Annotated in this window: 56 protein-coding genes (1 of these 56 only partly in view); 38 read left to right on the forward strand and 18 right to left on the reverse strand. The window is 69.9% G+C overall.

Going from position 1 to position 55,905, the window contains the following annotated elements; all coding sequences use genetic code 11:
• Positions 1-322: 322 nt before the first annotated feature.
• Together IEY63_RS16700 and IEY63_RS16705 are read left to right on the forward strand one after the other, a co-directional pair.
• Positions 323-622 (forward strand): hypothetical protein, encoded by a 300-nt coding sequence (locus IEY63_RS16700; protein WP_189070132.1) that lies wholly within the window; start codon positions 323-325, stop codon positions 620-622.
• Between the two features lie 51 nt (positions 623-673).
• Positions 674-1,702 carry a PIN/TRAM domain-containing protein gene (locus tag IEY63_RS16705; RefSeq protein WP_189070133.1) on the forward strand — a complete coding sequence of 343 codons (1,029 nt, stop codon included), beginning with the start codon at positions 674-676 and terminating at the stop codon, positions 1,700-1,702.
• 59 nt (positions 1,703-1,761) lie between these two features.
• On the opposite strand, the gene IEY63_RS16710 is transcribed toward IEY63_RS16705, so the two are convergent.
• Both IEY63_RS16710 and IEY63_RS16715 read right to left on the reverse strand, forming a co-directional pair.
• Positions 1,762-4,497: an AAA family ATPase gene (locus tag IEY63_RS16710; protein ID WP_189070134.1), complete on the reverse strand. Its 2,736-nt coding sequence runs from the start codon at positions 4,495-4,497 to the stop codon at positions 1,762-1,764.
• Between the two features lie 88 nt (positions 4,498-4,585).
• Positions 4,586-5,764: a metallophosphoesterase family protein gene (locus IEY63_RS16715; RefSeq protein ID WP_189070135.1), complete on the reverse strand. Its 1,179-nt coding sequence runs from the start codon at positions 5,762-5,764 to the stop codon at positions 4,586-4,588.
• A gap of 274 nt (positions 5,765-6,038) precedes the next feature.
• Here IEY63_RS16715 and IEY63_RS22505 point away from each other — a divergent pair, with 274 nt between their 5' ends.
• On the forward strand, positions 6,039-6,161 hold the full coding sequence (locus tag IEY63_RS22505) for a hypothetical protein (protein WP_268239672.1): 123 nt from the start codon (positions 6,039-6,041) through the stop codon (positions 6,159-6,161).
• Between the two features lie 69 nt (positions 6,162-6,230).
• Positions 6,231-7,457 carry an MFS transporter gene (locus tag IEY63_RS16720; RefSeq protein WP_189070136.1) on the forward strand — a complete coding sequence of 409 codons (1,227 nt, stop codon included), beginning with the start codon at positions 6,231-6,233 and terminating at the stop codon, positions 7,455-7,457.
• 3 nt (positions 7,458-7,460) lie between these two features.
• Here the strand turns inward: IEY63_RS16720 and IEY63_RS16725 are convergent, their stop codons facing one another.
• Positions 7,461-8,087 (reverse strand): ArsR/SmtB family transcription factor, encoded by a 627-nt coding sequence (locus IEY63_RS16725; RefSeq protein ID WP_189070137.1) that lies wholly within the window; start codon positions 8,085-8,087, stop codon positions 7,461-7,463.
• 98 nt (positions 8,088-8,185) lie between these two features.
• Here IEY63_RS16725 and IEY63_RS16730 point away from each other — a divergent pair, with 98 nt between their 5' ends.
• The 4 genes from IEY63_RS16730 to IEY63_RS16745 all read left to right on the forward strand — a co-directional run bounded on the left by IEY63_RS16730 (position 8,186) and on the right by IEY63_RS16745 (position 13,708).
• Entirely contained in the window at positions 8,186-9,142 is a 957-nt protein-coding gene (locus IEY63_RS16730) for a hypothetical protein (RefSeq protein WP_189070138.1), read from the forward strand.
• A gap of 58 nt (positions 9,143-9,200) precedes the next feature.
• Positions 9,201-11,333, forward strand: a complete 2,133-nt coding sequence (gene recD2, locus IEY63_RS16735) for an SF1B family DNA helicase RecD2 (RefSeq protein WP_189070139.1) — start codon at positions 9,201-9,203, stop codon at positions 11,331-11,333.
• 145 nt (positions 11,334-11,478) lie between these two features.
• Positions 11,479-13,125 carry a CTP synthase gene (gene pyrG / locus IEY63_RS16740; protein ID WP_189070140.1) on the forward strand — a complete coding sequence of 549 codons (1,647 nt, stop codon included), beginning with the start codon at positions 11,479-11,481 and terminating at the stop codon, positions 13,123-13,125.
• 121 nt (positions 13,126-13,246) lie between these two features.
• On the forward strand, positions 13,247-13,708 hold the full coding sequence (locus tag IEY63_RS16745; RefSeq protein ID WP_189070141.1) for a CDP-alcohol phosphatidyltransferase family protein: 462 nt from the start codon (positions 13,247-13,249) through the stop codon (positions 13,706-13,708).
• 21 nt (positions 13,709-13,729) lie between these two features.
• Here IEY63_RS16745 and coaE read toward each other — a convergent pair whose 3' ends face one another.
• Complete coding sequence (gene coaE, locus IEY63_RS16750; protein ID WP_189070142.1) at positions 13,730-14,368, reverse strand: dephospho-CoA kinase; 639 nt, start codon at positions 14,366-14,368, stop codon at positions 13,730-13,732.
• Positions 14,369-14,721: 353 nt separating this feature from the next.
• Between coaE and IEY63_RS16755 the strand changes: the two genes are divergently transcribed.
• A complete protein-coding gene (locus IEY63_RS16755) occupies positions 14,722-15,888 on the forward strand; it encodes a tetratricopeptide repeat protein (RefSeq protein ID WP_229784773.1) in 1,167 nt (388 codons plus the stop codon).
• A gap of 639 nt (positions 15,889-16,527) precedes the next feature.
• On the opposite strand, the gene IEY63_RS16760 is transcribed toward IEY63_RS16755, so the two are convergent.
• The 5 genes from IEY63_RS16760 to IEY63_RS16780 all read right to left on the reverse strand — a co-directional run bounded on the left by IEY63_RS16760 (position 16,528) and on the right by IEY63_RS16780 (position 21,392).
• Positions 16,528-17,232 carry an ABC transporter ATP-binding protein gene (locus tag IEY63_RS16760; RefSeq protein ID WP_189070143.1) on the reverse strand — a complete coding sequence of 235 codons (705 nt, stop codon included), beginning with the start codon at positions 17,230-17,232 and terminating at the stop codon, positions 16,528-16,530.
• 139 nt (positions 17,233-17,371) lie between these two features.
• The gene (locus IEY63_RS16765; protein WP_229784774.1) at positions 17,372-18,178 is read right to left on the reverse strand and encodes an ABC transporter ATP-binding protein; all 807 of its coding nucleotides are present in this window, start codon (positions 18,176-18,178) and stop codon (positions 17,372-17,374) included.
• Positions 18,175-19,110, reverse strand: a complete 936-nt coding sequence (locus IEY63_RS16770) for a branched-chain amino acid ABC transporter permease (protein ID WP_189070144.1) — start codon at positions 19,108-19,110, stop codon at positions 18,175-18,177. The genes IEY63_RS16765 and IEY63_RS16770 overlap by 4 nt, the downstream gene beginning before the upstream one ends.
• A gap of 14 nt (positions 19,111-19,124) precedes the next feature.
• The gene (locus IEY63_RS16775; protein ID WP_189070145.1) at positions 19,125-20,099 is read right to left on the reverse strand and encodes a branched-chain amino acid ABC transporter permease; all 975 of its coding nucleotides are present in this window, start codon (positions 20,097-20,099) and stop codon (positions 19,125-19,127) included.
• Between the two features lie 120 nt (positions 20,100-20,219).
• The gene (locus IEY63_RS16780) at positions 20,220-21,392 is read right to left on the reverse strand and encodes an ABC transporter substrate-binding protein (protein WP_189070146.1); all 1,173 of its coding nucleotides are present in this window, start codon (positions 21,390-21,392) and stop codon (positions 20,220-20,222) included.
• 204 nt (positions 21,393-21,596) lie between these two features.
• Between IEY63_RS16780 and IEY63_RS16785 the strand changes: the two genes are divergently transcribed.
• The 3 genes from IEY63_RS16785 to IEY63_RS16795 all read left to right on the forward strand — a co-directional run bounded on the left by IEY63_RS16785 (position 21,597) and on the right by IEY63_RS16795 (position 24,180).
• Complete coding sequence (locus IEY63_RS16785) at positions 21,597-22,550, forward strand: hypothetical protein (protein ID WP_189070147.1); 954 nt, start codon at positions 21,597-21,599, stop codon at positions 22,548-22,550.
• Entirely contained in the window at positions 22,547-23,536 is a 990-nt protein-coding gene (locus IEY63_RS16790; protein ID WP_189070148.1) for a FadR/GntR family transcriptional regulator, read from the forward strand. Before IEY63_RS16785 ends, IEY63_RS16790 begins: the two co-directional genes overlap by 4 nt.
• Before the next feature lie 107 nt (positions 23,537-23,643).
• Positions 23,644-24,180 carry a hypothetical protein gene (locus IEY63_RS16795; RefSeq protein WP_189070149.1) on the forward strand — a complete coding sequence of 179 codons (537 nt, stop codon included), beginning with the start codon at positions 23,644-23,646 and terminating at the stop codon, positions 24,178-24,180.
• A gap of 10 nt (positions 24,181-24,190) precedes the next feature.
• Here the strand turns inward: IEY63_RS16795 and IEY63_RS16800 are convergent, their stop codons facing one another.
• Genes IEY63_RS16800 through IEY63_RS16815 form a run of 4 tightly spaced genes read right to left on the reverse strand, consistent with a single transcriptional unit; the run spans position 24,191 to position 28,393 of the window.
• Positions 24,191-25,897: a helix-hairpin-helix domain-containing protein gene (locus IEY63_RS16800; RefSeq protein ID WP_189070150.1), complete on the reverse strand. Its 1,707-nt coding sequence runs from the start codon at positions 25,895-25,897 to the stop codon at positions 24,191-24,193.
• A gap of 51 nt (positions 25,898-25,948) precedes the next feature.
• Positions 25,949-26,734 (reverse strand): histidinol-phosphatase, encoded by a 786-nt coding sequence (locus tag IEY63_RS16805; protein WP_189070151.1) that lies wholly within the window; start codon positions 26,732-26,734, stop codon positions 25,949-25,951.
• A gap of 25 nt (positions 26,735-26,759) precedes the next feature.
• A complete protein-coding gene (locus IEY63_RS16810; protein ID WP_189070152.1) occupies positions 26,760-27,350 on the reverse strand; it encodes a hypothetical protein in 591 nt (196 codons plus the stop codon).
• A 50-nt stretch (positions 27,351-27,400) separates the two neighbouring features.
• A complete protein-coding gene (locus IEY63_RS16815; protein WP_189070153.1) occupies positions 27,401-28,393 on the reverse strand; it encodes an MBL fold metallo-hydrolase in 993 nt (330 codons plus the stop codon).
• Positions 28,394-28,468: 75 nt separating this feature from the next.
• Between IEY63_RS16815 and IEY63_RS16820 the strand changes: the two genes are divergently transcribed.
• Genes IEY63_RS16820 through IEY63_RS16830 form a run of 3 tightly spaced genes read left to right on the forward strand, consistent with a single transcriptional unit; the run spans position 28,469 to position 30,473 of the window.
• The gene (locus IEY63_RS16820; RefSeq protein ID WP_189070154.1) at positions 28,469-28,822 is read left to right on the forward strand and encodes a VOC family protein; all 354 of its coding nucleotides are present in this window, start codon (positions 28,469-28,471) and stop codon (positions 28,820-28,822) included.
• A gap of 2 nt (positions 28,823-28,824) precedes the next feature.
• Entirely contained in the window at positions 28,825-29,616 is a 792-nt protein-coding gene (locus tag IEY63_RS16825; RefSeq protein ID WP_189070155.1) for a hypothetical protein, read from the forward strand.
• Complete coding sequence (locus IEY63_RS16830) at positions 29,613-30,473, forward strand: hypothetical protein (protein WP_189070156.1); 861 nt, start codon at positions 29,613-29,615, stop codon at positions 30,471-30,473. The genes IEY63_RS16825 and IEY63_RS16830 overlap by 4 nt, the downstream gene beginning before the upstream one ends.
• Here IEY63_RS16830 and IEY63_RS16835 read toward each other — a convergent pair.
• A complete protein-coding gene (locus IEY63_RS16835; RefSeq protein ID WP_444542382.1) occupies positions 30,373-31,269 on the reverse strand; it encodes an EamA family transporter in 897 nt (298 codons plus the stop codon). The two genes, IEY63_RS16830 and IEY63_RS16835, sit on opposite strands and share 101 nt — an antisense overlap.
• A 191-nt stretch (positions 31,270-31,460) precedes the next feature.
• Between IEY63_RS16835 and IEY63_RS16840 the strand changes: the two genes are divergently transcribed.
• The 8 genes from IEY63_RS16840 (at position 31,461) to IEY63_RS16875 (ending at position 38,584) form a co-directional block, all read left to right on the forward strand.
• Entirely contained in the window at positions 31,461-33,458 is a 1,998-nt protein-coding gene (locus IEY63_RS16840) for a M14 family zinc carboxypeptidase (protein WP_189070158.1), read from the forward strand.
• 303 nt (positions 33,459-33,761) lie between these two features.
• Complete coding sequence (gene argF / locus IEY63_RS16845) at positions 33,762-34,685, forward strand: ornithine carbamoyltransferase (protein ID WP_189070200.1); 924 nt, start codon at positions 33,762-33,764, stop codon at positions 34,683-34,685.
• 133 nt (positions 34,686-34,818) lie between these two features.
• Positions 34,819-35,469 (forward strand): SIMPL domain-containing protein, encoded by a 651-nt coding sequence (locus tag IEY63_RS16850; protein WP_189070159.1) that lies wholly within the window; start codon positions 34,819-34,821, stop codon positions 35,467-35,469.
• 7 nt (positions 35,470-35,476) lie between these two features.
• On the forward strand, positions 35,477-35,995 hold the full coding sequence (locus IEY63_RS16855; RefSeq protein ID WP_189070160.1) for a GNAT family N-acetyltransferase: 519 nt from the start codon (positions 35,477-35,479) through the stop codon (positions 35,993-35,995).
• Entirely contained in the window at positions 35,992-36,504 is a 513-nt protein-coding gene (locus IEY63_RS16860) for an NUDIX hydrolase (RefSeq protein ID WP_189070161.1), read from the forward strand. Before IEY63_RS16855 ends, IEY63_RS16860 begins: the two co-directional genes overlap by 4 nt.
• Positions 36,497-36,826, forward strand: coding sequence for a hypothetical protein (locus IEY63_RS16865; RefSeq protein WP_189070162.1), 330 nt, complete (start codon positions 36,497-36,499; stop codon positions 36,824-36,826). Before IEY63_RS16860 ends, IEY63_RS16865 begins: the two co-directional genes overlap by 8 nt.
• A complete protein-coding gene (gene argC / locus IEY63_RS16870) occupies positions 36,823-37,746 on the forward strand; it encodes an N-acetyl-gamma-glutamyl-phosphate reductase (protein ID WP_189070163.1) in 924 nt (307 codons plus the stop codon). Before IEY63_RS16865 ends, argC begins: the two co-directional genes overlap by 4 nt.
• A 1-nt stretch (position 37,747) precedes the next feature.
• On the forward strand, positions 37,748-38,584 hold the full coding sequence (locus IEY63_RS16875) for a shikimate 5-dehydrogenase (protein WP_229784775.1): 837 nt from the start codon (positions 37,748-37,750) through the stop codon (positions 38,582-38,584).
• 59 nt (positions 38,585-38,643) lie between these two features.
• Here the strand turns inward: IEY63_RS16875 and IEY63_RS16880 are convergent, their stop codons facing one another.
• The 3 genes from IEY63_RS16880 to IEY63_RS16890 form a co-directional block, all read right to left on the reverse strand.
• Entirely contained in the window at positions 38,644-39,411 is a 768-nt protein-coding gene (locus IEY63_RS16880) for a segregation and condensation protein A (RefSeq protein WP_229784776.1), read from the reverse strand.
• Between the two features lie 10 nt (positions 39,412-39,421).
• The gene (trpS, locus tag IEY63_RS16885) at positions 39,422-40,420 is read right to left on the reverse strand and encodes a tryptophan--tRNA ligase (RefSeq protein WP_189070164.1); all 999 of its coding nucleotides are present in this window, start codon (positions 40,418-40,420) and stop codon (positions 39,422-39,424) included.
• Positions 40,421-40,675: 255 nt separating this feature from the next.
• Positions 40,676-41,677, reverse strand: a complete 1,002-nt coding sequence (locus tag IEY63_RS16890) for a LacI family DNA-binding transcriptional regulator (RefSeq protein WP_119674714.1) — start codon at positions 41,675-41,677, stop codon at positions 40,676-40,678.
• Positions 41,678-41,842: 165 nt separating this feature from the next.
• Between IEY63_RS16890 and IEY63_RS16895 the strand changes: the two genes are divergently transcribed.
• The 6 genes from IEY63_RS16895 to IEY63_RS16920 all read left to right on the forward strand — a co-directional run bounded on the left by IEY63_RS16895 (position 41,843) and on the right by IEY63_RS16920 (position 47,243).
• Positions 41,843-42,355 carry a copper chaperone PCu(A)C gene (locus IEY63_RS16895; protein ID WP_189070165.1) on the forward strand — a complete coding sequence of 171 codons (513 nt, stop codon included), beginning with the start codon at positions 41,843-41,845 and terminating at the stop codon, positions 42,353-42,355.
• Positions 42,352-43,038 carry an SCO family protein gene (locus IEY63_RS16900; RefSeq protein ID WP_308425235.1) on the forward strand — a complete coding sequence of 229 codons (687 nt, stop codon included), beginning with the start codon at positions 42,352-42,354 and terminating at the stop codon, positions 43,036-43,038. Before IEY63_RS16895 ends, IEY63_RS16900 begins: the two co-directional genes overlap by 4 nt.
• Positions 43,035-43,880, forward strand: a complete 846-nt coding sequence (locus IEY63_RS16905; protein WP_189070166.1) for a cytochrome c oxidase assembly protein — start codon at positions 43,035-43,037, stop codon at positions 43,878-43,880. The genes IEY63_RS16900 and IEY63_RS16905 overlap by 4 nt, the downstream gene beginning before the upstream one ends.
• Before the next feature lie 378 nt (positions 43,881-44,258).
• Positions 44,259-45,524 (forward strand): NAD(P)/FAD-dependent oxidoreductase, encoded by a 1,266-nt coding sequence (locus tag IEY63_RS16910; protein WP_189070167.1) that lies wholly within the window; start codon positions 44,259-44,261, stop codon positions 45,522-45,524.
• Positions 45,524-46,147, forward strand: a complete 624-nt coding sequence (locus IEY63_RS16915; RefSeq protein ID WP_189070204.1) for a VOC family protein — start codon at positions 45,524-45,526, stop codon at positions 46,145-46,147. The genes IEY63_RS16910 and IEY63_RS16915 overlap by 1 nt, the downstream gene beginning before the upstream one ends.
• 55 nt (positions 46,148-46,202) lie before the next feature.
• Positions 46,203-47,243: a branched-chain amino acid aminotransferase gene (locus IEY63_RS16920; RefSeq protein WP_189070168.1), complete on the forward strand. Its 1,041-nt coding sequence runs from the start codon at positions 46,203-46,205 to the stop codon at positions 47,241-47,243.
• 50 nt (positions 47,244-47,293) lie between these two features.
• On the opposite strand, the gene IEY63_RS16925 is transcribed toward IEY63_RS16920, so the two are convergent.
• Complete coding sequence (locus tag IEY63_RS16925; RefSeq protein WP_189070169.1) at positions 47,294-48,100, reverse strand: hypothetical protein; 807 nt, start codon at positions 48,098-48,100, stop codon at positions 47,294-47,296.
• A gap of 128 nt (positions 48,101-48,228) precedes the next feature.
• On the opposite strand from IEY63_RS16925, the gene IEY63_RS16930 reads away from it, so the two are divergent.
• The 9 genes from IEY63_RS16930 to IEY63_RS16965 all read left to right on the forward strand — a co-directional run.
• On the forward strand, positions 48,229-50,124 hold the full coding sequence (locus IEY63_RS16930) for a 1,4-alpha-glucan branching enzyme (protein WP_189070170.1): 1,896 nt from the start codon (positions 48,229-48,231) through the stop codon (positions 50,122-50,124).
• A 22-nt stretch (positions 50,125-50,146) separates the two neighbouring features.
• Entirely contained in the window at positions 50,147-50,422 is a 276-nt protein-coding gene (locus tag IEY63_RS16935) for a hypothetical protein (RefSeq protein WP_229784777.1), read from the forward strand.
• A gap of 218 nt (positions 50,423-50,640) precedes the next feature.
• On the forward strand, positions 50,641-51,660 hold the full coding sequence (locus IEY63_RS16940) for an FAD:protein FMN transferase (protein ID WP_189070172.1): 1,020 nt from the start codon (positions 50,641-50,643) through the stop codon (positions 51,658-51,660).
• 38 nt (positions 51,661-51,698) lie between these two features.
• Complete coding sequence (locus IEY63_RS16945) at positions 51,699-52,259, forward strand: DUF2271 domain-containing protein (RefSeq protein ID WP_189070173.1); 561 nt, start codon at positions 51,699-51,701, stop codon at positions 52,257-52,259.
• On the forward strand, positions 52,237-52,878 hold the full coding sequence (locus IEY63_RS16950) for a PepSY-associated TM helix domain-containing protein (RefSeq protein ID WP_229784778.1): 642 nt from the start codon (positions 52,237-52,239) through the stop codon (positions 52,876-52,878). Before IEY63_RS16945 ends, IEY63_RS16950 begins: the two co-directional genes overlap by 23 nt.
• A 108-nt stretch (positions 52,879-52,986) precedes the next feature.
• The gene (locus IEY63_RS16955) at positions 52,987-53,772 is read left to right on the forward strand and encodes a nitroreductase family protein (protein WP_189070174.1); all 786 of its coding nucleotides are present in this window, start codon (positions 52,987-52,989) and stop codon (positions 53,770-53,772) included.
• A gap of 222 nt (positions 53,773-53,994) precedes the next feature.
• Entirely contained in the window at positions 53,995-54,126 is a 132-nt protein-coding gene (locus tag IEY63_RS22510) for a hypothetical protein (RefSeq protein WP_268239673.1), read from the forward strand.
• Positions 54,127-54,170: 44 nt separating this feature from the next.
• Complete coding sequence (locus tag IEY63_RS16960; RefSeq protein ID WP_189070175.1) at positions 54,171-55,358, forward strand: trans-sulfuration enzyme family protein; 1,188 nt, start codon at positions 54,171-54,173, stop codon at positions 55,356-55,358.
• A 98-nt stretch (positions 55,359-55,456) separates the two neighbouring features.
• Positions 55,457-55,905, forward strand: partial view of an NADP-dependent oxidoreductase gene (locus IEY63_RS16965; RefSeq protein ID WP_189070176.1) — the start only. 556 nt of this gene lie beyond the right edge of the window; the window shows 449 of its 1,005 coding nt (coding positions 1-449); the start codon lies at positions 55,457-55,459; its stop codon lies beyond the right edge, outside the window.

Below are 55,905 nucleotides of genomic sequence, written 5' to 3' on the forward strand. Positions count from 1 at the left end.
ATGCGCCTCCCAGTCTGCTGCTCGATTTGCAATCAGACTGGCACCGGAAACAGGGGCAAGGTCAGGAGCAAACTCACTTGTGCGCACTTGGTTACCCTGGGTTATATTGAGGTTTAGTCTATGTCCCCTTGGGGGGAGTCTGGCTCAGTTTGTTTCGGAATGTTCGCATCAGGACGCGTCAGATGAGGTTGACGCGATAGGAGTCAGGGAGGCAAATCCCTTTTGTTCTCCCATTGGCGTCCCAGGCGAATGTCTGGGCCGTTTTCCTGTGCGTCTACTGTCGGTTTCTCGCTTTAATCTCAAGTCTAGGGTCGAGGTGGCTATGAATGACCTTCAACTGTTTCTCTCTGTTCTGACCGCGCTTGGCCTGATCAGTTCCGTCTGGATGCTCCGGTCCGCGGCCAGACGCCTGCATTACCGGGACCGCTCGGCGTACTGGGTGCGCGTGGCGCCCCTGCTGCTGTGCGGCGTGGTGGCGTTGGTGCTCTTGGCATTGGCTCTGAGTCATGCGGGGACGACGCTGCTGTGGTCAGGTGCGGCGCTGGCTGCCGTGACGGCGGCTGGGAGTTACTGGGTGGAGCTCAATCCGCAGCGGGTTCTGGCGCGCCGCTCGCGGTCGTGATCGGGGGCGTTCGTCTCCACGCGACTCATGCGGGAACGCTAGACTGAGTTGATGCTGGCGTTGCGACTGCTGATCATGCTGCTGGGCCTGCTGCTGGGCCTCGCTGCTGGCCGGGGACTGTCGTCCGTGCAGCCTGGTGAGCTGGGCACCGTGAACACCCTGAGCCTGATGCTCGCGGGGATGCTCACGGCCCTGCTGCTCGCGCCGCGCATCGAGAGCGTCGGCCAGCGGGCCGTGAATCGGTTTGCGCGGTGGTACGGGCACCTGTCTCCCCGCGCGGTGGCGGCCGCGACTTTCGGGCTGATTGTGGCCCTGCTGGTCAGCGTGCTGCTCAGCAGCCTGCTGCGCACCATTCCCTTCTACACGTGGGTGTGGAACCTGCTGGTGACCGCCGTGCTGGGAATCTTCTTCGTATCGTTCGCGCTGCGCAACGTGGAGAATTTTGGCCTGCTGGCCTTCCCGCAGGTGCGCCGCAAGCCCGGCAGCAAACTGCTGGACAGCAACGTCATCATTGACGGGCGGATTGTGGATCTGCTGCGCAGTGGCTTTTTGGAGGGAGAACTGGTGGTCCCGGCGTTCATTCTGCGGGAGTTGCAGACCCTGTCAGATCATCACGACGCGCAGAAACGCACGCGTGGGAAGCGCGGCCTGAACGTCCTGGAAGACCTGCGGACCCTGCGTCCGTTGCGGGTAGAGGACTGGGACGACCCGGCGCTGCCCACCACCGATGACAAGCTCATCCGGCTGGCCCGGGAGAGCGGCGCGCGCATCGTCACCAATGACAGCAACCTCGGCAAGATCGCCCGGCTGCACGGCGTGGAAATCCTGAGTATTCACGAGGCGGCCGTGGCACTCAAGCCTCAGGTGCAGGCGGGGGATCAGCTCATGGTGACGATCAGCAAGGGCGGTCAGCAGAAGAACCAGGGGGTCGGGTACCTTGAGGACGGCACCATGGTCGTCGTGGAGGACGCCATCAAATTCCGTGGGAAGCCCACCCGCGTGGTCGTGGTGAATAACGTGCAGACCAACGTGGGCCGCATGATCTTCGCGAAGCTTGAGAGCGAGGAAGGCGCGGCGTAGACGGTCAGACGGCGGGCGGCGCGCTGTTGGTTCCTGGCGCGCCGCCCCTATCTGCGTGTTTACAGGTCGAAGCGTTGCACGCTGCTCCCGGCGACGCTCTTGGTGACGAGGAGGCGGCTGGGGAGGCGCTCGGAGAGGCTCTCGACGTGCGTCACGACGCCCACCATGCGGCCCTGCGTGCGCAGGTTCTCCAGGGCGTTCGCCACGGCCTCCAGCGCCTGCGGGTCGAGCGTGCCGAAGCCCTCGTCGAGGAACAGGGCGCCCAGCACGCGGTTCCCCGCGAGGTAGTCACTCAGGGCGATCGCCAGGGACAGCGAGGCGAGGAACGTCTCTCCGCCAGAGAGGGTCTTCACGCCGCGGACCTCGCCCGCGTTCCAGAGGTCCTGCACGACGTACTCGCCGTCCTGCAGGGCCAGGCGGTAGCGGCCGTCGCTGATCTCATGCAGGAGGATGCCCGCGCGGGTCAGGAGCTGCGCCTCGATCTCCGCGAGGAGGAACTGTTGGAACTCGTTCGCCTTGAGGCTGTTCGTGAGGGTCTGCCAGGTGTCCAGCGCGCGTGACGCGGCCTGCGCGCGGGCGTGGATGTCCGCCTTGCGCTCCAGGCGTCCACGTAGCTGCCGCTCCTGCTCCGCGAGGCGCCCGGCCTGCTCGCGCGCGGCGGTGAGCGCCGCGTCGGTGGCGGTCAGGTCCCGCGTGACCTGCGCGAGGTGCGCCGGGTCGAAGGGGGCAGCGCCCAGCTGCCGGTCCAAGTCCGCTAGGGCCGAGCGGAGCTGCGCCACGTCCGCCTCGTGGGTGCGGGCGGCGGTTTCCAGCGCGGCGATGTCGTGCTCGGGCAGGGCGGCGGCGCGGGCCTGTGCGGCGTCCAGGTTCAGGTCACGCAGGGCGGCGTCCAGGCCGGTCTGCGCCTCCTGCGCTTCCTGCGCGCGGCGCGCGGCATTGGCCTGCACGCCGCGCAGGGTCGCCCCGGCGGCGGCGAGGTCCCCCTGCGCGCGGGCCAGGGTCGCCTGCGCGTCCTGCACGCGGGAGCGCAGGGCCGCAATCTCGGCCAGGGCCGCCTGCCGTGCGCGTGCCGGGTCGGGCCCAGCGGCACGCACGCGGGCGGCCAGTCCGGCCAGCAGCCGGGCCATGTCGGACTGCGGGTCGCCCGTCACGAGGGCTTCGGCGGCGCGCAGGTCGGTCTCGCGGGCCGTGAGCTGCTCGTCCCAGTTGCGGTACTCGGCGCGTTTCTCGTCCAGCCACGCCTGCCGGGCCTTCAGCGTGGCGCGCAGGTCCGTGAAGCGCGTGCGGCGCTCGTCCAGCGTGCGGGTCAGGGCCTCCACCTGCGCCTGCTGCGCGCCTAGGTCGGCGCGTGGCGCGTCCGGCAGCACCTGCACGGTCTGCCCGCACAGGGGGCAGTCGTCCCCGACGTGCAGGTGCGCGCGGTACGACGCGAGACCTGCCTCCAGCCGTGCGGCGTCCAGGGCGGTCTGGGCAGTCTCCAGCGCCGCCTTGGCCTCGGTCCCCTCGCGTTTCACGCGCTCCTGCTCGGCCGTCTCCTGCGTCTGGGTCCGCTCCTCGCTGGCGAAGCGGTCCAGGGCGGCCTTCAGGCTGACCCGCTCGGTCTGCACCAGCACCCGCTCCTGTCGGGTCTTCTCGGCACGCTGCGCGCCCTCACGGGCGGCGAGGAAGGCGTCCTCGTCCCAGGGGAGGGGCTGGGCGTGCGTGGCGTCCGGTTTGCCGCCCGCGCGGCGGAGCCTCGCCACGTCACTCTCCGCGTCGCGCAGGGCCTCGGCGCGGGCCTCCAGCTCGGGAATGCGGGTCTCGGCGGCCTGGGCGGCCTCCAGGGTCGCGGTGGCCCCCTGCGCGGCCCGTGCGGCGGCGTCCGCGGCGGCCTGCGCCCCCCGTAACTCGGCCGCCTCGCGCGCCGAGGCGATCCGCGCCCGCTCGGCGGCGTCCAGCAGCGGCAGCACGCCCGCCACCCGCCGCGCCCGCGCCGCCCGCGCCGCGCCCTCCTGCACACCCTGGGCGCGGGCCTCCAGCGACGTCAGGCGGCGGGCAGTATCCTCGCGCGACCGCCAGACCCGCTCCTGCTCGCGCAGGCGCAGCTGCAGTCCCGTCAGGCGCTCGCGCTCGTCGGTCAGGCGTTCGGCGTCCGCGTCCGTCCGCTCCCGCTCGACCCGCAGCCCGGCCAGCGCCTCGGGCGTCACGCCCGCGTACTCGCCCTCCAGCACGGCGTTCAAGCTTCCGGCCTCGTGCTTGAGTTCCTTCGCGCGGTCGGACGCGACGCGCTGCATGGCCGCCACGTGATCCAGCCCGGTCAACTCGCCCAGCAGCGCCTGCCGTTCCTTCCCGGTGCCGTGCAGCACGCGGGAGAACTCGCCCTGCGGCAGCATGACGCTGCGCGCGAAGTTCCGGAAGTCCAGGCCCAGCACCCGCCGGATGCGCTCGTTGATGACCTTCATCCCGCCGTCGGACAGGTTCGTCCAGCGGCCATCGTCATCCAGGCGCTCGAAGCGCACTTCGTTCTCCGCCTGCCGCCGCCCCTTCGTGCGCGACGCGCGGTAGGTCACGCCGCCCACCTCAAAGGTCAGGGCCGCGGACAGGCCACGCTCGCCCTGAGAGATCAGCGCGTCCAGGCCTGACGCGCCCAGCCGCGCCGTCTGCCCGTACAGCGCGAACGTCATGGCGTCCAGCAGGCTGCTCTTGCCGCTGCCGGTGGGCCCCACCAGCGCGAACAGTTCCAGATCCCCGAAATCCAGACTCGTGAACTGCCGGAAGGCCGTGAAGCCCTGAAGGTCCAGCTGGATGGGCCTCATCGCTTAGCCTCCGGCGTGTTGATGGTTGAGAGGTGATGGTTGATAGAGGTCAAACCATCAACCATCAACTTTCGACTGTTCACGGCGCTCATGCGTGCTCCTCGGTGCGGGCCAGGTCGTCCGCCTCGCGGAAGGCGGCGCGCAGGTCGTCGGGCAGCTCGCCGCGTTTCTCACGGTGGTAGCGCTCGTACAGTTCCATCAGGCTCAGCCCCTCGCGTTTCAGTTCAGGCAGCGCGAGGTCCTCCTGCACGGCGTCCAGGTCCACAGCGAGGGTGTTCGGCGCGAGGTTCAGCACGCGGTCCTTCAGGCCGGGCAGGGCGGTCCCGGCGGGCGCGCGCACCACGACCTTCAGCAGCCCGTCGAAGCCCTGGAGTTGCGTCAGGCGGCCCTCGACGTGGTCCAGATCCACGCGCACGGTCCGCAGTTCCCGTCCGCTGCTCAGGGGCAGGGCGTGGACACGGGCCGGGCGTCCAGCCTCCACCTCGATGAGGTTCACCTGTTTCTTCTCGCCGGCCTCGCCGAAGTCGAGCTGGATGACGCTGCCGGGGTAGTACGCGGGGGGCGCGTCGGACACCTGCTGTGACTTGTGCACGTGCCCGAGGGCGACGTACTGCGCGCCGGGCGGCAGTTGCAGGCCCGAGAGGGTGTAGCTGTTCGTCAGGTCGAACTGCATGGTGCGCTCACTGCCGCTGGGCACCGCGCCGTCCATGGTCGCGTGGGCCATGAGCATGTTCACGCTGCTGCCGGTGAAGCCCTCGCCCAGGCGGCGCAGGAAGAAGCCCATGCCCTCGCGGTACTTCTGCCGCCACGCGCCCGTGTCCCCGCCCAGCAGGTCGGCGGCCTTCACGAGTCGCCGTTCGGACAGGTATGGCAGCGCGCCCACGACGAGGCGTTCGCCGCCGCGCGTCTCGATGGTGCGCGTCATGTCGGCCGGGTTCGCGGTGGGCTGCGCGACGACCTGCACGCCCACCCAGCCCAGCAGCCCGGTGACGGACGCGAGGCGGGCGGCGCTGTCGTGGTTCCCGGCGATCACGACGCTGGGGATACCCTGGTCGCGCAGGCGCAGGAAGAAGTCGAACACGGCGTGTTCGGCTTCCGCACTGGGGTTGGCCGTGTCGAAGAGGTCGCCGGACACCAGCACCACGTCGGCCCGTTCGGTGCGGGCCAGCGCGGCGATCTCGGTCAGGGCGTCGTGTACCTCGGGCGTGCGGTCAAAGCCGCGCAGGGAACGTCCCGCGTGAAAATCAGCGGTGTGAAGTACGCGCATAACGGAAAAAATAGCACGCAGGGCCGCATTGTCCGGACACAGTGGCCACACCGTGCAGGATAGGGGAGGGCCATGTCTACCCTGCACTGCATATACAGCTGGTGTATGCGTTTGGCTTGGCATTTGAAACGTGTGAACAGGTTTTTGGTCGCCCATGATGAGCTCGTTTGCGCCATGTGCGGCTCTCTCTGGGGATCAAAAGAATAGTCATGAATACGCATTCAAAGGGGCATTTATCATTTTTAAAAACGTCGAAGAATGTAAAGATAGAGCCATGTACAACAGTGACCTCGACCTCATCACAAAAAGCCGCCTGACGGCCACCGGGGACGTGGCCCTCGCCCAGCGCGCCGCCCGTCGCCTGCCCCGCTGGCTGCGCCGCCTCACCCGCCGCTGATCCACTCCGGCCGAGCTACTCCGCGCGCCCCCTGGCCTGCGGAGTAGCTTCCGTTTCACGCTGGATGACATGACCCACCCTGCCCCGGACCGCCTGTGGAACCGCTCCTTCCTGCTGTGGTGGCTCGGCAGCGCGCAGAGCGCCCTGGGCACCGCACTGGCCGGCATCGCCACGAGTTTCCTGGTGCTGCACCAGACCGGCAGTGCCGGAAAGATGGGCGTGAACCTCGCGCTGGCGCTGCTGCCGGGGCTGCTCTCACCTGTGTTCGGAACGCTGGTGGACCGCCTGCCGCTGAAGATCCCACTGATCCTGGGGAACGTCCTGCGCGGCGCGCTGCAACTCACGGTGGGCCTGCTGGCCCTGCGCGGCCCCGTCCCGCTGGAACTCATCTACGCGGCGTCATTCCTGACGGGGCTGATTGGCGCGTTCTACTCGCCCGCCGCGGTGGGTGTCACGCCCCGCCTCGTGCCCCGGGCGCAGCTGCAACGCGCCACCGGCCTGATGCAGGGCAGCACGCAGGTCATGCAACTGGCCGGCCTGGTGGGGGGCGGCGCGCTGATCGGCGTGCTCGGCAGCGCTCCGGCCCTGCTGATCGACGGCAGCGGCTTCCTGATCTTCGCGGCGCTGACGGCCCTCGTGCAGCTGCCCACCCGGGGCGCGGCCCCGCAGGGCGAGCGGTTCTGGACGGCCTTCCGGGCGGGCTTCGATTACGCCCGCCGCAGCCCCCTCACGCTGGGCCTGCCGGTCCTGACGTTCTTCCTGAACGCCGCGTTCGCCCCCATGGAGATGCTGATGCCGGCCCGCATGACCGCGCTGGGCGCCGGGGCGCAGGGCTTCGGGCTCTTCTTCGGACTGCTGCTGGGCGGACTGGCTGCCGGCAGTTTCGGTATGGCCGCCCTGGGCGACCGTGTGGACGCCCGCCGCCTCAGCGCGCCCGCCTTCGCGGCGCTGGGCGTGACCGTCCTGCTGCTGAGCCTCACGCAGACCCCGGCGCAGATGTACGCCCTGGCGTTCGTGATGGGTCTGGTGAACGCCGCACTGAACCTCTCGATCAGCATGATCTTCCAGAAGCGCGTGGACCCCGCCTACTACGGCCGGGTGGGCAGCCTGCTCGGCATGGTCAGCACGGCGGGCATGCCCCTGGCGATGCTGCTCCTCGCACCCGTGGCCGACCACGTGACCGTCAGCGCCGTGTTCGCCGTGGCGGGGACCCTGACGCTGCTGGCCGCTGCCGGCTGGCACGCGCTGCTGGTCCGGGACCGCGCCGCGCCCGCCCTGCTGGCCGCGCAGGGCTGAGCGTCACGCGTCGCCCGGCGTGAGGAACACGCCCAGCAGGCGCGGCACGAGGCCCTCGGCGCGGGGCTGGGCGCGGTCCTCCAGCCACCCGAACAGGGCCTGCACCCTCGTCTCGAGCTCCTGTGCGTCTGCCGGGCTGAGGTGCACGAGGCGGTGTGAGCTCACCACACTCTCGGTCACGTCCTCAAACCCGTCGAAATCCAGCGAGACCTGCCCCAGTGCGTTCAGGTGAAGACTCAGGTCCCGGCCCGGCTGCGCGGCCAGGATCCGGCCCACCCGCTCATGCTGCCGCGCCAGCAGGTCCCGGTGCAGGCCCGCCACCAGCTCGGCCAGCGACGCGTGATCCGTCAGCGCGAACGGCACGCGGAACGCCTGGGCTGCCGCCCGGTAGCGTTTCACGGGCCGCCCGGCGCGCGCCTGCTCCTGCGTGACCACCACCAGTCCCGCGCCGCGCAGCCGGGTCAGGCGGTGGTGGGCCTGCTGCACGCTCAGGCCGCACGTGCGCGCCAGTTCAGCGGCGCTCACGTCCCCGCGCAGCAGGGGCCCCAGCACGGGCAGCAGCGCCGGGTCGAGCAGCAGCCGGGCCTGCTCGGGCGTACTCACGGTCAGGACGGGCGAGAGGTCACTCACGCCTCACAGTGAAGCACGGCGCGCCTGCAACGCTCCGGAAACGCTGGCGGGCGCACGCTGGGCGCCGTGGGGTCAGACCGGCCCCCAGGAGGCACGCCATGAACGCACGCACCGCTGCCCTGCCCGCCCTCACGGCCCTGCTGACCGCCTGTGGCGGTTCGGCCCCCACCCCCACCTACACCCTGAGCGTCAACGTGCCCGCACACCTGGAAGTCGGCGAGTCCACCCAGCTCGCGTTCACTGTCCGGAACAGCCAGGGGGAACCGGTCACCGGTCAGGCGGTCACGTGGACGTCCAGCGACCCGCAGATGGTCAGCGTGACGGCCGCCGGGCAGGCCACCGCCCGCCACCTCAGCCTGTCCCGCAAGAAGGTCACCCTGACGGCCAGGCTGGCCAGCGGCGCGGCCGCCAGTGCCGACGTGAACACGTACGGAATCGACGTGGCTCTGGGCGTGCACCGCGACTTCCTGGGCGGCGCGGAGCGCCTGTCACTGGCGGTCAGCCCGGTCCGCTTCCAGCGGATGGACGGCACGGGCCTGAGCGCCGACGCGACCTGCACCTACACCGGCCCGGTCGGCGCGCCCCTGCCGCCCGTGTGCCTCGTGCGGGCCGCGCCTCCGGGCAGCGCCGGGTACGCCTACGTGCCCTCCGCGCCCGCTCAGGCCGGAACGTACGGCGTGACGTTCACCCTGGACGGGCAGACGTACACCCGGACCCAGGTCATCGACCCGGCGCAGGCGCTGCCCTTCGTGCAGAACCTGAAGGTCACGGTCAGCGGCGCCACGCTCGGCGCGACCGGCACCACGGTCAGTGCCGTGAAGCTCGCGGACGTGTTCCTGTACAGTGACGCGGGCACCAAGGTCTTCTCCTCCCGGGTGGCGGCCAGCGCCAACCTGAACGTCACCACCCCGGTGGCGGGCGGCAGTCCCGTACCCCCCGGCACGTACCACACCATCGTCACGACGTACGCCACCCTGCCGCCAGGCGGGCAGGACGTCCTGCCGGACAACCTGAACTTCACCGACACGTTCGGGCCGGACGTCACCGTGCCCTGACCTCGGGCGCGCATTCCGTCACGGACGGAGCCGGCGGGGCGCGCTATGCTGATCGGCGATGTCTGCTGCCCCAACCGAGGCGTTCCGCGTGACCGGCGGCGTGAATAAAGTGCGGTTCCGTTCCGATTCGGGCTTCACGGTCATGACCGCCCGCATCCGCAACGCCGAGGGCGAGGATCCCGACGCGACCGTCATCGGCGTGATGCCGCCCCTGGATGCCGGGGACACCTTCAGCGCGGACGTGCTGATGGAAGAGCACCGCGAGTACGGCTACCAGTACCGCGTGCTGAACCTTGTCCTGGAGGCGCAGCCTGCCGACCTGTCCGAGGCCGGGATCGCCGCTTACCTGGAAGCGCGCGTGGGCGGCGTGGGCAAGGTCCTGGCCGGACGGATCGCGAAGACCTTCGGCGCGGCCACCTTCGACATTCTGGAAGGCGACCCGGACCGCCTGCTTCAGGTGCCGGGCGTCACGGCCAGCACGCTGCACAAGATGACCCAGAGCTGGTCCCAGCAGGGCCTGGAACGCCGCCTCCTGGCGGGCCTTCAGGGCCTGGGCCTGAGCATCACGCAGGCGCAGCGGGCCGTGAAGCACTTCGGTGAGGCGGCCCTGGAGCGCCTGACCGCCGACCTGTTCACCCTCACGGAGGTCGAGGGCATCGGCTTCGTGACCGCCGACAAGCTGTGGCAGGCGCAGGGCGGCGCGCTGGACGACCCGCGCCGCCTGACCGCCGCGGCCGTGTACGCGCTGCAACAGGCGGCGCAGCAGGGCGGGCACTCGTACCTGCCGCGCGCCCGCGCCGAAAAGGGCGTGGCGCACTACACCCGCGTGACCCCCGCGCAGGCCCGGCTGGCCGTGGATACGGCGGTGGAACTGGGCCGCCTCAGCGACGACACGCCCCCGCTGCTGGACACCGAGGACGCGCTGCACGACCCCAGCCGCATCTACCTGCCGCCCACCCTGCGCGCCGAGAAGAAACTCGCCAGCCTGATCCGCACGCTGATCGCCACGCCCCCCGCCGGGGACGAGTGGACCGTCCCGAAAGGCGCGGCCAAGGGCCTGTCCGCCGAGCAGGCGGGCGTCTTGAACCTGCTTGAAGAGCACCGGCTGGTCGTCCTGACCGGCGGGCCCGGCACGGGCAAGAGCACCACCACCCGTGCCGTCGCCGACCTGGCCGAAAAACTGGGCCTGGAAGTCGGCCTGTGCGCCCCGACCGGCAAGGCCGCCCGCCGCCTGGGCGAGGTGACGGGCCGCACCGCGAGCACCATTCACCGCCTGCTGGGGTACGGTCCGGCGGGCTTCCGGCACAACCACCTCGAACCCGCCCCGTACGACCTGCTGATCGTGGACGAGGTCAGCATGTGTGGCGACGGGCTGATGCTCTCGCTGCTCGCGGCGGTCGCGCCGGGTGCGCGGGTGCTGCTGGTCGGCGACACGGACCAGCTGCCCCCGGTGGACGCCGGGCTGCCCCTGCACGCCCTGACCCAGACGGCGCCCACCGTGCGCCTGACGCAGGTGTACCGGCAGGCGGCCGAGAACCCCATCATCCGCGCCGCGCACGGCCTGCTGCACGGGCAGGCCCCGGCGTGGGGTGACCCCCGCCTGAACCTCGTGGAGACCGAACCGGACGTGGGCGCGCGGCGCGTGGCGCTGCTCGTGCGGGACATGGGCGGCCCCACGCAGGTGCAGGTCCTGACCCCCATGCGCAAGGGACCGCTGGGCGTGGAGATGCTCAACCACCACCTCCAGAGCCTCTTCAACCCCGGCGAGGGCGGCGTGCGCATCGGGGACGCGCACGCCCGGCCCGGCGATATCGTCGTGCAGACGAAAAACGACTACACCAACGAGGTGTTCAACGGCACGGTCGGCACCGTCCTGAAAGCCGACGGCGCGCGCCTGACCGTGGACTTCGACGGAAACATCGTCGAACTCGCTGGGGCGGAACTGTTCAACCTGCAACTCGGGTACGCCCTGACCGTGCACCGCGCGCAGGGCAGCGAGTGGCCCACCGTGCTGGGCGTCCTGCACGAGGCGCACATGCCGATGCTGAGCCGCAACCTCGTGTACACCGCCCTGACCCGCGCCCGCGAACGCTTCTACGCCGTGGGGTCCGCCACCGCGTGGCAGCGCGCCGCGTCCCGGCAGCGCGAGGAACGCTGCACGGCGCTGCTGGACCGCATCCGCGCCCGCTGACCCCCACCGGCCCGGTGCGTGACCCGGAACGCCGCGCGGCGTGCTAGCATGAAATCCCGGAGGCCGAGCGCCCCGGCTTTTCTTTTTGGCCCCGTTTGCACAGGGGTGGCCCCCCGGGCTGGGGGTCAGGCGCTCGCGGTCAGACATGAAATACATCTTCGTCACAGGCGGCGTGGTCAGCAGCCTCGGTAAAGGCGTGGCCAGCGCGTCCCTCGGGGCGCTGCTGCGCGCCCGCGGCTACAAGGTCACGGCCGTCAAGATCGATCCGTACATCAACATCGACGCGGGCACCATGCGCCCCTACGAGCACGGCGAGTGCTTCGTCACCGCGTCCGGCGCGGAGACCGACCTCGACATCGGCAACTACGAGCGCTTCCTGGATCTCGACATCCCGGCGGGCAGCAACATCACGACCGGGCAGGTGTATCAGGAAGTCATCCGCAAGGAACGCGCCGGGGATTACCTCTCGCAGACCGTGCAGGTCATCCCGCACGTCACCGACGAGATCAAACGCCGCGTGCGCGCCGCCGGGGAACGCGCCGGGGCCGAGATCGTCCTGATCGAGGTGGGCGGCACTGTCGGCGACATCGAGAGCCTGCCGTTCCTCGAGGCGATCCGGCAGTTCAAGTTCGACGAGGGCGACGAGAACGTCCTGTACCTGCACCTGACGCTCGTGCCCTACCTGGGCACCAGCAACGAGTTCAAGACCAAACCCACCCAGCACTCGGTCGCGGAACTGCGCAGCGTGGGCATCAGCCCCGACATCGTCATGGTGCGCAGCAAGGAGAAACTCCCGCCCGAGATCACCCGCAAGATCGCCGCGTTCACCAGCGTCCGCGAGAACCGCGTCTTTTCCAGCTTTGACGTCTCCCACGTGTACGAGGTGCCCCTCGCGCTGGAGGAACAGGGCCTGGGCAAGACCGTCGAGGACATCCTGGGCCTCGAGCGCATCCACCCGAACCTCGGCGTGTGGCAGAACGCCGTCAAGACCATCAAGCAGCCCGCGCGTGAAGTCACGATCGCCATCGCCGGGAAGTACACCGCGATGCCCGACGCGTACCTGAGCCTCATGGAGTCCCTCACGCACGCCGGGATCGCCAACGACGCCAAGGTGAACATCCAGTGGGTGAACGCCGAGGACCTCGCCGACCCCAGCGTCACCGACGCGGACGTGAAGGCCTGCCTGGAAGGCGCCGACGGCATCCTCGTGCCCGGCGGCTTCGGCATCCGCGGCATCGAGGGCAAGATCCGCGCCGCGCAGTACGCCCGCGAGAGCGGCACCCCCTACCTGGGCATCTGCCTGGGCATGCAGATCGCCGTGATCGAGTACGCCCGCCACAAGGCTGGCCTGGACGGCGCGAACAGCGCCGAGTTCGACGAGTACGCCCCGCACAAGGTCATCGACCTGATGCCCGAACAGCTGGAAGTCGCCGGGATGGGCGGCACCATGCGCCTCGGCGACTGGCCCATGGACCTCCAGGCGGGCACGAAAATCGCCGAACTGTACGGCGTTCCGCAGGGCGGCACCGTCCGCGAACGCCACCGCCACCGCTTCGAGGTGAACCCCGCGTACACCCAGCAGCTCAAGGACGCCGGACTCGTCATCAGCGGCGTTACCCCCGGCGTCGAGGGACGCGGCGCGGGCCTCGTGGAAACCATCGAGATTCCCGAGCACCCCTACTTCGTGGCCCTCCAGGCCCACCCGGAATTCAAGAGCCGCCCCATGCGCCCCAGCCCCCCCTTCGCGGGCCTCATCAAGGCCGCGCTGGACGCCCAGGCCAGACCGAACTGAAGGTTCAACCGGGAACGCCGCCGGTCCGTGCCGCAGGACCGGCGGCCCTGATTGCCCTGCGCGCCCTCCTCGGCCCGGTGGCCCTGGGGCCGCCGCGCTGGGCGCGCCCGGGTTCCTATTCGTGCTGCTGCTCTGGACGGGGCTGCTCTCGGACATTCTGGACGGCGTGCTGGCCCGGCGGCTGGGTGTCGCCAGTGGCCCGCTGCGGCTGGCGGACAGTGTCGTGGACGGCGTGTTCGCCCTGTGCATCGGCGCGGCGCTGTACGTGCAGTTCACGGCCCAGCTGACGGCCATGTGGCCGCTGGTCCTCGCGTACCTGGGCACGGACGTCCTGGGCTGGCTGCTGGACCTGCGCAAGTTCGGGCGGCTCGCCGCGTACCACGCCTACAGCACCAAGCTCACGGGTCTGCTGCTGGCCGCGGCCGCCACGCGCCTGGCGCTGAGCGGGGAAGGCGACCTGCTGCGCGTGGCCCTGATCGTCGGGATCCTCAATCACCTGGAGCGCGCGCTCATGACCGCGCTGCTGCCCCGGTGGACGCCGGACGTGCCGACGCTGTGGCACGCCTGGCACCGCCGCGGCTGACCCGACTGGACGTGCGTCCCCTTACTCGGGCGTGCCGCTCGCCGCGCCCGTAGGCGCGGGTGCGCCGGTCAGCCCCAGACGGCGCAGCGCGGCGTCCACCTGCGCTTCCAGGTGAGCGAGGTCGCCGCCATTCTCCAGGACCACCGTGGCGCGCGCGCGCTTCTGCTCGGCACTCAGCTGCCGGGCGTCGCGGGCCAGCACCTCGGCCTCCGAGAACCCGCTGCGCTGCACGACCCGCTGCACCCGCACGGCCAGCGGGGCGTCCACGACGATCACGGCGTCCATCAGGGCGTCCAGGCCACCCTCGAACAGCAGCGGCACGTCCTGCACCACCACCTCCGCCCCCCGGGCGGCCGCCTGCGCTTCCAGCTCGGCCATGCGTGAGCGCACGCGCGGATGCACGATGCTGTTCAGGGCGGCCAGTTCCTCCGCATTCCCGAACACCCGCGCCGACAGCGCCGGGCGGTCCAGCGTGCCGTTCACCACCACGCCCGGAAAGCGCGCCCCGATCAGCGCCAGCGTGTCCGGGCCCTGCGTGACCAGCCGCGCCTGCTCGTCCGCGTCCAGCACCGTCAGGCCCCGCGCGCGCAGCAGGTCCGCGACGGTGCTCTTGCCAGCGCCGATAGAACCGGTCAGGCCAATCCGTCTGGGCATGTTCATGCCGCGCACTGTAGCAATCCGCGCTCAGGTCGCAGGGCGCCCGACGGACGTGACCAGGCCGCAGCGCGCCCCACCGGGCCCACACCCACCCTTCACCCCGCCGCGGGGGTCACCCTCATGGCTCTCAGGGTTCACAGTGAACCCCTCATTCAGCCCGCGGCTGTCAGACGCCCGTCAAGCAGGTCGCGGACACTGACGGGCATGGCAGCTGCGACCGGACCGTTTTCCCGCTCTCACGGGCACTTCACCCTGACATTGAACGTTCTCACGTATGATGCGCTCATGCCCAACCCTGGCAGTGAGTGGTCAGTGCGGCGCCCCCGGGCCCAGCTGACCCCCACGGAGGTTACCGAGTGAATCGACGCACCATGACCGGCGGACTGCTGAGCCTCATGCTGCTGCTGGCCCCGGCCAGCGCGCAGACGGCCCCAGCGGCCCCCACGACCGCACCGACCGCCCCCAGCGCCGCCCCCGCGGCCCGCCCCATTCCCGCAGCGAACTACGTCGCCGTGGGCGGCTACTACTACGAGCAGGGCAAATACGATCAGGCGTACGTCGCCTACCGCGCCGCGGCTGAACTGGAACCCAACAACCCGGCCGCGCTGCTCGGCCTGGGCCGCGCCCAGGTGAAACTGCGCCTGTACAGCGCCGGGATCAGCACCCTGCGTCAACTCATCGGTCTGGACAGCCGCAACTTCGACGCGTACATCTCACTGTCTCAGGCGTTCGTGCAGCAGTACATCGGCGCCGGGGACCGCACGGTCGTCAGCGGCAACCTCAGCGAGGCCCTGCGCGTTCTACAGGACGCCGAGACGCTGGCCGCCGCGCAGACGCAGAACCGCGACCTGTGGCTCAGCCGCGTGTGGAACGAGCGCGGCTACGTGTACAAACTCCAGGGCGACGCCGCCAAGGCCATCAACGCGTTCAAGCAGGCCATCGCGCTGAACAGCGAGAACGCCATCCTGCTGTACAACCTCGGCGACATGTACTACGCCACCGGGAATATCCCGCTCGCGCTGGACAACCTGCAGCAGGCCGTGATCCTCGACCCGCGCGACCCGTTCAACCGCGCGTACTACGCGAAGCTGCTGGCCTTGAGCGGCAACGTCGCGGCCGCGAAACCCGAGGCGGCGCAGGCGGCCCGACTGGCCCCCAAGAACGCTTACGCGGTCGGGCAGTACGGCGTCGTGAGTTATCTCGCCAAGGACGCCGTCACGGCCCGCGCGCAGCTGAACCAGGCGGTGACGCTCGACCCGCTGCGCTACCCGGAGTTCTACTTCTACCTGGGCCGCCTCGCGCTGGACGCCGGTGACCTGAAGCTTGCCCGGGAGCAGTTCACGCGCGCGTCGGCGCTGGGCAGCGTGAACGCCGAGTACGCGTACTACCTGGGCCTCAGCTATGAGCGCGGCGCCGGGGCGGTCGCGCCCGACCGCATCAAGGCCCGCGAGAACTACGAGCGCGCCCTTCAGATCGACTCGAAGTACAAAGACGCGCAGGACGCCCTCAACCGCGTCCGCTGACCCGCAGAACCGGTCGCCCGTGATGCCCCAGGGAATCCCCCGGGGCATCTTCCGTTGCCGTGAGGCAAGACGGAGGCCGATCAGAACGCTGTGGGCGGCTTCTGTCGTTTGGCCCGGATGCAGGGCCGCCTGATTGACCTGTCACCGCAGGCTTACAAACGTAAAAAATTCACCTTCGGGGCTTTGGCTGCTCGGTGAAGCGCATGGTGCCGATCTGCGCGAACGTGAAAAACGCTCTGCAGAACAGGTTTTGCCGACTTGTGACGCCCCGCTCTGGACGCAGGCAGGACGCCTCTGCCCCTCCTCCTCCGGCCGCATCTTCATCTGGCAGACGGTGAGCGAGCAGAGAGACTCAGGCCGCTACCGTGAGGGCACTTCAGACGGCGCGCACACGACCCTGCCAGGGGAGAGGACGCCTGGAGTCTCCCGGCTGTCCTCCCTCGTCTGCCCGTCCGGACTCAGCCTCTAAACGGGGTGCGGGTGGCGCTGACCCTGATGGACGGCGGGCCGCACGGGCAGCCCCCTGAAGAACGAGCTGGAACGCTGGCGCCTGAAGGCCCGTTCCCACTGCATCACCACCTGGGCGGGACGACTCTGTGAGGGGAGTCGTCCCGCCCACGCCTGATGGGCGCTGGGCTCCTAGCCGCCCAGGTACGCGTGCAGCACGCGTTCGTCGTTCACGAGCTCGGCGCTGTTGCCGCTGAAGGTCAGCTGCCCGGCCTCCAGCACGTACGTGCGGTGCGAGGCGTTCATGGCCAGCCGGGCGTTCTGCTCGACCAGCAGGATCGTGACGCCCTGCGCGTTCAGCTCCCGGATGATCCCGAAGATCTCCCGCACGATAATAGGCGCGAGGCCCAGGCTGGGTTCGTCCAGCAGCAGCAGTTTCGGGCGGCTCATCATCGCGCGCGCGATGGCCAGCATCTGCTGCTCGCCGCCCGACAGCGTCCCGGCCAGCTGATCGCGCCGTTCGCCCAGGCGCGGGAAGCGCTCGTACATCTCGTACAGGTCCGCGCGGACGCTGCCCCGGCGGGTGTACGCGCCGAGTTCCAGGTTGTCCTGCACGCTCTGCCGGGCTAGGACCTGCCGACCCTCGGGGCTCTGCGCGATGCCCAGGCGGACCGCCTCGTCCGCCGGGACGCGCGTGATGTCCCGCCCCGCGAAGCGGATGGTCCCGGCCACTGGGCGCAGCAGGCGCGACACGGCGCGCAGGGTGGTGGTCTTGCCCGCGCCGTTCGCGCCGATCAGGGTGACCACCTCGCCCTCCTCCACGGTCAGGGACAGGCCCCGCACCGCCTGGATGGCGCCGTAGTTCACGCTGAGGTTCTCGATTTCCAGCAGGGCCATCACTGACCTCCTTCCGAGGGCTGCTGCGCCTGCGGGGCAGCCCGACAAGCGGATGCGAGTGGGCACAGGATGTGGATTCCGGAAGTGGAGTAGGGGTGCGGCGCTATAACGCAGGCCCACGCAATGGAGGGAATTCGCATCATTCGCCTCCCAGGTACGCTTCGATGACTTTCGGGTCGCGCTGCACCTCGGCCGGGTTGCCCACGGCGATCAGCTGCCCGAAGTTCAGGACGGCCACGCGGTCACAGAGGTTCATGACCAGCGGTACGTGATGCTCGATGACCAGCACGGTCAGGTCGAAGCGGTCCCGGACCTCGCGGATGAAGGCGGTTAGGCCGCCCTTCTCGGCGGTGTTCATCCCGGCGGCCGGTTCATCGAGGAGCAGCACGCGCGGCTCGGTCGCCAGCGCGCGCGCGATCTCCAGGCGGCGCTGGTCGCCGTAACTGAAGTTCCCGGCGAGTTCCCCGGCGCGGTCGCCCATGCCGACCAGGTCCAGCAGCTCCCAGGCGCGGCGTTCCACCTGCGCCTCCTCGGCGCGGGCGGCGCCGAGCACACCCTGCCAGAGTCCGGCGCGGGTGCGGGTGTGCTGCGCGATCTTCACGTTCTCCAGCGCGCTCAGGCCGCGGAACAGGCGGATGTTCTGGAAGGTGCGGCTCATGCCCAGGGCCGCCACGCGGTTCGGTTGCAGGCCCGTGACGGTCTGCCCGCGGTACGTCAGCGTGCCGCTTGAGGGGGGCGTGAGGCCGGTCATGAGGTTGAACAGCGTGGTCTTGCCCGCACCGTTCGGGCCGATCAGGCCGAAGATCTCGCCCTCGTGCACGTCGAAGGACACGTCGTTCACGGCGACCAGTCCGCCGAAGCGGCGGGTCATGTTCCGCGCCTCAAGGACCACGCTGCGCCCCGCGCGGACCGGAATGGGGGAGACGGGGACGTGCTCACCGGTCATGACTTCACCTCGGCCGCACTGACCGGGCCCGGCGCGGGCCGCTGCGGGGGACGGGGGCGGCCCAGGCGTTCCAGGGCGCCCACGATGCCCTGCGGGAGGTACAGGCTCGCCACGACCAGCACCAGGCCGTTGATCACGAGGCGCCAGTCGGTCAGGAAGCGCAGCACCTCGGGCACCGCGGCCAGGAGCGCCCCGCCCACCACGGGGCCCCACACGTTGCGGGACCCGCCGATCAGCACGGCTGCCAGGATCGTGATGCTGGCATCGAAGGTGCCCTGCTTGGCGTTCCAGGTGTTCAGGAAGGGCGCGCTCATCGCGCCGACCAGACCGGCCAGCACCGCGCCGATCACGAAGGCCAGCACCTTGTACTGCGTGGGCGGCACGCCCATCGCGTCGGCGGCCAGTTCGTCCTCGCGGATGGCGCGCAGCGCGCGGCCCACCCGGGAGCGTTCCAGCTGCCGCGCGAACAGCATGGTCAGCAGCAGCAGCGGCAGGAACAGGAAGATGTACTGCCAGCGGTCCTGGAAGCCGAACGCCTGCGGAATGCCGAAGATGCCCACCGCGCCGCCCGTGACGGTCAGGTTCAGGGCCACGACGCGCAGGATCTCCACGAACGCGATGGTCGCCAGCGCCAGGTAGATGCCGCGCAGCCGCAGCGCCGGGACGCCCACGATGACGCCCAGCAGGCCGCCCAGCACGGCGCCCGCCAGCCACGTCAGCGGGAACACGCCGTTGCCGAGCGTGTCGCGCAGGCCCGCGAAGGCCGGGTTGGTCAGGAGGATCGCGGCGGCGTACCCGCCCACCGAGTAGAAGCCGGGACTGGCGAGGCTCAGCTGCCCCGCCTGAAGCGGGAAGTACAGGCTCAGGCCCAGCAGGCCCGCCTGCATCATGGTGGCGATCAGGAAGCCGTACGTCTGAAGAAAGTCGTTCATGTGCGGTTCCCTCCTTAAACCTTCTGAATGGCGGCGCGGCCCAGCAGACCCTGCGGCCGCACGAGCAGAATCGCGAACAGCAGCGCGAACGCCACGGCGTCCTTGTAGGCCGAGTACTGCGCGGGCACGAACGCCTCGGCCAGCCCGATCACGAGCCCGCCGGCCACCGCGCCCGGAATGCTGCCCAGGCCGCCCAGCACGATCACCGCGAGGCCCTTGAGGCCGTACGTCACGCCGAAGTACGGGCCGGCCACGCCGAACGCCGTGCCGACCAGCGTGCCCGCCAGGCCCCCCACGAAGCCCGACAGGAAGAACGTGATCACGATGAAACGGTCCACGCTGATGCCCAGCAGGCTGGCCGTCGTGGGGTTCTCCGCCACCGCCCGCAGCGCCTTGCCGATCTTCGTGCGGCCGATCACGTAGCCCAGCGCGGCCAGCATCACGAGGCTCACGGCGAAGATGATGACCTGCACGGTCCGGATGATCACGATCTTCCCGCCCAGCGTGAACGACAGCGCGGCGGGCGTCTCACCGTACGCGTCGGACGGGAAGTTGTAGATCTCCGCGCCGACCAGCAGCTGAATGAGGTTCACGATGACCAGCGCCACGCCCAGCGAACTGACCAGCGCCAGCAGCGGGTCCGCGCCGCGCGAGCGCATCGGCCGGAACGCGAGGCGCTCGATCAGCACGGCGATCAGGCCCGCGCCTGCCGCGCCCAGCAGCGTCGCCAGCGCGAAGGTCACTGGATGCCCGGACAGCGGCGAGCCGTTCGGGAAGAGCGCCACGCCCTTCAGGAGGCCGTTGTTGCTGAATTCACCCACGACCAGCGTGTACGTGAAGTACGCGCCCAGCGTGAACACCGCCCCGTGCGCGAAATTGATGATGCCCAGGATCGAGAAGACCAGGGTGTAGCCCAGCGCGAAGATCGCGTAGACACTCCCGATGGCCAGGCCGTTGAGGAGGCTCTGGATGAACTGACTGAACTCCATGGGTCCGCTCCTTTCACGAGAACGCCGCCAGCGTCCAGAGGCTGACGGCACAGAAGGCGAGGGGGGGCGCGCCCGGGGTGGCGGGCTCAGGGCCCGTGGGCGCGCCACCCCCCTCGGCGCTTACTTCAGGTAGACGAACGAGCCGTTCTTGGCGTCTTTCATCTTGATCTGCGCCACGTAGAATTCCTTCTGGATCACTTCGCCTTCCTTGTCGAAGGCAATAGTGCCCAGCGGCGTGTTGTACTTCCCGGCGAGGATCTGCTTGTTCAGTGCGACGCGCAGGTCGTCCAGGTCGTAGGTGTTCAGTTTCTTCTTGCGGTCCAGGGCCTTAAGTGCTTCGACCATGACCTGAACGCCGGCGTAGGCCTGCGCGGCGAACTGGGGCGGGTCTTTCTTGTACTGCGCGCGGTATTCCTTCACGAACACCTGGTTGGCGGCGCTGCCCTGCGCGGGGCTGTACGCCTGCGCGATGATCACGCCGTCGCAGAGTTTCTGGCAGACGGGGAACATGTTGCTGGTGTTCAGGCCGTTTCCGCCGATGATCAGGCCCTTGTAGCCCAGCTGGCGCAGCTGCTTGACGAGGTTCCCGCCGTCCGCGGCGAGACCCGAGATGATCACGAGGTCCACCTTGGCGTTCAGGACGGCCGTGACCTGCGTGGTGAAGTCCGTGTCGGTCGTCTGGAACTTCTGCACGGTGGACAGGGTCAGGCCCTGGTCCTTCACGGTCTGCTGGAAGGTGCCGGTCTCAGACGTGGAGAAGGCGTCGTTCTGCGCGTACAGCACCGCGACTTCCTTGATCTTCGGGTCGAGTTTCAGCGCCTGCTTCACGGCGTTCGGGGCGACCACCGCGACGGGCGCGGACACGCGGGAAATGAAGTCCCCGATCTGCGGGATGCCCTTGGCGGTGTTGCTGGGCCCCAGGACCGGCACCTTGGCGCGCTCGGCAATGGGGTCGGAGGCGAAGGCCTGCTGCGACAGGGTGGGCCCCACGATGCCCACCACGCGGTCCTTGGTGATGAGGTTCTGGAAGGCGTTGATGGCGCCAGCCTCGTCGCCGCCGGTGTCCTGGAAGGCCAGTTTGAAGGGCGTGCCGTTGATGCCGCCGCGGCCGTTGAGGAACTTCTCGGCGAATTTCGCGCCGATGACCTGTTCCTGCCCGAGCAGGGCGGTGTTGCTGGTCTGCGCGACTGCCACGCCGATCACGACGGTGTCGACTTTCTGAGCGTACGTCAGCCCCAGCGAGAGGGTCAGGGCGGCGGTGGCCAGGGCTGGAATGCGGGTGCTCGGGATCATGGGCAGAACCTCCAGTTCACCTGTCCCGGCGTCTCCGGGCAGGCGCAGTGAGCCGGTGCGCGTGCCACTGGCACGGGCGCAGAGCGGACTTGAGTTGTGGAACACGGTCACTGTAGGCTGGGGAAAATCACAAGTCAACTGGTCGAATGATCAGATCATTGAACTCAGTTCAAAAATATTGGAATGCCAGTTCCCGGAGTGCCCATGACCGCTGCCCCCCAGGCCACCACCGCCACACCCGCCCCCACCCCCCGCCCCCTGAGCCTGCGCACCAAGGCCGTGCTGATCACCGCGCTGCCCATCCTCACGTTGGGCTTCCTGATCGCCGCGTACCTCACCGCGCACAACCGCGCCGAACTGAGCCGCATCTCCAGCAGCCTCAGCTCCGCCGTCGCCAGCCTCCTCGGCACCACCCTGGACGTCACCGACCTCACCCAGGTCAGCACCCAGCTGCGCGCCGCCGTCAACGCCCCCAGCGTCGCCTTCATCGACGTGCAACCCGCCGGGGACGCCCCCCGCGCCTTCATCAGCGACACCCCCAGCACCGACTGGCTCCTGCGCCCCCAACTTGACGCGGCCCTCAGGGCCCACCCCGGCAGAACCCACTTCAGCTGGCCCGACACCCGCGCCGACGCCTACCGCGCCGCGCAGGCCACCCTCACCTCCAGCACGCCCGACAGCGTCCGCGAACACCTTCAGGCCGCGCAGGCCACCCTCAGCGCCACACGCGGCCAACCCCAGACCTTCGAGGTCACGCAACTCGATGTGTACGACACGCCCCAGGGCACCCGCGCCCTGCGCCTCCCCGGACAGGCCGCCCCACCCGGCGAGCGCCTGTTCCGCCTCACCATCGGCGTCACCCTGACCGACCTGACGGCCGCGCTGCACCGGCAACTCCTGATCGTCCTCAGCGCCTGCCTGATCACCGCCGTCACCGCCGCCCTCCTCGCCTGGACCGCCGCGCGCCGCGTCGTGACCCTGCTCCTCGCCATCACGCACGCCGCGCAGCAGGCCAGCCTCGGCCAGCTGCACGAACCCGTCCACATCCCCCGCCGCGGCCGACCCGACGAACTCAGCGACCTGATCGGCGCCATCGAACGCCTGCGCGTCAGCCTGCACCTCGCCCTGAACCGCCTGCGCCCCGGAAGCCGCCCATGACCGGCCCCGACCCCACCTTCACCCCGGACCAGCTCGAAAAACGCTCCCTGGGCGAACACATCGCCGCGCACCTCCAGGAACTGCTGCTCGACGGTCGCCTCAAACCCGGCGATACCCTCCCCAGCCAGCGGGACCTCGCCCAGCGCTACGGCACCAGCGTCGCCGCCGTCCGCGAGGCCATCAGCATCCTCTCCGCCAGCGGCGTCGTCGACCCCAGACCCGGACGCGGCACCATCATCCTGCCCGTCACGCAGCAGGCCCCCAGCATCAACCTCTGGCTGGGCGCCGTGCACGACGAACACGAAGCCCGCGCGTTCCTCGACACCCGCCAGGCCCTCGAGCACTACACCATCGCCCAGGCCGCCCAGCACGCCACGCCCGAACAGCACACCGACCTCCTCGAACACCTGCACCGCATGCGCGACGCCCAGGGCGAACCCGAAGCGTTCATCCAGGCTGACCTGGCCCTGCACATGGCCATCGCGCAGGCGGCCGGGAATCCCGTTGTGCTGCGCCTGCTGCGCGCCATCCACATGCCCCTGGCCAACCTGCTGCGCGCCATCAGCACCGACCTCATGCACGCCGGACGCTTCCCGCACCTGTACACCACCCACGAGCAGATCATCCACGGCATCATCCGCCGCGACCCCCAGGCCGCCACCCGCGCCTTCGACCACATGCTCGACCAGACCACCGAAGGCGGCACCCTGGAACGCGCCCTCGGGCACCCCAGCGAACCCGAACCGCCCCTGGGCGCCACCTTCCTCGAAGACCTCCACTGGAACCTCACCCGGCTCATCGGCCCCATGGCCGACGTCCTCATCCCCGAAGCGGCCAGCGAACTCGGCCTCGACCCCGACGCCCTGACCCGCACCCACCTGGAACGCTACCTGCACAACCTCGCCCGGCAACTCCCCGACGGCAAACAGGCCGAATGGACCGCACTGAGCAGCCTGCTGGAAAAACGCTACGGGTCAGGCACGTGACCTGCTCATACGTCATCTGACGCAGGGCAGCGGGCGTCCATCTCCCTACACTGAAGTCATGATCTGGCGCAACGACACGCAGGAGGCCCGACCGGAGGGGGCCTGCCATGGCCGAAGAAATCTGGAAGCGGGAGCGACACGCTCGCCGCATCGCGGCCCGTCGTCTCAGCCTTCAGCTGTACGGTGTCCAGTTCAGACGGTGGACCTCGCCTGATGTGGATCAGGCGTGGCCGCGCGCCTGCTGGACATGGATCGGCCAGTTCGATCAACACTGGGAAGCGCAGGTGTGCACCTCGCGCCACCCAGGCTCCCGGCTTCTCACCATCCACCGGACCCGCAAGGGCCGAATCCGGATCATCTGCCACCGGGTTGGGTACGTCCAGCGGCGGGGCGCACCGTTTCGCACAGCCGTGATGACCTGGGAACTGGAGACCATCCAGCGTCAGCATCAGGACCGACTCGCGCGGCGTGTCCTTCAGGAAGGGGGACTCAGGGGCGGCATCTCCGCCGTCACACGGAAGGACCGCCGACGGTGGCGACAAGCCGGTCGGGAAGCGTGCCGACTGGCCCTGCTGGGCGAGATCGACCGAGCCGATGATCTCGACCCCCAGCCGCGACGACTGGGGGTGGACTGGATCCTGTAAGCGCCCCGAGCTATGACCGCCCCGCCCGCTGCGCCTGTACGAACGCCAGGAACGCGTCGCGGTCCAGGGTGTTGATAACGTGCGCGGGCGTGAGTCCGGCCTTCCTGGCGACCATCACGCCGTACCGCGCGTCAGCAAGCCCGGCGGGGACGTGCGCGTCGGTGTTGATGGCGAACTTCACCCGGTCCCGCCATTGCAGGGCAACGCGCCAGTCGAGGTCGAGGCGGTAGGCGTTCGCGTTAATCTCTACGACCGTGCCCTGCTCGGCGCAGGCGGCCATCACGGCGTCCAGGTCCAGCGCGTAGCCGGGGCGGCGCAGCAGCAGGCGGCCCGTGGGGTGCCCCAGGATCGTCACGAGGGGGTGCCGGGCGGCCTGCACCAGCCGTTCGGTCTGCCGCTCGGCAGGCAGCGTGAACAGGCTGTGCACGCTGGCCACCACGTAATCCAGTTCGGCCAGTACGTCATCCGGGTAGTCCAGCGAACCGTCCTCCAGGATGTCCACCTCGGCTCCCGCCACAAGCGGCACGCCCGCAGCCTGTAATTCGCGGATCTCCTTCAGCTGCGCCTGGAGGCGTTCGATGCTCAGGCCGTTCGCGTAATGCGCGGCGCGCGAGTGATCCCCGGTGCCCAGGAACCCGTGGCCCCGGCGGACCATTTCGGCCGCCATGTCCGCGATGCTCGCCGCGCCGTCCGACCACGTCGAGTGCGTGTGCAGCATGCCGCGCAGGTCCGCGACCGTCACCAGCTGATCAGGGTGGGGGAGGGCCTCCCACACGCCGTCATGCTCCGGCTCGCGGTACTCGGCGGGTCGCAGGGGCAGCTCAAGGAACCGCATCACGTCCGCCTCGGTGGGTGTGTCCAGCACCTCGCCCGCTCGGATCAGGCCGTGCCCACTGAGGGCGAAGCCTCGTTCAGCCGCCTCCGCTCGCAGCACCTCGCGGTACGCGGTGCTGCCGCCCATCATCAGGTCCAGCGCGCCCCGCACGCTCCCTGTGGGCGCGAACGCCACCTCGACCGGCACGCCATCCACCCGGCCCGCGAACAGCGGCTTCTGTCCGACGCGCTCCGGGCCCTCCACCACGCCCGACAGGCGCGCAACGACCTCCTCCGGGTCGGCCGTGACGGTCACGCGCGCCACCCGCACCGTGTCCAGCCCCCGGCGTACATCCCCCGCCACCCGCGCCTCCAGGCCGTCCAGCACGCGGCACAGCCCCTCGGCCACCACTGCCCCCGTGCTCAGGTGCTGCCGCTCCTGCGCGGCCAGTGCGAACTCCACCGCCGCCAGGAACGACGCCGCACTCTTCGCCCCGAAGCCCTTCAGGGCCGCCACCCGCCCATCCCGGCACGCCTCCCGCAGCCCCTCCAGCGAATCAATCCCCGCGTCCCACAGCGCGCGAATCTTCTTCGGGCCCAGCCCCCGCACCCGGAACAGACTCAGCACGCCCGCCGGGATCAGACTTGCGGCGTCCTCCAGCGGGCCGAACACGCCAGTCTCCACGAACCCCATCAGGTCCAGTGCAATCGCCTTCCCCACCTTTGGGATGCCCGCAAAACCGCGGGCGGCCAGCGCGTCCACCTCGTCCAGCGTGGCCTCCAGGCTGCGCGCCGCACTGCGGAACGCCTGCGCCCGGAACGGATCATCCCCCACGCCCAGCAGATCCAGCAGATCCGCCGTGGTCTTCAGCACCCCCGCCAGGGCCTTCTTCGTGACTTCCATGCGCCCAGAGTAAAGGGCCCGGCGGACAGGGGGGCGCAGGCCCGGCGCGGCTCAGCCGTGCCGCACCCGTTCCTGGTACGACACGATCCGCCCGCCCACGTCATGAATCTGCTTGATGGCGTCAGTGAAGTGATAGCCGACCTCATCGGGCTTATGAGCGTCACTGCCGAGGACGAACGGAATGCCGCGCTCCGCCGCGGCGCGGGTCAGGTCCGGTGCGGGGTACGCCTCCTGGACGGGTTTGCGCCACCCGGCGGTGTTGAAATCCAGGCTCAGGCCGCGCTCGGCGATCACGTCCAGGGCGTGCAGCGCCGCGTACCCGTCCGGGTCGCGGTGCCCGAATTTCTTCGGCAGGTCCAGGTGCCCGATACTGTCGAACAGGCCCGATTTCGCGGCGCCTTCGGCCAGCGCGTAGTAGTCACGGTACAGGCCGCCCAGGTCACGACTGTCGTACTCCGCGATGAATTCCGGGTTGTCGAAGCCCCACGCGCCGATGTAATGGATGCTGCCGATCACGTAATCCCACGGGTGCGCACCCAGCACCTCCTCCACGAACCGTTCCGTGCCGGGGTGGAAGTCGGCTTCCAGGCCCAGCCGGACCTCCAGCCGACCCGCGAACTCCGCCTGAACGTCCTGCACGTCCGCCACGTACTGCGCCAGCTGGTCGCGGCGCATCCGCCACGGCGCGTCGTACCACGCGGGCATCGGCATGTGATCCGTGAAGCAGATGCCCGCCAGCCCAGCGTCCAGCGCCGCCTGCGCGTACTCGCGCGGCGCCCCCGTGGCGTGCCCGCACAGGGGCGTGTGCATATGCGAATCAAACAGCGCAGCAGTCATGCCCACAGGGTACGGCAGGGCGCGGTCAGCGGGCGTGGCGGGTCACGAAACGCAGGGTGACCTCCAGCATGCCCGCGAGCAGGCCGCCCACCAGCACGTTCCGCACCAGTTCTGTTGGCGAGGCCGGGGTCAGCGCGGGCAACAAAACGGTGCCGAGCTGCGCGGCCCGCACCGCCCAGGTCCAGCGGGTCAGGGCTACCGGGGCGGGGGTGTGCGTCTCGGCGGCCGTCTGGACGGGAGCGAACCACCAAGCGGCGGGCAGCATGCCCAGCGAATTCAGGCCTGTGCCGATTCGTTCGCCCGGGGTCTCGCTGGACGCGAGCAGGGCGTACAGGACGCCCAGCGCGTTCACGGCGAGCAGCACCCAGCGCCAGACGCGCAGAGCCTGGGCGCGTGCGGCGGGCTGTTCGGCCGCTTCGACAGACACCATCCAGCGCGCGAGGTTGGCCGTGAGCCAGATCAGCGGCACCATGAACATCAGGGCGATCACGGGCGCGGTGGGATGCGCGCTCGTCGGTGCGACGGTCAGCGCGAACTGCACGGCCAGCAGCGTCCACAGCCACCGGCCGGCCGGCCGCGCGGCCGGAGCAGGTGGAATACGGTCCTGAAGGGTCACCCGCGCAGGATAGAGGAGGAGGGAGGCCAGAGCACGTGAACCTGCACGGTCTACCGGGGCAGCCAGCCGTCCGGGAAGCCCGTGGCGGGGTGGATGGCCTGAGCCGCCGTCAGCATGGCGGGCCACTGTTCGGGCCGGTAGCGGCGGCTCAGGTGCAGCAGCGTCAGTGCGGGGATGCCCGCCACGTAGGCGAGGGTGGCGACCTGCGTGACCGTGGTGTGCTGATGGCGCGTGGCGAGGTCCTGATCCTCGGGCGCGTACTGCGCCTCGGCGTACAGCGTCTGCACGCCACGCAGGACGGGGGCGAGGCGGGCCTGCTGCGCGTCGTCCAGAAGGAAGTCCGTGAGGTACGCGAGGCTCTCCCCGCGTTCGCGTTCCATCAGTGCGGCTCGGAGGGCGTCCGCATGGTGGACCTGACCGTTCACGTCGAGATCTCCTTTCGCCCCGCCTTTCAATGCGGCCAGCCACGGGCCGGGGCGCAGGCCCAGCCCTGCCAAGGCGGCGGTGTTCACGCGCTCCCGGTCGGGCTCGCGCAGGATGAAGCCCAGGCTGCGGCCGTGGTGTTCCAGTGGGACGGCCTGCACGCTGACTTCCGCGGTGGTGAGGATGGTGCCGCCGTGCGTGCGGGTGCCGGCCTCGTGCGCGGTGGCGAACGCCTCGCGCGCATCGAACCGGTAGGACCGCACGTGCGTGTCGTGCACGTCATGCACCACCCACTGCCCGCGCAAATCGGGCGCGTGGTTCCACCAGAACCCCTGGAAGCGGTGCCCGAGGATGCGGGCGGTGCCGGGCGGGCCCCAGGCGTGCGTGGGTGCCGCGCGGTCGAAGGTGGCGCGGAAGAAGTCGTCGAAGCCGCCCACGTGATCCATGTGCAGGTGCGACAGCAGCAGGTGATCGGTGGCCTGCACCTCCGCGAAGGGCAGCGTGTCCAGCACGTGCGCGCCGCAGTCCAGCAGCAGCCGCGTGCGGCCCTGCCCGCTGTCCGCCGTGACCCACAGCGCGTTGTCTTCCGCTGGTCTGCCCAGCACCTCGGCCCTCAACATGCTGGGCAGTATGCCTGCGCCGCGGTAGGCGGGGCCACGGTGGTTCGGCGGAGGGTTCGCCCGGTACGATGGCGTATGCCTCCTGCCTCACTGCGGAACGTGACCCTGGTCGTGCGGGACCCGCAGGCGTCGCGGGCGTTCTACCGCTCGGTGCTGGACCTGCCGGACGCGCCGGACGCCGGGCCGAACTTCGTGATGCTCCAGGCGGGGTCCGTGACCGTGATCCTGCAACCGGCCGCGGCCAGCAGCGCCGCGCCGCAGCCGGGCGGGGTGGAACTGGGCTTCGAGGTCCCGGATGTGGACGCCGCGCGCGACGCGCTGCTCGCGGCGGGCGGCACGGTGGGCGACGTGCAGCGCATGGGCTGGGGTGAGGCGCTCGATGCCCGCGACCCGGACGGGCACGCGCTGACCCTGTACCGACGCCGCTGACCATGCCGGCTCGTCTGGCGCTGCTGGTGGCGGTTCACGCGGCCCTGTGGCTGGGCCTGAACCGCGCGCTGCCGTGGCCGGAGCGGCTGACGGCGTACGGCGCGGCCCTGCGCGGCGCGCTGGAGCCCGGCGTGTGGACGGACGTGGCCCCCGCCGCGCTGCTGACGGGCACGTACCTGCTGCTGGGGACGCTGCTGGCGTGGGCGCTGGTGGGTGGGCTGCGGCGGGTGCCTCTGCCCACGCTGTGGGTGCTGGAAGCCCTGCCGCCGTTTGGGCTGCTGATCGGGGCGCTGGCGTTGGGCCTGACCGTCACGACGGCGCGCGGCTGGTCGTTGCCGCTGACGCCCTGGGCGCCGCTGATGTTGGCGCTGTTCGCACTGACCCTGGCGCTGCCGGCCGCCGCCCGCGCGGCGACGCAGGGGTGCGGCGCGTTCCGGGACGCGTGGCAGGCGCCGTACACCCGCGCAGCCCGCGCCATGGGAGTCCTGGAGGCGCGCCTGGCGGGGCGGGCGTGGGCGGTCGCGCGGCCCGTGGCCGCCCGCAGCCTGACGGGCGACACGCTGAACATCGTCCTGTCCCTGACGGTCCTGGAGGGCCTGCTCCAGTTCCCGGGGGTGGGCACTGCCGTGTACGGCGCTGTTCAGGCCACCCTGAGCGGCACCTCGTCCCTTCTGGACGGTTCGGCGCTGGCGGCGGCCCTGGCGGCCCTGCTGGCGCTGGGCGGCGTGGTGGGGGCCGCGCAGCAGACCGTGGCCTCACGCCTCGATCCGCGCCCCGCGCCGGACGCCGCGTGAGGTGGTGGTGGCTGCTGGCGCCGCTCGTGCTGCTGGCGCTGCTGGCTCCCCGCGCCGAGTGCCCGGTGCGGCCCCTGATCGCCCTGCCGGGCGTGACGGACGCCGCCGCGCTGCGCGTGCCGCCGCTGCGGCCCGGTGATCCGCTGGCGCGTCTGGGAACCGACCGGTTCGGACGGGACGCGGCGTGCGTGCTGCCCCGCGCGCTGCGGCGGTCCCTGACTCTGGCGCTCTGGGCGCTGGCGTGGGGGGCGGTGCCGGGCGTGCTGCTGGGCCTGTGGCGCGGTTGGCGCGGCGCCGTCACCTGGGTGCCGGAACTGCCGGCGCTGCTGCTTGCGGCCCTGCTGCTGGGGCGTGGGTCGTTCCGGCTGGTGCTGGCGGGCGGCGTGGCACTCCTCACGGCGCGGATGGTGGCGGCGCAGGTGACGGCCGTGCGCCGGGAGGGGTTCGTCGAGGGCGCGGCCGCGCTGGGCGGCGGGACTGCGCATGTGCTGCGCGTGCACGTGTGGCCCCACCTGCGCCCGCGCCTGGGGGCGGTGCTGGGAACCGTCCTGAGCGGCGTGTTCCTGTGGCTGATGGAACTGGGCGCGCTGGGCTTCCATGACCAGCCGACGCTGACCGTGGCGTTCACGGACGGGCTGGACGCCGTACCGGACGTGACGGCCGTGCCGCTGAACGCCGACCTGGGTCAGCTGATCAGCTTCGCGCGCTGGACGTGGCTGGACACGCCCGAGGGGCTGGCGTGGCCCGCGCTGCTGCTCACGCTTCTGGTGCTGGCCCTGAAGGACGCGGCGCGCGCCACCAGCGGCCCCCGAACACGTGCAGGGTCAGGCCCGCGAAGACCAGCAGCGCGCCGATAGCCTTGCCGGGCGGGAACGCCTCGTGGAAGGCCAGGGCGCTGGCGATCAGGCCGAACACCGGCACCAGCAGCGACAGGGGCGCCACCCGCGCCGCGCCGTGCCGCTGGATCAGCAGCGACCACAGGCCGAAGCCCAGCACGGTGTTCCCCAGCCCCATGAATACGATGGCGCCCCAGAAGCCCCACCCGCTGTGCGTGAGGGTGTGGCCCACGGCGGCCCAGCCGCCGGTCAGGCCCGCCAGCAGCGTCAGGGGAATGGGGGGAATCAGGGCACTCCAGACGACCAGGGACAGCATGTTCGCGCCCCCTGAGGCGCGCACCACGAGGTTGCTGCCCGCCCAGCCCAGCGCGGCCAGCAGCGTCAATCCCAGGCTGACGAGGGGCAGGTCGCCGCCGGAGAGCGCGCCGATCAGAGCCATGCCGCCGAACGCGGCTGTCATCCCGGCGGCCTGCCAGGGCTGGATGCGTTCGCCCAGCAGCCGCGCGGCGAGCAGCGCCGTGAAGAACGCCTGCATCTGCATGAGCAGCGAGCCCAGCCCCGCGCTCATGCCCAGCTGAATGGCGAGGTACAACAGGCCGAACTGCACGACGCCCACCAACAGTCCGTACCCCCACAGCAGGCGCGCGGGCAGCTGCGGGCGCGGCACGAGGAACACGGCTGGGAGGGCCGCCACCGCGAAGCGCAGCGCGGCGACCAGCAGCGGCGGGGCGCCCGCGACACTCCACTTGATCACGATGAAGTTCACGCCCCAGATGCCCGTGATGAGCAGCGCCAGCAGCAGCGCGCGGGCATTCAGGGGCGGCAGGGTCGCGGGGGCGCTCATTGCGCGGGAGTGTACGCCCGGCCCCCTACCGGCGTTCGGTTATGACGGACAGTGACACTTTCGATTGCATGGCGGGGCGGTGTTAGAGTAGCGCAGCACCACACAACCCAGGCGAACTCCTGCCGGCTGACACCCCGGACGGGACGCTTGCCGATGGAGGCTCCATGCATAAAGGTCTGTCCGTCTCCCTGCTCAGCGCCGCCCTGCTGCTCGCGTCCTGCTCGCAGACCCCCACCGCCCCCCAGGCCGCCGCACCCCAGGGCAGCGACTCCCTGGTCGCCACCGCCGACGAGTGCAGCACCTTCCAGCAGTACCCGGTCGTCGTGTCCCGCGTGGACTTCAAGACCAAACGCGACTGGCTGGACATCGTCAAGACCTTCGAACCGGTCGGCGGCAGCCTCGAAGACGGCTACGTGCTGCTGGACATCAGCCGCCCCGAATTCGAGCAGCTGCGCGTCACCGGCCTCGCCCGCGGCTGGACCGTGAAGATCGACCAGACCCAGACCGAACGGCACAGCGCGTCCCTGAAGACCCCGCTGGGGGCGCTGAGCATCAGCGGGTACAGCTGCTACCGCACGGTCGAGGAGACCTACGCCAGCGCGCAGGGCCTCGTCACGCAGTACCCGAACCTCGCCAGCTGGAGCAGCTTCGGGTCCTCGTGGCTCAAGAGCAAGGGGCGCGGCGGGTACGACATGAACGTCCTGAAACTCACGAACAAGAGCGTGACGGGGACCAAACCGCGGCTGCTGATCACGGCGTCGATTCACGCGCGCGAGTACACCCCGGCGGAACTCACGACGCGGTTCGCGGAGTACCTGCTGGCGAACTACGGCAAGGACGCGGACGTGACGTGGATGCTGGACAGCCAGGAGGTCTGGCTGGTCCTCCAGAGCAACCCGGACGGCCGGAAGAAAGCGGAGGCGGGCGCGTCGTGGCGCAAGAACGTGAACGACACGCAGGCGTGCAGCAACGGCCTGTACGGCGTGGACCTCAACCGCAACTTCAACTACGCCTGGGGCACCGGCGGGTCCAGCGCCGACCCCTGCAACGAGACGTACAAGGGCGTGGCCGCCGCCAGTGAAATCGAGACGCAGAACCTCCAGAACCTGATCAAAGCGGCCTTCGCGGACAACCGCGGCCCAGCCCGCACCGACGCCGCGCCCGACACCACCAGCGGCCTGTACATGGACATCCACAGCTACAGCCAGCTGGTGCTGTGGCCCTGGGGTGACACGACCACCGTCGCCCCGAACGGCACGCAGATGCAGAGCCTGGGCCGTAAGTTCGCGTACTTCAACGGCTACACGCCCGAGCAGAGCGTCGGCCTGTACCCCACCAGCGGCACCACCGACGACTTCGCGTACGGCGAGCTGGGCGTTCCCGCCTACACCATCGAACTGGGCAGCGCGTTCTTCGAGGCGTGCAGCACCTTCACCGGCACCACCCTGCCCAAGAACCAGGCGGCCCTGCTGTACGCCCTGCGTGTGGCTCGCCAGCCGTACACCATGGGCAGCGGCCCCGACAGCGTCACGCTGAACGCGCCGGTCAGCGTCGCCACCGGGGCCAGCTTCACGCTGAGTGCCAGCGCCACGAACACGCGCTTCAACACCAGCAACGGCGCGGAACCCACCCGCACGATCAGCGGCGCGGAGTACTTCATCGACACGCCCCCCTGGGCGGGGGGGACTGCGCGCGCCATGACGGCTGCGGACGGGGCGTTCAACGCCGCCACCGAGAGCGTGCAGGCCACGGTGTCGACCAGTGGACTCAGTGCCGGGAAGCACATGGTGTACGTCCGCGCGAAGAACAACAGCGGCACGTACGGGCCGGTCTCCGCGCTGTTCGTCACCGTCGGGGCGGCCACCGGCACGACCACCACGTACACCGGCACGGTCGCCGCCGCCGGGAACTCCTACCAGCCGTCCACCAGCGGCTTCACGTACGCGGGCGGCACCCTGAAAGGCAACCTGACGGGCCCCACCGGCACGGATTTCGACCTGTACCTCCAGAAGCTGTCCGGCAGCACCTGGAGTCAGGTGGCGGCCAGTGAGGGCAGCAGCAGCACCGAGGCCATCAACTACGCCGCCGCGAGCGGCACGTATCGCTGGCGCGTGTACGCCTACAGCGGCAGCGGCAGCTACACCCTCACCGAAACCAAGTAAGGGAAGTGGAGAGCAGCGCGCGGGCAGCCGTAATGGCCCCGCGCCGCACCCCGTTCTGCATGTCCAGTCATTCAGAATGCATATTCATGCGTAACCTGCACGGAGTGATCCTGCGCTGACGGGAAGCGGGTATACTCCTCGCCTATGACGAAGGTCGCCCGCTCGAAGAAAACCCAGGCCCAGGCCAGCGCCGCCCCGAAGAAGACCGGAGCGCCCCGCAAGGCTGATGCGAAAAAAGATGCAGTCCTGGCGCCGACCACCGCGCCCGTGCTGCTCACTCCGGAGACCCTCCCCACACCCGTCATGGCCGGCCGGGACTTCCTGAGCAACCTCGACATGACCGCCGCCGAACTGCGCGCCGTGATGGACACCGCGCACAGCATGAAACGCGGCGAATGGCGCGGGGTGAAACCCCTGGCGGGCCTCAGCATCGCGCTGGTGTTCGAGAAGGCGTCCCTGCGCACCCGCACCACCTTCGACGTCGGCATGTACCAGCTCGGCGGGCACGCCATCACCCTCAGCAACACCGAGATCGGCCTCGGCACCCGCGAACGCGTCAGCGACGTCGCCCGCAACCTCGAACGATGGGTGGACGCCGTCATGGGCCGCGTGTACCTCCAGCAGACCCTCCAGGAACTCGCGCAGCACGCCAGCATTCCCGTCATCAACGGCCTGTCGGACATGCTGCACCCGGCGCAGCTCCTCGCGGACTACCAGACCATCGAGGAAGAATTCGGCACCGACCTCCGGGGCCGCCGCGTCGTGTACATCGGCGACGGGAACAACCTCGCCAACAGCCACATCCACATGGGCATCCTGACCGGCACCGACGTCATCGTCGTCACCCCCGTCGGCTACGAACCCAACGCCGGAGTCCTCATGGACGCCGTCCGCGCCGGCGTGAACATCACCCTCACCAACGACCTCGCCGCCGTGCAGGGCGCCGACGTTCTGTACACCGACGTGTGGATCAGCATGGGCCAGGAAGCCGAAGCCGACATCCGCCGCCGCGCCTTCAAGGGCTACCAGGTCACGCCCGAAATGCTCGACAGCATCGCCCCGGACGGCATCTTCCTGCACTGCCTCCCCGCCCACTACGGCGAGGAAACCGTCCCCGAAGCCACCGAACACCCCAAGAGCCGCGTGTTCGATCAGGCCGAGAACCGCCTGCACGCCCAGAAAGCCCTGATGTACCACCTCATGGGTGACCTGAAACCGCGCTGGTGAACCGGATTTTGTCTTGAGCCTATCCTCGCACGGAACGTCCCCACGCGCCAGGCCCCGGAAAGGGGCGTTCCAGACGAGGAAAACGCTGATTACACTGACGCTCCTGTCCAGACGGACAGTGCAGGAGGTCAGCATGGCAGAGTACGCAATCATCGAGAGGCCCGTCGGCGTGAGTGTGTTCGGTTCATCCCTGAAGCGCGTGCCACCCGACCGGGCTGTGCTGCACTTCGTGGTGCGACACACTGACCCTGACGCGAAGCAGGCCTACGCCAGAACGCAGGCCGACATGCTGACTATTGCCGCGCATCTGAACGGAGAATCCAGCATGACCTATGGTCAGAGCGGCATCGAACTGTACCTGAGTGAACGCTCCCGGCGGGACGAGTCCAGCCCAGCCCCCTATACGGCGCGGGTGAATTTCGAGGTTCACATGACCGACCTGACCCGCCTCGAATCCCTCATGGCCGATCTGGTGGCGTTGCACGTCCATCACTTCACGGGCACACACTTCACCACTACCGGTCTGCGTGACATCCGGCAACAGGTACGTCGGGAAGCCGTGTGGGCAGCACGAGAAAAGGCCATGCTGTACGCCGAGGAAGCGGGTGTCCTTCTGGGCCGTCTGCTGCACATTCAGGATCTCAATCCTGACCAGTTGAGACGCCACAACGGTCACATCTCTGAACCCATATTCGACGAGTTGCTGGTCACGCCCGACACGTCACTGCACCCGAACTCCGTTACGGTCGGCGCTGCCGTCACGCTCGTTTACGCCCTGAACTGAGGTCCCTATGACCACGCTGCACACGCCCCGCCTGACCCTCCGGCCCATCACGCCGGATGACTTGCCCCGCGTCCTCACGTACCGCAACGATCCAGAGGTCGCGCGGTATCAGGCTTGGGCTCTGCCCGCCACGCTTGACTCGGTGGCGGGGCTCGTATCCGATCAGCCGCTGGGAGCGCCCGGCTGGGTGCAGCGCGCCGTCACCCTGCGGGACGGCACGGTTCTTGGCGACGTCGCCCTGAACACCCAGGGGCCCCAGGCAGAGGTCGGCGTGACCCTCGCCCGCTCCGCCCAGGGGCACGGGTACGCCCACGAGGCCCTACACGCCCTGATCACCCACGCCTTCACGGACCTGGGCCTGCACCGCGTCCACGCCAGCATCGACCCGCGCAACACGCCGGTCGCCGTGCTGCTAACCCGCCTAGGCTTCCGGCACGAGGGCACCAGCCTCCAGAGCTACCGGCACCGGAGCGAGTGGACCGACGACGCCCTCTACGCCGTCCTGGCCGCCGAGTGGACCGCGTGACCCAGGTCACGGAGTGGCTGGACGTGGTGAACGAGCACGACGAGGTCGTGGGCACCGTCACCCGCGAGGACGCCCATGCGCGCGGCCTAACCGTCCGCGTCATCAACGTCTTCCTGGTTAACCAATCAGGCCAGCTGTGGGTTCCACGCCGCACCGCGCACAAACGCCTGTTCCCCGGCTGCCTCGACATGAGCGTAGGCGGACACGTGGAACGCGGCGAGACGTACGAGCAGGCTTTCCGCCGCGAGACGCAGGAGGAACTGAACCTGAACGTGGATGACCTCCCCTGGCGGCAGATCGCCCGCTTTGGCCCACGCGACGGCCTGAGTGCTTTCATGCACGTGTACGAGCTGCGCCGCGACGACCCGCCCACCTTCAACCCGGACGATTTCAGCAGCGCCGAGTGGCTCACGCCCGCCGAACTCCTGCGCCGCATCGAGCAGGGCGACCCCGCCAAGGGCGACCTGAACCGGCTCGTGCAGCTGTGCTACGGGGTGGGCCGTGCGTGACACGCCGTTTTTGCTTGCGCGAGTCCATCTGCCTGAGGATGACCGGCGACCCTGCCTGATACAGAAGCTGGATGACCCGTATATGGGACCCATGGACGGCAGCGTCTTCAGCTTCCATCGCGCCGGAGAGCTGGTGAAGGCGTACACATGGTGGGAGAACCATGACCCAGAGGTCATCGGGCGCGGTGGGCACGGCGTCATCCGGATCATGCCCATGACCCTGGACCTCTGGACGCACATGAAGCCCGGTACGTCCCTGGCTATGACACATGAACGCCTGCACGCGCAGGTCACTCAGTCCCTGATGGAGAATCAAGCATGACAGTCCCCAAGGTGTTTATTGACGGTGAGGCCGGAACGACCGGTCTTCAGATCCGCTCCCGGCTGGAGGGCCGGTCGGATATCGAGTTGCTGAGCATCGACCCGGCGCGGCGCAAGGATGCGGACGCGCGGGCGGAATTGCTGAACGCAGCGGACGTGTCGATCCTGTGCCTGCATGACGACGCGGCGCGCGAGGCGGTCACGCTGACGACGAACCCGGCCTCAAGGCTGCTGGATGCGAGCACGGCGCACCGGGTGAATCCGGCGTGGGTGTTTGGTTTCCCGGAGTTGAACGCGGGGCAGGCGGACGCGATCCGCGCGGCGCGCTTCGTGGCGAACCCCGGCTGTTACAGCACCGGCGCGATCTCGCTGCTGGCCCCACTGACGGGCGCGGGCCTGATCCCGGCGGACTTCCCGGTCAGCATCCAGGGGTACAGCGGCTATACCGGGGGGGGCCGGGCGCTGGTGGACGCGCACGAGAGGGGCGAGGATCACCCGATGAAGGGCGCGTTCCTGAGTTACGCGCTGGGGCTGGAGCACAAGCACATTCCCGAGACGATGCGCTACGGGGGATTGACCCGCACGCCGATCTTCACGCCGAACGTGGGCGCGTGGGCGCAGGGCATGACCGTGACCATCCCCCTGCACCTGCGCGAGCTGGGCACCACGCCGGACGCGCTGCACGCGGCGCTGAATGCGCATTACGCCGGGCAGCGGTTCGTGCGGGTGTTCGAGATGAGCGATAACCCTGAGGTGCTGGACCCGCAGACCCTGAACGGCACGAACGACCTGGAGCTGTTCGTGTACCCGTCCGCGGACGGCGAGCGGGCGCTGCTGGTCGCGCGGCTGGACAATCTCGGGAAGGGCGCGGGCGGCGCGGCGGTGCAGAACCTGAACCTGATGCTGGGTCTGGAGGGCTGAGGTGCCGTCCGGCGCGAGCAAGCTGGACATCAACCGCGGCACGACGCTGTGCATGAGCGTGTCGGCCCGACCCAGCAACTTCGGGACGCGCTTTCACAATCACCTGTACGCGGCGCTGGGTCTGGATTTCGTGTACAAGGCGTTCGCCGTGCAGGACATCGCGGGGGTCGTGGCGGGCCTCCGGGCGCTGGGTGTGCGGGGCTGCGCGGTCAGCATGCCGTTCAAGGAGGCGGTGATTCCGCTGCTGGACGAACTGGACGCCTCGGCGGCGGCCATCGGGTCGGTGAACACCATCGTGAACACCGGCGGGCACCTGAAGGCCTTCAACACCGATTACACCGCCATTCAGCTGCTGATCGAGCGGCACGCGCTGAACCGGGACGCGCGGGTGGTGCTGCGCGGCAGCGGCGGCATGGGGAAGGCCGTGGCGAGCGCTCTGCGCGACGCGGGCTTCACGCGTGGCGTGATCGTCGCCCGCAACGGGGGGGTCGGGCGGGACCTCGCGCAGAGGTGCGGCTGGGACTGGCACCCTACCACGCCCGACATAGAGGACGGCGACCTGCTCGTGAACGTTACGCCGCTGGGCATGGCGGGCGGCGCGGAAGAGCACGACTTGGCCTTCACGCCTGACGCTATCGCGCGGGCGGGCACGGTGTTCGACGTGGTCGCCCTGCCGGGCGAGACGCCCCTGATCGTGGAGGCCCGGCGGCAGGGGAGACCCGTCGTGACCGGGCTGGAGGTCGTGGCGTTGCAGGCGCTGGAGCAGTTCGTGCTGTACACCGGCGTCCGCCCCACGGACGAGCAGGTGCAGGCGGCCGTCGAGTTCGCGCGAACCTGACGCGGGGGAACAACCTGGGGCAGAGGTCGCACCGGCCTCTCCCCCCAGTTCATCGGTGGTCAGTCCTGCGCGAGGTGGGACTGCACCTGAATGTCGCCGTACGTGTCGGTCTGCTCGACGCTGAAGTTCCCTTCCTTCACGCCTTCGAGCAGCGCGGCGAAGTAGGTGGTCTGCTCGCCCCAGTCCTGCGTGGGGATGCCCCGGAAGGTGAAGGTCCGCAGGCGGCGGCCGAAGGCGCGGAGCGCGCCCAGTGCATCGGCCAGCGAGAGGCGGTCGCGGGCCAGCAGGGGCACCTCGACCTGCCGCACGGCGTTCTGCGCCGCCTGCACGAGTTTCGCGAGGCTGCCCTGCGGGTTGCGGGGCCGTTCACGGCGCGGGAGGGTCACGGGCACGGCGCGGGCGGGGATCAGGCCCTCGCGTTCGCGGCGGCGCGCGGCCAGGAAACCCACGAGCGCATCCAGTTCCGCCAGCGCCTCCACGCCGTCCAGAACGTCGTCCAGCGGCTCAAACCAGTCGCCGCCCGCCTTCGGTTCGTCGGGTTCGGGTTGCGGCAGCAGCAATCGGGCCTTCAGGGCGATGACCGCCGCCAGGGTGGGCAGCAGGTCTGGGTGCGCGTCATTCAGCGGGCCGCCCGTGACTGCCTGCGCCCATGCCAGCACGTCCCGCGTGAGGGTCAGCAGGGGCACCTCGCCCGGCTGGACGCGTCCGGTGCGCAGCGCGGAGGCCAGTTCCGCCAGGGTGCCGCTGAACGCGGGCAGCGCCACGCTGAAGCCCACCCCGGCCGGGGGCGGCGGGGTGGGAGTGGGCAGCGCGGGCGCGGCAGTCACGGCAGGTGGGTTACAGGGTCAGGAAGCCGACTTTCTCGCGCACTTCCGCCATGATCGGCTGCGCGATCGCGCGGGCCTCGCGCGCCCCCTGAGCCAGGGCGTCGCGCACGAAGTCCGGGTCGGCCTTCAGCGTCTCGGCCCTTTCTTGGATGGGCGTCAGGTGCGCGGTGATGCCGGTCATGAGCTGTTTCTTGCAGTCGATGCAGCCGATCCCGGCGGTGCGGCACCCGGCGTCCACCGTCTGGATGGTGTCCAGGTCGCTGAACAGCTTGTGGTAGTCGAAGATCAGGCACTTCTCGGGGTCGCCGGGGTCGGTGCGGCGCACGCGAGCCGGGTCGGTGGGCGCCACGCGCAGCTTCTGCCAGATGGAATCCAGCGGTTCCAGGATGCCGATGGTGCTCGTCTCGCCCTTGCTCTTGCCCATCTTGCCGTTGCCGTCCACGCCGGGAATCCGCAGCGCGTCCTTGTTGTACACGGCCCTGGGTTCAGGGAACGTCTCGCCGAACGCGTGGTTGAACTTCCGGGCGATCTCGCGCGTCAGTTCGATGTGCTGCGTCTGGTCCTCACCGACGGGCACGGTGTCGGCCTTGTACAGCAGGATGTCGGCGGCCATCAGGGCCGGGTACATCAGCAGGCCCGCCGGGACGCTCTCCAGCTGCGCGGACTTGTCCTTGTACTGCGTCATGCGTTCCAGCTCGCCGACCGGCGTGAGGGTCGTGAAGATCCACGACAGTTCCTGATGCTCGGGCACGTGCGACTGCACGAAGAACGTGACCTTGCTGGGGTCCAGGCCCACCGCGAAGTTCGCGACGGCCATCTCGAAGGTCCGCTGCGCGAGCAGTTTCGGGTCGGACGCGGCAGGGTTGGTGATGGCGTGCAGATCCACCACGCAGTAGATGGAGTTCTTCCCGAACTCCTCGCCCAGCCGCACGTAGTTGCGCATGGCCCCGAAGTAGTTCCCGATGTGCGGTTCACCTGTGGGCTGAATCCCTGAAAAGACGCGCGGCATAACCCGGAGATTCTAGCGGTGTTCAGAGGGGGTGGAGGGTGGTGTGCCCGGAACCACCCTGAACCGAGCGGAGCGAGCAGCCGGTCAGGACAGCGGTCCTGCGTTCCAGTGACGGGTGGCGCCCGCTCGCATCACCGGAACGCAGGACCGCTGGAGGTCATGCAGAACGGCTCAAACAGGGCGAGTGGGTCGCAGGCGACTGCCCACGACCCACTCCCTACTCCCCACAACCCACTTCCTACATCCCGCAACCCCTCACGCGCTGCCGCGGATGATCAGACGCGGCTCGAAGCGGCGGGCGCGGGCCGGGCCCTTGTAGCCGTTCAGGCGCGACAGCAGCAGCTGCGCGGCCTCGTAGCCCATGCTCTCGACCGGCTGATGCAGGGTGGTCAGGCCGCGCTCGGCCGCCCAGGGCTGGTCGTCGAAGCCGATCACGCGCACGTCCTGCCCGATCTTCAGGCCGCGCAGGCGGACCTCGTCCAGCAGCGCGCCCGCGAGCATGTCCGCCGAGGCGAACACCGTGCAGGGCAGCCCGGCCTCCTGCGCCTGATCGAGGACGGTGGCGGCGGTGTTGCGCGCCGCGAGGGAATCGAAGGAACTGGTGTACTCGGCGCGGATGGTGCGCCCGGCGGTGTCCAGTGCGCTCATGAAGCCGCTGCGGCGGTCTTCGAACACGCGGGTGGTGAACAGCTGGTCCAGTTCGGTCTCGACCCACACGGCGTACAGGTCGCCGCTGAACTGCGCGGCGTACTCGCCTGCCATGCGTCCGCCCGCGACGTTGTCCATGAACGAGGAATCCACGTTGTCCGCGAAGGCGTCCACGAGCACGGTGGGCTGCTGGGTGCGCAGGCGGCGTTCGTGGAACATCTGCGTGAGGTTGTACGTCGCCATGACCAGCCCGTCCGCCTGATAGGCCAGCGTGTGCGAGCCCAGGTAGCGTTCCAGGCGCGAGCGGTCCAGCAGCGGGAAGATCGCCACATCATAGCGCGCTTCCTGAAACGCCGTTTCCAGGCCGTCGAGGAGGCGCACGTAGAATTCGGTGGTCAGGACGGGCAGCAGGACGCTGATGGTGTAGCTGCGGCCGCCCGCGATGCGCCGGGCGTGCGGGTTGGGGGTGTACTCCAGGTCCGCGATGGCCTTGAGGACGCTCTCGCGCGTGGCGCCCTTGACGGCCACGTGATTGTTCAGCACCCGCGAGACGGTGCCGACCCCGACCCCGGCGTGCCGGGCTACATCCTGAATGGTGGGTTTGCGCATGATTTGGCACTCAGGATACGCCTTTTTTGGAACGGGTTCCACGCGCGTCATGAGGGCCGCTGGCCCCGCAGCGGTGCGGCGGGGACAATGCCCCCCCGGGCACGCGCCTACACTGCACCCTGACGGCTGCCCGCGCCGGGCACGACCCGCCATGAAGGAGCGACCATGACCTCAACCCGCCGCGCCGGACCCGCCCGGCCCCTCCTGATCGCCGCGCTGCTGATCCTCGCCGCCGCGCTGGCCGCCGCCCTGCTGCGCCCCCGGACCGACACCGCGACCCAGACCCCCGCCCAGGTCAGTCAGGCCAGCGGCAGTCTGCCCGCCACCGTCACGGACGCCCGCGTGGTCGCCGTGCCCCCCGGCATCCGCGAGACCAGCGTATTCGCCACCCTCCGGAGCACCGGGAACGCGGACGTCCGCATCACGGGCGTGAGCAGCCCCGCCGCCGAGCACGCCATGCTGATGGTCACCCGCACCCAGGACAACATGACCGGCATGAGCATGACCGACACCCTCACCCTCCCGGCGGGCGGCACGCTGACCCTCAGCGACACCGGCGACCACCTCATGCTCATGGACCTGAAAGAACCCCTCCAGCCCGGGCAGACCATCCCCATCAACCTGACCGACGCCCAGGGTCGCACCCTGACCATCCAGGCCCCCGTGATGAAACCATGATGACCACCGAACCCGCCCCCGGCCCGGACCTCACGACCAGCGCGCCCCCCGCGCGGCCCTGGTACGTGTCCGCCATCCTGGCCGTCGCCGCCGTGACCCTGCTCCTGCTGGGCGCCTGGGCCGCCGCCCGACTGCGCAGCCCCTACCCCTTCTTCGGGACCGCGTACCCGCAGGGCACCGCCGCGACGGGCTTCACCGGCACCGTCAGCGACACCCCCACCGCCCCGCCCCACGCCTTCACGTTCACGCCCGGGCAGGGACAGGTCACCGCCGTATTCTTCGGGTTCACACACTGCGCCAGCATCTGCCCCCTGACCCTCTCGTACCTGAACAAGGTCCGCGACGCCCTCCCCGACGACCAGAAGGCGCGCTTCCGCATCCTGCTCATCAGCGTCGACCCCGCCCGCGACACCCCGGGGCGCCTCAACGAGTACGCCTCCTACTTCGGCAAGGAAGGCGTCGGCGTGCACATCCCCGAACCACAACTGGCGACAGTCGCCCAGGCGTACGGCGTCGGCTACCAGAAGGCCGACATCAAGGGCGCCGACTACCAGATGAACCACACCACCGCCACCTACCTCATCGACGCCCAGGGCAACCTACGCGTCCTGTGGGACTACACCCAGCTCCCCCAGGTCGCCCGCGTCCAGGCGGACCTGCAACACGTCATGGAGACCCAATGAGCGCCACGCCCGCCACGCTCAACCCCACCCTGGCCGACCTCCTGAGCCCCAGCCCCGACCTCCTCTTCCTGATCCCCACACTGCTCGTCGCCGCCGCGTACGCCTGGGGCTCCCTCCGCGCGCACCGTGATGGACGCGGCCAGGACTGGCCCGCCTGGAAAGCCGCCCTGTTCACCCTCGGCGTCCTCCTGCTGCTCATCACCACCCAGAGCCGCGCTGCGACCCTCACCCAGAGCAGCATGGCCCTCTACATGACCCGCCTCATGGTCCTCGCGGAAGTCGTCCCGCCCCTCCTCATCCTCGGCCTGCCCCGCCTGCGCCCCGACCCCCGGCGCGGCCTCGGGAGGGTCCTCAACCTCCTGCTCGACCCCTGGGTGGCCCTGGCCCTCTGGACCGCCGTCATCATCTACTGGAACGTCCCCGCCGGCTTCAACGCCAGCGTCGTCAGCAACACCGCCGCCACCCTCCTGCCGGGGCTGTACCTGCTGAGCAGCCTGCTCGTCTGGAGCGTCATCCTCCGCCCCCTCCCTACCGTGCAACCCGCCGACATCGGCTCACGCGGCTGGTTCGGCCTCCTCGCCGCCCTCCCCATGATGGGCGTCGCCAGCGTCTGGCTCTACAGCCCCCGCGTCCTCTACACTCCCTACGTCAACGCCCTGTGCCTCTGGAATTACACCCCCCTCCAGAACCAGCAGCTCAGCGGTTGGATCATGATGCTCGCCGGCCTCCCCGCGCTGGCCCTCGCGTTCATCCAGCTGTTTGCGTGGCTGATCAAACTGTCCGAAACGCAGGGCATGCCGCCCGCACGGTCCACGGTCGAGACGCCGGATTCAGAAGGTTGAGTTGCCCACCCCCCAACCCCCCTACCCAAAGGGCAGGGGGGCTTTTCGCTGCGCTCGGCCAAGAGATTTGACTTGATCGGCGGTTCTTTGATGAGTGGTGACGTGTCCGGCCTCAACGCCATGCTGCCGTGAAGATGGAAGGCCCGGACGCTGCGCGTCCGACGGCTCGGGGTGATCTGCGACGGCTGGCCCGGCAAGCAGGTGCGGGCGGCTGAGCGACCTGACGACCCTCTCCCTTCGTGGGAGAGGGTGCCCCGCAGGGGCGGGTGAGGGGGCGTGTGACCCGCTGAACTGCTCACCGCCACCCAGCTCGCTGTCCCCTTCATTTTCTGTCCATTCGCTCAGTCGGGTATGTGGTGGGCGGGGTAGCCTGCGCGCATGTATGACGTGGTGGTGGTGGGTGCGGGGTTGGCGGGCCTGACGGCGGCGCGGGTGCTGTCGCGGGCGGGGGAGAGGGTGCGGGTGCTGGAGGCCGCGCCGGAGGTCGGGGGGCGCGTGCGGTCGCGGGTGGTGGGTGGGTTCGTGCTGGACGCGGGGTATCAGGTGCTGTTCCCGGCGTACCCGGCGGTGCGGCGGCACGTGAACCTGGGGGCGCTGGATCTGTTGGCGATTCCGCCGGGTGCGGTGGTAGTGCGGGGTGCGAAGCGGGAGACGTTGGGGAGTCCGTTCGGGGACCTGGCGGCGCTGCCGGGGACGCTGGCGGCACGGTCACTGGGCGTGGCGGATAAGGCGCGCGTGGCGGCGCTGGCGCTGCGGTTGCGCGCACCCGCGCCGTTCGAGTTGCTGCGCGGTGCGGACGAGTCCACAGCAACCTACCTGCGGCGGCAGGGGTTCAGTGAAGGCGCGCTGGATGCGTTCTTTCGGCCGTTCTTCGGGGGGATCTTCCTAGACCGCAGCCTGGGCACGAGTGCGCGGCTGTTCCGGTACTACTTCCGGATGCTGATGGAGGGCGGCGCGGCGCTGCCCCGCGTGGGCATGGGGGCGCTGACGGAGCAGCTCTCACAGGGGCTGGATGTCAGTCTGAACGTCCCGGTGCAGCGGCTGAGCACGCACGCGGGGCACGTGACGGTGCATGCGGCGGCGGGGGAGCTGGAGGCGCGTCAGGTGATCGTGGCGACCGATCCGGGCACCGCGGCCCGCCTGACGGGTGCGGACGTGGCGCGCGGCAGTGTAAGAAGCACGTACCTGTACTACGCCAGCGCCGAGCAGATCGACCGGGAGACGCGCCTGCTGCTGAACGCCGAGGACGGCTTCATCAACAACGCCCACTGGCTCGGCAACGCCGTGCCGGGCCGCGCCCCGGCGGGCGGGCACCTGCTGACCGTGACGGTCCTGGGTGAGCCGGACCTGGACGACGACGCGCTGGACGCCCGCGTGCGCGGTGAACTGGGTCGCTGGTACCCGCCGGCGCAGGTGCAGGCGCTGCGCACCCTGCTCGTGGAACGCATCCAGCACGCACAGTACCCGCAGCCACCCGAGTACGCCGCCGTGCTGCCCGGCCACGCGACGCCCCTGCCGGGCGTGATCATCGCCAGCGAGGCCACCGCCATGAGCGGCATCCAGGGCGCGATGGAAAGCGGCGAGAAGGCCGCCGCGATCGTCCTGAACGACCCGGTCGGCATGAGCCGACCACGGGGAGCGTGATGGCCGTGGCGGGCAGCGGGGCGCGTCTGGATCATCTGGTGGTGGCGGCCCGTTCGCTGGCGGAGGGGCGGGACTGGCTGGAGGGTCGCCTGCGCGTGCCGCTCCAGCCGGGCGGGGAGCACGAGCTGTTCGGCACGCACAACCTGCTGCTGTCGCTGGGGCCGGACGCGTACCTGGAGGTGATCGCCGTGAACCCGGCCGCGCCGCCGCCCGCGCGGGCCCGCTGGTTCGCGCTGGACACGCCGGGGATGCAGGAGCGGCTGTCGCACGGTCCGGCTCTGGTGCACTGGGTGGCGCAAGTGCCGCAGGTGCCGGGCAGGCCGGACGCGCTGCCGCTGTCGCGCGGGGAGAACCGCTGGGTGCTGACCGTCCCGGCAGACGGGGGCCTGCCCGGCGGTGGGGCCATGCCGTCCCTGATTCACTGGTTGACGCCGCCGCCGCCCACGCGCCTGCCGGACGTGGGTGTGCGCCTGTCGGGCCTGCGGCTGGGTTCGCCCGAACCGGACGGGCTGCGCGCGGCGCTGGACGCCCTGCGTTTCCAGGGTGAGGTGGAGGTCGTGGAGGCCCCGCAGGTCGAGCTGCGCGCCACGCTGGACACGCCGCACGGGCCGGTGGAGTTGTAGACGTGCGTCCGGCAGTGTTGACCCCTGCGGCCTGGGGTGCGCCACAATGGACGCCATGAGCACCCAGACTGCCCGCCCACCCGTGGATCTCGACTGGAACACGCTGGGATTCAGTTACGTCCGCACCGATGAGCGCTACCTGTCGCACTGGCGGGATGGCGCGTGGGACGCCGGGACGCTGACGCTGGACAACGTGCTGCACATCAGTGAAGGCAGTACGGCACTGCACTACGGTCAGCAGTGCTTCGAGGGCCTCAAGGCGTACCGCGCGGCGGACGGCAGCATCAACCTCTTCCGCCCGGATCAGAACGCGGCGCGCATGCAGGCCAGCTGCCGCCGCCTCCTCATGCCGGAGGTCAGCACGGAGCAGTTCATCGAGGCGTGCCGTCAGGTCGTGCAGGCCAACGAGCGCTGGCTGCCCCCCTACGGCAGTGGCGGCGCGCTGTACCTGCGCCCGTACGTGATCGGCGTGGGGGACAACATCGGCGTGCGCAGCGCCCCGGAATTTCTGTTCGGCGTGTTCTGCATTCCCGTCGGCGCGTACTTCAAGGGTGGCCTGACCCCGCACAACTTCATGACCAGCGAGTACGACCGCGCCGCGCCGCACGGCACGGGCGCCGCGAAGGTCGGCGGGAACTATGCCGCGAGCCTCATGCCCGGCGCGCAGGCCAAGGACCGCCACTTTGCGGACGCGATCTACCTTGATCCGGCGACCCACACGAAGATCGAGGAGGTCGGCGCGGCGAACTTCTTCGCCATCACGAAGGATGGGCAGACATTCATCACGCCCAAGTCGCCCAGCATCCTGCCCAGCATCACGAAGTACAGCCTGCTGTGGCTGGCCGAGCACCGCCTGGGCCTGAACGTCGTCGAGGGGGACGTGTACATCGACCGCCTGGATGAGTACGCCGAGGCGGGCGCGTGCGGCACGGCTGCCGTCATCACGCCCATCGGTGGCATCCAGCACGGCGACACCTTCCACGTGTTCCACAGCGAAACCGAGGTTGGGCCCATCACGCGCCGCCTGTACGACGAACTGGTCGGCATCCAGTCCGGCGACCGCGAGGCGCCCGAGGGCTGGATCGTCAAAGTTTGAGGGCGTAGGACGCAGGAGGCGGTTCGCGCTGTGCGGGCCGCCTCTCGTGTTTACCGCGAGAGGTGGATGGGGGTGACGGTCGCAGCGGTCAGGTCCAGTTCCGCGTCGGCCTGGGTTTCGGCGGGGGTATCGCCCCAGGCCTGCATGATCAGCCCCCGCGCACCGCGTTCGCGGGCGGCGCTGCACGTGGCGCGCAGCAGGGCGTGACGCAGGGTGGTGTGGCGCCACGCCGGGTGGACACCGGGGCTGCCCACCGTCATCGTGTCGCCCTCCAGCCACGCGCGGCAGATCCCGACGCCTTGCCCGGAGGCGTCTAGCGCCACGTGACTCATGGTGTCGTCCGATCCGTGCGCGCCGGGGATGAGGTCTGGGTTGCCCACGAGCGTGTGGCCCAGCCGGTCGGCGTACGTGGCCTGCGCCTGTCGCCGAACAGTCAGGTTCGGCACGGCGGCCAGCGGCAGAAGGCGGAGCCCCTCTGGAATCGGGGTGTCCGGGGTGGGCAGTGGGCCGCGCCAGTCGGTGAACTGTCCGGCCTGCCGCCAGCCGAGCCTGCGCAGGGCCTCTATGGGCAGCAGGGCGTCGTCTGCGTACGCGCTCAGGGTCGCGCCGGACGTCAGGGCCGCGCGCAGGAGGTCCAGGGCGACCTGGGCCTGTCGGGGGCCGGGGCGCGCGCCCCCCAGCACCTCCAGGTCCACGCGGGGGGTGCGGCGCAGGGCGATCACCCCTGCACCATCCTCTGCCGTCCACGCCGATACTAGCTGGGGTAGGAGAGGGCGCAGGTCTTGCACGCCGCAGCTCAGCAGGTCCGACAGGGCTGGGAGCGCCAGCTGGGGCTGTACGGCCGTCGGGAGCTTCACTGGAACAGCAGAGGGAGTCCGCGCCGCCGAACCTGCCCCCCCTGACGCGCGCGCCTGCCCTGAGCGTTTTCTTCATGTTCAGAACTGGGTTCAGCGGCGTCCTGGGGGGCGCGGCTAGACTGGCGTTCATGAGTGAAGCGCTTCCGCTGGATCACGGTCACCTGCAGAAACTGGTCACGGCGGACCTGGTGCGTCCCGATCACCTGCTCGGCGCCCACGTCGTTACAGAGAACGGCGTGGAGGGCGTCCGCTTTGGCGTGTGGGCGCCCAACGCGCATCACGTGAGTGTCGTGGGGGACTTCAACGGCTTCAACGGCTTCGACAACCCCATGCAGCGCCTTGACTTCGGGTTCTGGGGCGCGTTTGTGCCCTCGGCCCGGCACGGGCAGCGGTACAAGTTCCGCGTGACCGGCCCGGACGGCCGCACCGAGGACAAGATGGACCCGTACAGTACGTTCTTCGAGGTGCGGCCCGCGACCGCCAGTATTGTCTGGGAGCAGCCATTCGACTGGTCCGACACCGGCTGGATGGAGCACCGCAGCGCGGGCTTCGACCGCCCGGTCAGCATCTATGAGGTACACTTGCCGTCCTGGGCGCGCCGGGAGGACGGGTGGTTCCTGAACTACCGCGACCTCGCGCACCGCCTGGGTGAGTACGTGCAGTTCATGGGGTACACGCACGTGGAACTCCTGGGCGTCATGGAACACCCCTTCGACGGTTCGTGGGGGTATCAGGTGACCGGGTACTACGCGCCCACGAGCCGCATGGGCAGCCCGGAGGATTTCAAGTACCTCGTGAATCACCTGCATGGCCTGGGCATCGGCGTGCTCCTGGACTGGGTGCCCGGGCACTTCCCGACCGACAGCGCGGGCCTAGCGCACTTTGACGGCACGCCCCTGTTCGAGTACGCCGACCCCCGCAAGGGCTTCCATCAGGACTGGAACACGTACATCTTCGACTACGGCCGCAACGAGGTCGTGATGTTCCTGGTCGGCTCGGCCCTGAAATGGCTCCAGGACTTCCACGTGGACGGCCTGCGCGTGGATGCGGTGGCCAGCATGCTGTACCTGGACTTCTCCCGCACCGAGTGGATCCCGAACGTGCACGGCGGCCGCGAGAATCTCGAAGCGATCGCGTTCCTCAAGCGCCTGAATGAGGTCGTGCATCACATGGCGCCGGGCTGCATGATCATCGCGGAGGAGAGCACTTCGTTCCCCGGCGTGACCACCCCGAGCCCCTTTGGCCTGGGCTTCGACTACAAGTGGGCGATGGGCTGGATGAACGACAACCTCGGGTACTTCGAGCAGGACCCGCTGTGGCGCAAGCACCACCACCACGCGCTGACGTTCTTCAACGTGTACCGCACCAGCGAGAACTACGTGCTGGCCATCAGTCACGACGAGGTCGTGCACCTGAAAAAGAGCATGGTCATGAAGATGCCCGGCGACTGGTACCAGCAGCGCGCCGGGTACCGCGCGTTCCTGGCCCTTATGTGGGCCACGCCCGGCAAGAAACTGCTGTTCATGGGTCAGGAGTTCGCGCAGCCCACCGAATGGAACCATGACGTGGGCCTGCCCTGGCACCTCGCGGATCACCCGGACCACCGGGGCGTGCTGAACCTCGTGCGGCGCCTGAACGGCCTGTATCGCACCCGCCCGGACTGGCACGTGGCCGACACCCGCGAGGAGGGGCTGCTGTGGGTGAACGCGGACGACGTGGACAACAGTGTGTACGCCTTCTTGCGCCGCGACCCGGTCGGCGGCTCCTGGAGCGTGATCGTCGCGAACCTGACGCCCGTGTACCGCGACGTGTATCCGGTCGGCGTGCCGCAGGGCGGCGCGTACCGCGTGCTGCTGTCCACGGATGACGGCGAGTTCGGCGGATTCGGCACGCAGCAGCCCGACCTGACTGCCCGCGAGGAAGGCTGGCACGGGCAGACGCATCACTTGCGCGTGAACCTCGCGCCGAACAGCGTGCTGGTCCTGACCCCCACGGAGGCTACGGTCGTCAGTGACGTCCGCTGACCGCCGTGCTTGAATGCAGCGCGTGACGACCCCGCCCGAGCCCCGCCCCACCCCGGACGCCCTGACCGCGCTCAGCTTCGTGCTGCTGGCTGCCCTGGCCGGCCTGCTGCTGTGGCCCCTGATCAGCGGCGGCGCGGCCCCCAGCCCGTACCTGATCGGGGCGCTCCTGCTGGCCCGGCTGGGCGTGCAGCTGCTGCGCGCTCGCCGTGACCCGCGCCTGCGCCGCCCGGTCAGCTGGGCGCTGGACCTGCTGATCATCGCGCTGATCTTCAACGTCGCCAGCCGCCAACCCAGCTGACCTGTTGTCTGGCTAGGGCCCTGGTGCGTGCGGGTCGGTGCCCAGGTGGGCTGGGCAGGTGACCCGGGCAGGCGCACGGCCCAGCGTCTGAAGTGGGGCAGACCTGTGACACGCTGCGGGGGCAGCGGCGCTGGCGTACCCTGGCGGCCCTGCGATCCGGACGCCCCCAGTGTGGGGTTGCTCACTTTCTAACGCCGAATGCCTGAAAGCGGCGCAGAATGTCCGATGTGATCCTCAAAGTTCTGGGCCGCGCGTTGCGGGGACCGCACCGCCTGCACGCCACCTACGAACGCCTCCTGGGCACCGAGGTGGAGGTGCAGGTAGTCGCCCGCACCGCCGAACAGGCCCACCACGCCGAGCAGGCCGCCCTCACGGAGATCGAGCGGCTGACCGGCGTGCTCAACCGGTTCGATCCTCACAGCGAACTGCGCCGCTGGCAGGCGCGGCTGGGTGACACCCACGTGCCCCTGAGCCTGGAGCTGCTGCACGTCCTGCGCCTCGCGGATCATTGGCGGACCCTCAGTGGCGGCGCCTTCCACCCCGGTGCGGACGCCCTGGGGGCCCTGTGGCAGCAGGCGCAGGTCCTCGGCGCGCCCCCCTCTGCCGAACTGCTCGCGCGCGGCGTCAGTGCGCTACGCGCGGCCCCCTGGACGCTGCATGCCGATGGGAGCGCCACCCTGCACGCCGGCGGCCCGCTCGGCCTGAACGCTCTGGCCAAGGGGTACGTCGTGGACCGGGCGGCGCTGGTCGCGTCGCGCTGCGCGGGCGTGCGCAGCGTCCTGATCAACGCGGGCGGCGACCTGCGCGTCATCGGCGCGGCGCAGGTGAACGTCCTGATCGCCGACCCGTTCACCGCGCGTGATGACGCCCCGCCCGCCGGGCGGGTCCGCGTGAAGAATCAGGCGCTCGCCACCAGCGGCCGCGCGCACCGGGGCTTCCAGGTGAACGGCACGCACTACTCGCACGTGATCGACCCGCGCAGCGGTCAGCCCGTGCAGGACGTGCCGGGCGTGACCATCACGGCGCCTGAATGCGTCACCGCTGACGCCCTGGCGACCATCCTGAGCGTGCTGGGCCCCCAGGCCGGCCTGACGCTGATGAGGACCCTGCCCGGCTGCGAGGCGCTGATCATCACGGCTGCCGGGCAGCGGCACGCCACGCCCGGCTGGCGCGGCACAGACCCGCAGGTCCCGCCCGCCGCCCGGGGCCAGCGCCGGGCCCTGTTAACCGCCCGCTAACGTGCGGGCGGCACCCTGCCCGCAGGAGGATTCACCCCATGACCCACACGCGCCGCCGTTTCCTGCATACCCTCGGCCTGACCGCCGCTGCCCTGACCACCGCCCGCTTCAGCCCCGCCCAGGCCGCCGCCACCACGCCCAGCGCGAAGAAATGGCCCACCGGTATGGCCCTGGACGTGACGTTCACGGTCGCCACCAAGGCTACCGGGCGCGTGAAGCGGCCCTTCGTGGCCGTGTGGATCGAGGATGAGGCTGGGAATACCGTCCGGAACCTGACCGTGTGGGTGCAGCAGTCGCGCCTGAATCCCCGCTGGCTGTCCGAACTGCGCCGCTGGTACCGCGGGAACGCCGATCAGCTGGAAACGGTCAGCAGCGCCACCCGCAACCCCGGCACGTATGCCGTCGCGTGGGACGGCAAGACGGACAAGGGCGCGCTGGCCTCCCAGGGCACGTACTACGTGTGCGTGGAAGCGGCCCGCGAGCACGGCCCGTACTCGCTGGTGCGCGAGAAGGTCACTGTGGGGGCGACCAGTTTCAAGAAGGCCCTGACCGCCGACAACGACATCGAGGCGGCCAGTGTCGCTTTCGGCAAAGCCTGACGCGGGCGCGGCCCGGCCCGCGCCGCGCCCCCGCACCCTGAAGGCCCGCACGAACGTCTGGCTGCGCTGGGCGCACACGTACACCAGCATGATCAGCCTGCTGGTCGTGCTGTTCTTCAGCCTGACCGGCATCACCCTGAACCACCCGGACTGGGTGTTCGGCACGAAGGACGTCACGCGGACCGTGCAGGGCACCCTCCCGGCCGGCTGGATCACGAACGGCCAGCCGGACTGGCTGACGGTCGCGGAGGAACTGCGCGCCCAGCAGGGCCTGAGGGGCCGGGCGACTGACCCGCGCGCCGATGATCAGGAAGCCGACATCTCCTTCCTGGCGCCCGGCTACAGCGCCGACACGGTCATCAACGTGAAGACCGGCACGTACGAGACCACCATCCTGGAACAGGGCGCGGTGGCCGTCATGAACGACCTGCACAAGGGCCGCGACGCCAGCCCCGCCTGGAAGTGGGTGATTGACCTGAGCGGCGCGTTCCTGACCCTCATCTCACTGACCGGGCTGGGCATCCTGCTGTACCTGAAAAAGACCCGCGTGCAGGCCCTGACCGTTATGGGGATCGGCGCCGTGCTGACCGCGCTGCTCGCGTGGCAGGGGAGTCAATGACTCCCGCCCTCCAGGGCATAGGCTCACCCTCCCACGGCGCGCCGGGAGGGTGAGTTCTGTTGCGCCTCCCGCACTTCGGGGCCGGGCGCGCCCGCTATGCTGCGCCGCATGACCGATGACCGCCACCGCCGCCCCGAGGACGTCCGCGCCTTCTACGACGCGCACCGCACCGTCCGCCAGTACGAGAACCACGAGGACGGCACACCCCTGCCGCTGCCCGACGATCACCTGGACGTGATCCTGCACGCCGCGCAGCGCGCCCCGACCGACGCGACCGCGCAGCTGTACTCCCTGATCCGCCTGACCCGCCCGGACGTGCGGGCCCGCGTGGCGGACCTGAGCACGAACGCGCACATTGCGACGGCCAGCGAGGCGTTCGTCGTGTGCGCCGATGTGCGCCGCGTGGGCCGCGTACTGGAGGTCGCCGGGAAGCAGCCGGGGCACTGGCCTGCCATCGCCGTGCACTTCGGCATCGGGGACGCCGTCATGGCCGGCACGAACCTCCTGACCGCCGCGGAGATGCTGGGCTACCAGGGCTGCTGGATCGGCGGCGTTCTGAACGGCCTGGATGGCATCATCGATGAACTGAAGTTGCCGCAGGGCGTGCTCCCGTTCGCGGCGCTCACCATCGGCCGGCCCGCCGAGCACGCCCCGTACCGGCCGCGCGTGCCCCGCCCCCTGGTGATTCACACCGACGAGTACCACACCGGGACCGACGACGAGATCCGACACGCGACCGAGGTCATGAACCCCATCGCGGCGCGGGGCGGGCAGCCCGGTGACTGGGCGCGCCTCCTGACCATGTATTTCGGGCAGGGCGGCGGCATGGAGAAACGCGAACCTGCGCTCGTGGCCGCCCTGAAGCGCCAGGGCCTCTGGTCCGGAAACGAGTAAGGCCACAGGGCCGTCCTGGGAGCATGCTGCGCGCCCTGCCGACCTGCCCTGAACCCCAGTCCCGCGCTCGGGCCCTGCTGGCCCTCACGGTCCACGGGGCCGGACTGTGCGTCCTGGCGGCCCTGATTGGCCTGGGCGGCTGGGTACCTGCGCCCACGACCGTCTGGCTGGACCGCGCGGGCACCGTGCTGGTGGTCCTGGGGGGCCTTCCAGACGGCCGGGGTGGACGCCGCCGTGAACGCCGGACTGGGCCGCGGTGGGCGCGGCGCGGGGCTACCCTGGCCGCTGATCCTGCGGCTGGGCGTGGCGGGCGTCACCTGCTTCATTCTGGAAGGCGCGCTGCGGCTGATCTGAAGGTCTGCCCGCCCGGCATGCGGCGGCCTTCGTAGAATGCGCGGGTGAGCGACCCCAAGCCCGCCCCCACCTATGACCTGACCACCCTGGCTGCCCGCGCGGGCGAGGAGGCCCGCCCGAACCGCGCGCCCGCGCTGGTCGAGCCGATCTACCAGAGCACCGTGTACGCCTTCGCGGACCTGGACGACCTGGACCGCGCCATGAGTGGCCAGGAACCCGCCGCGTTCTACTACCGCAACGGCACCCCGAACGCCGCGACCCTGGAGCGCGCCCTGGCCACCCTGGAGGGCACCGAAGCGGCGCTGGTGGCCGCAAGTGGCATGGCCGCGATCAGCGCGGCGCTGCTGGGCGTGCTGAAGGCCGGGGATCACGTGATCACGGACGCCCGAGTGTACGGCGTAACGTACGCGCTGCTGGCCGAGGAATTCCCCCGCCTGGGGATCGAGGTGTCCTTCGTGGACGCCTGCGACCTGAACGAGGTGGAGGCCGCCTTCCGTGAGAACACCCGCGTCGTGCACGTCGAGAGCCTCACGAACCCGCTGCTGACCGTGCCGGACGTGCCCGCCCTGGCCCGCCTCGCCCACGCGCGCGGGGCGCTGCTGAGCGTGGACAACACCTTCGCCAGCCCCGCCATGTTCCGCCCCGCCGAGCACGGCGCGGACCTCGTCACGCACTCGGTCAGCAAGTACCTCAGCGGGCACTCCACGGCGTTCGGCGGCGTGCTGTGCGCCTCGGCGGAACTCGTGGCGCTGGCCCGCACGCGCCTGCTGCGCCTGGGCGGCACCATCAGCGCCTTCGACGCCTGGATGACCATGCAGGGCCTCAAGACGCTGGGCCTGCGCATGCGTGCCCACAGCGGCAACGCGCAGGCCATCGCGGACGTCCTCGTGAACCACCCGCGCGTGAAGGCCGTGTACCACCCGGGCCTCAGTGACCACCCGCAGTTCCACCTGGCCATGGACCTGTTCCCGCAGGGCTTCGGCGGGATGCTCAGCGCCGACATTGAGGACGCGCCCCGCTTCGTGAAGGCCCTGGCCGGACGCATCCCGCTCGCGCCGTCCCTCGCGGACGTCGTGACCACGCTGTCCTGGCCGTGGGGCACCTCGCACCGCCCCCTGCCCGAAGCCGAGCGCCGCCGCCTGGGCATCACCCCGAACCTGCTGCGCCTGAGCATCGGCATCGAGGACATCGGTGACCTGCTCGGCGATTTCGAACGCGCTCTGGACGAGTAAACCGCTGCCGGTGGGTGCAGGTGTCCGGCAGCGGGTGGCAGATTGAACGTCACCTCGCTTACCGTCACCTGCTCTCATGAAGGCGCACAGTGGCGCGCATGACGACCTCCCGTGAAGTGCAGCTCGCCGCGCGCCCCGTCGGCGCCCCCAGAGACAGCGATTTCAACCTCGTGGACCTGAACCTCCCCGCGCCTGCCACCGGGCAGGTTCAGGTGCACAACCTCTACCTGACCGTTGACCCGTACATGCGCGGCCGCATGAACGACGCCAAGAGCTACTCCGCCCCCTTCGCTCTCGGCGAGACCATGACCGGCGGCGCGGTCGGTGTCGTCACGCACAGCGAGGACGCTGCCGTGCCCGTGGGCGCCCACGTCCTGCACGACCAGGGCTGGCGCACGCACGCCAACCTCGACGCAAAGCGCGTGAAGGTGCTGCCCGCACTGCCCGGCGTGCCCCTCAGCGCGTACCTGGGCGTGCTCGGCATGCCCGGTCTGACCGCCTACGCGGGCCTGCTGCGCGTGGCGGAATTCAAGGCCGGGGACGTGGT

Origin of the sequence: Deinococcus radiotolerans (genome assembly GCF_014647435.1) — a bacterium.
GTDB lineage: Bacteria > Deinococcota > Deinococci > Deinococcales > Deinococcaceae > Deinococcus > Deinococcus radiotolerans.

What these genes read in the sequence shown, in the direction of transcription:
- IEY63_RS16700 (WP_189070132.1), top strand. Translation starts at nt 323, where the DNA reads ATGAATGACCTTCAACTGTTTCTCTCTGTTCTGACCGCGCTTGGCCTG.
- IEY63_RS16705 (WP_189070133.1), top strand. Translation starts at nt 674, where the DNA reads ATGCTGGCGTTGCGACTGCTGATCATGCTGCTGGGCCTGCTGCTGGGC.
- IEY63_RS16710 (WP_189070134.1), bottom strand. Translation starts at nt 4,497, where the DNA reads ATGAGGCCCATCCAGCTGGACCTTCAGGGCTTCACGGCCTTCCGGCAG.
- IEY63_RS16715 (WP_189070135.1), bottom strand. Translation starts at nt 5,764, where the DNA reads ATGCGCGTACTTCACACCGCTGATTTTCACGCGGGACGTTCCCTGCGC.
- IEY63_RS22505 (WP_268239672.1), top strand. Translation starts at nt 6,039, where the DNA reads ATGTACAACAGTGACCTCGACCTCATCACAAAAAGCCGCCTGACGGCC.
- IEY63_RS16720 (WP_189070136.1), top strand. Translation starts at nt 6,231, where the DNA reads ATGACCCACCCTGCCCCGGACCGCCTGTGGAACCGCTCCTTCCTGCTG.
- IEY63_RS16730 (WP_189070138.1), top strand. Translation starts at nt 8,186, where the DNA reads ATGAACGCACGCACCGCTGCCCTGCCCGCCCTCACGGCCCTGCTGACC.
- recD2 (WP_189070139.1), top strand. Translation starts at nt 9,201, where the DNA reads ATGTCTGCTGCCCCAACCGAGGCGTTCCGCGTGACCGGCGGCGTGAAT.
- pyrG (WP_189070140.1), top strand. Translation starts at nt 11,479, where the DNA reads ATGAAATACATCTTCGTCACAGGCGGCGTGGTCAGCAGCCTCGGTAAA.
- coaE (WP_189070142.1), bottom strand. Translation starts at nt 14,368, where the DNA reads ATGAACATGCCCAGACGGATTGGCCTGACCGGTTCTATCGGCGCTGGC.
- IEY63_RS16760 (WP_189070143.1), bottom strand. Translation starts at nt 17,232, where the DNA reads ATGGCCCTGCTGGAAATCGAGAACCTCAGCGTGAACTACGGCGCCATC.
- IEY63_RS16765 (WP_229784774.1), bottom strand. Translation starts at nt 18,178, where the DNA reads ATGACCGGTGAGCACGTCCCCGTCTCCCCCATTCCGGTCCGCGCGGGG.
- IEY63_RS16770 (WP_189070144.1), bottom strand. Translation starts at nt 19,110, where the DNA reads ATGAACGACTTTCTTCAGACGTACGGCTTCCTGATCGCCACCATGATG.
- IEY63_RS16775 (WP_189070145.1), bottom strand. Translation starts at nt 20,099, where the DNA reads ATGGAGTTCAGTCAGTTCATCCAGAGCCTCCTCAACGGCCTGGCCATC.
- IEY63_RS16780 (WP_189070146.1), bottom strand. Translation starts at nt 21,392, where the DNA reads ATGATCCCGAGCACCCGCATTCCAGCCCTGGCCACCGCCGCCCTGACC.
- IEY63_RS16785 (WP_189070147.1), top strand. Translation starts at nt 21,597, where the DNA reads ATGACCGCTGCCCCCCAGGCCACCACCGCCACACCCGCCCCCACCCCC.
- IEY63_RS16790 (WP_189070148.1), top strand. Translation starts at nt 22,547, where the DNA reads ATGACCGGCCCCGACCCCACCTTCACCCCGGACCAGCTCGAAAAACGC.
- IEY63_RS16795 (WP_189070149.1), top strand. Translation starts at nt 23,644, where the DNA reads ATGGCCGAAGAAATCTGGAAGCGGGAGCGACACGCTCGCCGCATCGCG.
- IEY63_RS16800 (WP_189070150.1), bottom strand. Translation starts at nt 25,897, where the DNA reads ATGGAAGTCACGAAGAAGGCCCTGGCGGGGGTGCTGAAGACCACGGCG.
- IEY63_RS16805 (WP_189070151.1), bottom strand. Translation starts at nt 26,734, where the DNA reads ATGACTGCTGCGCTGTTTGATTCGCATATGCACACGCCCCTGTGCGGG.
- IEY63_RS16815 (WP_189070153.1), bottom strand. Translation starts at nt 28,393, where the DNA reads ATGTTGAGGGCCGAGGTGCTGGGCAGACCAGCGGAAGACAACGCGCTG.
- IEY63_RS16820 (WP_189070154.1), top strand. Translation starts at nt 28,469, where the DNA reads ATGCCTCCTGCCTCACTGCGGAACGTGACCCTGGTCGTGCGGGACCCG.
- IEY63_RS16825 (WP_189070155.1), top strand. Translation starts at nt 28,825, where the DNA reads ATGCCGGCTCGTCTGGCGCTGCTGGTGGCGGTTCACGCGGCCCTGTGG.
- IEY63_RS16840 (WP_189070158.1), top strand. Translation starts at nt 31,461, where the DNA reads ATGCATAAAGGTCTGTCCGTCTCCCTGCTCAGCGCCGCCCTGCTGCTC.
- argF (WP_189070200.1), top strand. Translation starts at nt 33,762, where the DNA reads ATGGCCGGCCGGGACTTCCTGAGCAACCTCGACATGACCGCCGCCGAA.
- IEY63_RS16850 (WP_189070159.1), top strand. Translation starts at nt 34,819, where the DNA reads ATGGCAGAGTACGCAATCATCGAGAGGCCCGTCGGCGTGAGTGTGTTC.
- IEY63_RS16855 (WP_189070160.1), top strand. Translation starts at nt 35,477, where the DNA reads ATGACCACGCTGCACACGCCCCGCCTGACCCTCCGGCCCATCACGCCG.
- argC (WP_189070163.1), top strand. Translation starts at nt 36,823, where the DNA reads ATGACAGTCCCCAAGGTGTTTATTGACGGTGAGGCCGGAACGACCGGT.
- trpS (WP_189070164.1), bottom strand. Translation starts at nt 40,420, where the DNA reads ATGCCGCGCGTCTTTTCAGGGATTCAGCCCACAGGTGAACCGCACATC.
- IEY63_RS16890 (WP_119674714.1), bottom strand. Translation starts at nt 41,677, where the DNA reads ATGCGCAAACCCACCATTCAGGATGTAGCCCGGCACGCCGGGGTCGGG.
- IEY63_RS16895 (WP_189070165.1), top strand. Translation starts at nt 41,843, where the DNA reads ATGACCTCAACCCGCCGCGCCGGACCCGCCCGGCCCCTCCTGATCGCC.
- IEY63_RS16900 (WP_308425235.1), top strand. Translation starts at nt 42,352, where the DNA reads ATGATGACCACCGAACCCGCCCCCGGCCCGGACCTCACGACCAGCGCG.
- IEY63_RS16905 (WP_189070166.1), top strand. Translation starts at nt 43,035, where the DNA reads ATGAGCGCCACGCCCGCCACGCTCAACCCCACCCTGGCCGACCTCCTG.
- IEY63_RS16910 (WP_189070167.1), top strand. Translation starts at nt 44,259, where the DNA reads ATGTATGACGTGGTGGTGGTGGGTGCGGGGTTGGCGGGCCTGACGGCG.
- IEY63_RS16915 (WP_189070204.1), top strand. Translation starts at nt 45,524, where the DNA reads ATGGCCGTGGCGGGCAGCGGGGCGCGTCTGGATCATCTGGTGGTGGCG.
- IEY63_RS16920 (WP_189070168.1), top strand. Translation starts at nt 46,203, where the DNA reads ATGAGCACCCAGACTGCCCGCCCACCCGTGGATCTCGACTGGAACACG.
- IEY63_RS16930 (WP_189070170.1), top strand. Translation starts at nt 48,229, where the DNA reads ATGAGTGAAGCGCTTCCGCTGGATCACGGTCACCTGCAGAAACTGGTC.
- IEY63_RS16940 (WP_189070172.1), top strand. Translation starts at nt 50,641, where the DNA reads ATGTCCGATGTGATCCTCAAAGTTCTGGGCCGCGCGTTGCGGGGACCG.
- IEY63_RS16945 (WP_189070173.1), top strand. Translation starts at nt 51,699, where the DNA reads ATGACCCACACGCGCCGCCGTTTCCTGCATACCCTCGGCCTGACCGCC.
- IEY63_RS16955 (WP_189070174.1), top strand. Translation starts at nt 52,987, where the DNA reads ATGACCGATGACCGCCACCGCCGCCCCGAGGACGTCCGCGCCTTCTAC.